Genomic DNA, 57463 nt, shown 5'->3' with positions numbered 1-57463 from the left:
AAATGAAGTTTAAATACACATTTGAAAGATAAAACCCTACTAAAGAAATATTAATTAACTTCTATAGTAGGGTGGCCGTTAGGCCATTTTGTTCTTATAACTGTTTATTTCTGTTCGTTTATGTTTATTTATGTTCACGCACCGTGAACCTGTCGAATTATGTAAATAAGATTCATTTTATGATAAGATAAATAATAAGTAAAAACTTTAATTAAAGTTTTTAGATAATTCAAATAAAAGTTTAATTAAGCTGAAGATTAAATTGGGGGTGCCTAAATTGGAAAATCCTATTATATTACAGACTTTTTACTGGGAGATGAATAGTGGTAAATATGCAGAAGAATATCCCGAAGAAGCTAATTTATGGAATCTTTTGGCCGAACAGGCAGCTGAGATTGCAGAAGTTGGTTTCAATTTTCTCTGGCTGCCGCCTGCTAATAAAGGGGCAGCAGGTGCAGAAGATGTTGGTTATGGAACTTATGATCTCTGGGATCTGGGGGAGTTCAAACAGAAGGGGACTAAAAGAACAAAGTATGGAACTAAAAAAGAGCTGAAAAAGGCAGTTGAAAAACTCCATCAAAATGGTCTCAAAGTTCTCTATGATGCAGTTTTAAATCACAGATTAGGTGCAGATGATAAAGAGCTGGTTAAGCTTAAAGATGACAGCAAAGCTGAGGTCTGGACTATTTTCAACTTTAAGGGTAGAGGAGACGAATATAGCAGTTTAAAGTTGGACTGGCGAGTTTTTGATGGTGTTGACTGGGACGAAAGAACACAGCGGGCTGGAGAATTTCTTTTTAAATGCAAGGAATGGGATGATTCTTATGAAGAGGATTATCTGATGGGGGCTGACATAGATTATGAGAATCAGGAGATTAAAAAAGATGTAATTAACTGGGGCAAATGGATTGTAAATGAGATTGGATTTGATGGCTTCCGTTTTGATGCAAGTAAACATGTTGATAATGGAATGATTCATGATTTTATTGAAGAGGTCAATCAGAGTACAGATAAGGATCTTTTTTTCATAGGTGAAGCCTGGGTTAATAGCGCTGAAACTCTGGCAGATTATTTGAATACAGTTGGTCAGGAAAAACTACATGTTTTTGATTTTCCCCTCAGGGAAAGTTTTGTAAAAATGATGCAGGGTAAGCTTGATATGCGCTGGCTGGGAGAAAAAGGCCTGGTCAATCAGGATAACTTTAGAGACAGGGCAATTACCTTTGTTGAAAATCATGATACAGAGCGTGATGGGACAAATGAATATGGAACTGAGGCAATTGTTCACCGCAAAATGCAGGCTTACTGTTATATTTTAATGCGCAGAGATGGGGTGCCAACAGTTTTCTGGAAAGATTATCACAGTCACGGTTTAAAAGAAAGGCTGGATACTTTGATTGCAGCTCGCAAAAAATTTGCCTATGGAGATGCCTATGAGAGTGAATCAAATGATAAAAACACTTATTCCTACATTCGGACTGGAGATGATGAACATCCAGGTAGTGGCCTGGTAATGATGATTACTCAGCATGAAAGTGAAAAGATTATTGAAAAAAGTGTTAATACAGGCAGAGCGGAAACCCGTTATTATGATTATACTGGCCATATTGAAGAAGAAATTATGACTGATGCAGAAGCTAATGGAATTTTTAAAGTTAAAGCTACAGCTGAAGAGGGCTATTCTGTCTGGGTTCCGGTGAAAGATTAATTATGCTGACAGCAGTAGTTCTAGCAGCTGGCGAAGCAAAGCGGATGGGAGAATTAAAGCAGCTTCTTGAATGGGAAAAAGAAAACACTATTTTGGGGAAAACCATTGATAATTTACTGGCTGCTGAAATTGTGGATGAAGAGCTTAAAGTTGTTATTGGGGCGCAAAAAAAGAGAATAAGAAGCTACTTAGAGAAAAAATATTATTCTGAACTGAAGAGTGGAATTCTTAAAATTATAGAAAATGATGATTATAAGCGGGGAATGATGTCTTCAGTTAAAACGGCACTTTATGAACTGCCGCAGGATAATCAGTATCTGCTTTTTACACTTGCAGATAAGCCTTTTATTGGTCCTGAAATCTATAAAGAATTTTATCAAAAATGCCTGGAGTTAAAATCAGATATATTTTTACCGGAATATCAGGGACAGAAGGGTCATCCAGTGTTAATAAAAAACTGTTTTAGGGAGGAAGCTCTAAAACTTAAAGGAGAAGGGGGACTGCGCAATCTTTTTGCAGTATTCCCTGATAAAATCTTTCATTATTCATCTGATCAGCCAGAAATTACAGTTGATTTAGATTTAAAAAAAGATTATCAAAAATATAAAGAAAATAATTATAAACTGAGAGTTTTAAAAGATTAATCTCAGTAGGCTTAATATTTCAAAGAGGGGAGAAATAATGCGCTTAAACTATAAATTATGGCTGGAAGAAGAGGAAAGACTTTTTGGTGATGGGCCCTGCCAGATTTTAGAACTTGTTGATCAGCTGGGTTCATTACGCCAGGCAGCTGCTGAAATTAATATGTCTTACAGTCAGGCCTGGAAGCTGATAAAAAAGCTTGAAAAAAGGCTGGGATTTAAATTACTGAACAAAAAAGTGGGCGGCAGTAGTGGTGGAGGCTCTGAACTTACGGAGAAAGGTAGGATTTTAACTAAAAAATTTTCTGATTTTAGAAAAGAAGCTCAAAAATGTCTTTCTGAACTGGAAAATAAATATTTTGATCAGGAATTCAAAGAAATATTAAATAAATAGATTGTCTAGATATTTCTGTTTACAGCTTAAAATCAGTTTTTGAAATAATGTCTGAATTAATTGAATTTTTATGTTATAATGTAATCGTTATATGAGGTTACACATAACGAAAAAGGGAGTGGTTTGATGTTAAAAAAAGAAAATTTTGAAGTAAACTGGCAAATGATTTTAGCAATTTTTAGTTTAAGTCTGCTTTTACTTTTTAGTCCACTATTCAGGGCAGAAGCGGAGCGCGATTTTACTGATATGATGGGTAGAGAAATAACTGTCCCCGACAATGTTGAGCGAGTTGTAACTACATATAAATCAGCGACCCAGTTTGTGCTGGCTCTGGATGCAGGAGATAAATTGGTAGGTGTTTCAGTTAAGACAGATAAACAGCCTTTATTTATTAATATACAACCCGAACTAGCTGACCTGCCACAGGTTGGCTCAAAAAGAAATGGAATTAATTTAGAGACTACGATGAGTGTAAATCCAGATTTAGTTATTTTATACCCTCATCGTGATGCTCTTGAAACAGCAGAAAAATTAAAAGAACAGGGTGTAACAGCAATAATTATAAATCCTGAAAGTCTGGATCAGATTCGAAAGACCACAGAACTTCTGGGAAAAGTTCTAAACAAAGAAGAGAAAGCAAAAGAAGTGATGGCTGCCTATGATAAAATTGATAGTTTAACTAAAAAAACAGCTGAGCTTTCAGAATCAAAAAAGAAAAAAATGTACTTTGCTAACTCCGAATTTACTGATTCTGTTGGAGCGGAAATGATGCAGACAGCTCTGATTGAAAATGCAGGTGGAATAAATCCAGCAGCAGAATTAAAATCAGGATTTCTTACAGTATCGGCTGAAAATATTTTGGAATGGAATCCGGAGCTGGTAATTGTTTCTCAGTATTTTAATGGAGATTTAGAAAAACTGGCCCAAGAAAATAAATATCAAAATGTAAGTGCTTTCAAAAACAACGAGCTTTATCGAGTTCCATCAAAATTAGAACCATGGGATTTCCCCTCCCCGTCAGCTTTTATTGCGCAGCTCTGGCTGGCAAAAAAAGCTTATCCAGCTAAGTATCAGGACATAGATTATCAAAAACAGGTTAACAATTTTTATCAAACATTATACGGAAAAACATTTACTGAATTGGGAGGAGCGTTTTAAGCGATGAGGAAGATAACCGCTGCTGAAAAAATATTTATAACCGGTCTGCTCTTGATAGTTTTAATTTTAATTTCAATGATGATCGGCAATTATGAGCTCAGCATATCTGACCTGGTAGCTATTAGTAATAATTTATTGGGTAGAGATTATGAGATCTTATTTAATAATCCTGATTGGTCAGTGCTTTATTATATTCGCCTGCCCAGAATTTTAACGGTTGTACTTGTAGGAGCTGCTCTTTCGATCAGTGGAGCTGCCTACCAGAATATTTTTCGCAACCCGCTGGTCTCACCTGATATTTTAGGAGTTTCAGCTGGGGCGGGGTTGGGAGTGGCGCTGGGATTACTTTACAGCAGTGGTTCAATTCTTTATGTTTATTTAATTGCTTTTATTACCGGTACAGCAGCAGTTGCCTTAACTTATTGGTTAAGCAAGCTCACGGGAGGAAAAAATGCAATGTTTATGGTTCTGGCCGGAATAGTTGTTTCTTCACTGGCCAATGCCCTGGTTTCACTTTTAAAATATCTGGCAGATCCGATGCAGAATCTACCGGGAATAGTTTTTTATCTAATGGGCGGATTTTCCCGGAGCGGCTGGCAGGAATTTTATCTGCTCTTACCGGTAGTAATTATCTCCTTAACAGTAATTCTATTTTTACGCTGGCAGCTGAATATCTTTTCTTTAGGGGAAAAAGAAGCAGCGGCTCTTGGTGTTGATACAGAAAAGATAAGAATGATTGTAATTGTATTTTCAACAATCATGGTTGCAGCAGCTACTGCTGCCGCCGGACAGGTTAGCTGGATTGGGCTTGTTATTCCTCATATTGCAAGGTTTATAGTTGGAAATAAATATAAGTATTATCTGCCTGCTTCTGCACTGCTGGGCGGCTTAAGCCTTCTTTTAATGGATAACCTTGCCCGAACGATAAGTGGGGCAGAAATTCCAATTAGTATTATAACTGCTTTAATTGGAGCTCCATTTTTTGCCTATTTACTAATTACCAAAAAAGAGAGCGGGTGGAATTAATGTTAGTAAGCAATAATCTTAATTTTTCTTATTCTGACCAAAAAGTCTTAAAAAATATAAATTTCAAGGCAGAAAGAGGAGACTTTATCTCTATTCTGGGGGCAAATGGATCTGGTAAAACCACATTTTTTCAGTGTATGCAGGGATTATTAACTCCTGATGCAGGAAAAATACTACTCGATGGAGAAAATATAAAAAAGATGACTAAAAAAGAAATTGCTCAAAAAATTGCTGTTGTTCCTCAGGAAAGTCAGAATGTTTTTGATTACCAGGTTCTGGACATGGTTTTGATGGGAATCAATCCCTGGCTTGCATTTTCTGAAGAACCGGGAGAAAAAGAGAGGCAGACGGCAGAAGATATTCTAGCTGAGCTTGAGATATCAGATTTAAAGAATAAAAGCTTTAATAAAATTTCAGGTGGAGAAAGACAGCTTGTATTGATAGCCCGGGCTTTGATGCAGAAAAGCAGTTATTTGTTTTTAGATGAGCCAAACTCACACCTTGATTTTAAAAACACTCACCTTATTTTAAAGATTATGCGGGAACTGACCGCAAAAGGGAAAACAGTACTAACAGCTCTACATGATCCAAATCTTGCTGCTCAGTATTCAGATCGGGTAATTATTTTAAAATCGGGTAGGATTATTGCCGCAGGTTTGGTAGAAAATGTTATGACAGCTGAAAATTTGAGCAGAGCTTATGAAATAGAGATTAATAAAGAAAACTCAATCTTTTCTCTGGCTTTTCAAAAAAGTAGATTGCTGAGACAGGAAGCTTGAACTTCACTAAAAACAACTTTAAATTATTGAAGTTAGAATTTTAAATGAAGGGATGTGGAGTAGATGGAAAACTTTTTTAAAAAAGTCTTCAACGAATTACAGGGCAGTAAAAAGATTTTGACCGCGGTGCTGACAGATATTGAAAGTGAAGAAATATCCGAAAATTTACTTGGTGAGATGTTTTTATTTGATGAAGAGGGAATAATAGAGTTTTCATCTGATGAGCTTGAAAATGAACTGGAGAGATTTTTTCTAAATGCAGATTTGAAAAATCAAATTTTAGCTGTTGGGGAAGAAAAAAATACTGATTCTCAGCTAAAAGAGATTAATTTAGACTCAGATAATAAACTGGAATTTTTTTTGGAGCCGGTAGTTGACCAGCCTCATTTAATAGTATTTGGAGCAGGCCATATTGCAGAGCCGCTGGTTAAGATCTGCAGTCTTTTAGATTTTAGTATTACAGTTGTGGATGACCGAGAAGAGTTTTTGAATTTTGATAGATTTCCAACCGCTGATCAGCTTTTGCTCCTACCTTACAGTGATTATTTTGCCAGTGCAAAAATTGGAGATAATGATTATTTAGTAATTGTCACCAGGGGACATCAGCATGATTATCAGGTATTAAAAAATGTCATTAATTCTGAAGCTCCTTACATCGGGATGATTGGAAGTTCCCGAAAGATCAAAACAGTTTATGATCAACTGCAGGACGATGGAATTAGTGAAGAAAAACTGGCAGAAGTACATGCCCCAATAGGGCTTGATATAGGTAGTGAGACACCTGCAGAAATTGCGGTGGCAATTGCAGCCCAGATAGTTGCTGTCAGGAGGGATAGGTAGTGCGAAAAGAGATTTTAGAAAAAATTATCAGCTTAAAAAAAGAGAATATTAAACTGGCCCGAGCTTTTATTGTTCAGGCAAAAAGTTCTTCTCCCCGCAATACAGGGACTGAAATGTTAATTACTGAAAACGGAGATACTTTTGGCAGTATTGGCGGAGGAAAAGATGAAAAGACTGTAATCGAAAAATCTCTAGACTTAATCAAGAGCGGAAAATCTAAAAAAATAAAACTGACTTTAACCCGTAAAGAGGCGGCTGAAATAGGATGGGTTTGTGGTGGACAGATAGATATTTTTATTCAAATTATTAGCTGATTCCAGCAGCTAAGAGTGATTATTCAAAGTTGACAGATTTACTAAAGATTGATATAATTTTTATATAAATTTCCAGCTAAAATTTTAAAAAACGGATATTAAAGAAAATATTGATTTAGATGGAGGAAAAAAATGTATCCAAAAATTTTGATTACATCATTTAAAATTCCAACAGAAAAAATGGGGGAGCAGTATAAGCTCGAGGGAGTAGAATTTTCTCTTGTAACTCAGGATTATTCTGAAGCCTTAAGTATGGCAGGTGCTTTACCTATGATTATGCCCTATATTGAATCAAGGAGCGAAGACGAGCAGTATATTAGAGAATTCCTTGATGAAGTTGATGGGGTAGTTCTGCCAGGGGGAAGTGACATTGACCCTGCACTTTATAATTCCTATCCGCAGAAGTATCTGGGAAATATTTCACCTGAGAGAGATCGCTGGGAGCTTAAAATTTTACAGATGGCAATGGAAATGAAAAAACCAATTCTTGGTATCTGTCGGGGCTTTCAACTATTAAATATTCTCTATGGAGGTACTTTAAAGGTTGATGTCTGCGGTAATAATGATGAAAGTAAAATACCTCATATGGCTTTAATGGTTCCTAAATATTATAAAACTCATAAGCTGGAAATCAAGGAAAATACAAGGTTGGCCAGGGTTTTTGCTGGCGATGAGGTAGCTGTAAATTCCTATCATCATCAGGCTGTGGATGAGGTTGGTGAAGGTTTAAAGGTTTCAGCTGTTGCTCCTGATGGATTTGTAGAAGGAATTGAAGATCCCAATTATCCATATTTAGTTGGAGTTCAATGGCATCCGGAGATGATGGCTGCTAAAGATCCCATTCAATTAAAACTATTTAAAGATTTTGTTGATTTTGTGAATCAGACTAGAAAAGAAAATAATAAGTAAATAATTAAGAGAGTATTTTAAGGAGGAAGTATAATGAAAAATAAGTTTTTGGTTTTATTAATGGTTGTTTTATTTATGGTTTCAGTTTTTTCTGCCGTTCAGGCTCAAGAAACTGAAAGATTTGTGATGGGGATTGAGGATGAGGTAAGTAATCTTGACCCCGGTGAAACAACTATTTCTGTTAACGAAAGAGTTGCTTCTTTATTATTTGATGGACTGGTAGAATATGGCGAGGCAAATAAAATTGTGCCGGGTATTGCAGAGGATTGGACAATATCAGAAGATGGTCTGGAATACACTTTTAATTTGAGAGAAGGCGTAATGTTCCACAACGGTCAGGAACTGACTGCTGAAGATGTGGAATACAGCTATCAGCGTATTTTAAATCCAGATTATGGCTCAGGTTTAAGAGCTAAAATTGAATCTGTTGAAAGTATTGAAGTACTGGATGATTATACAATTAAATTTACATTAAGTGAACCATATGCACCATTTATTTTGGCTATGACCTTTGGTATAGTTCCAAAAGATTATGCTGAAGAGGTTGGCGACGAAGAGCTTGGACGCAGTCCAATAGGTGCCGGTCCTTTCAAAATGGAAGAATGGGATGCCGGTAACCAGATAGTTTTATCAGCTTTTGAAGATCACTGGAATAAGGTTCCAAACATTAAAGAATTAGTTATCCGATCAATTCCTGAATCTGCAACTCAGGCAATGGAACTCCGCAGTGGTGGAATTGACTTCGGTGTTAATCTTGATGTAGGACAGCTGGAATCATTTACTGATAATCCTGACTATCAGGTTAAATCGGCCGCAGGTGCTGGAATTAATTTCTTAGGCTTTAATTTTGAGATGGAGCCCACCCATGAGCGTAAGTTTAGGGAAGCTGTAATTCAGGCTGTTCCTTTTGATCAGATAATACCTCAGGTTTTCGGCATTTTAGGTGAAAGAGCATACTCAATGTTACCACCTACACTCTGGCCGGAAGAGAGAGAATTTTTAAAGGAAAATGCCGTTGGTTTTGATCCGGAAGCAGCAGCACAGAAGTTTGAGGAATTGAAGGCTGATGGTGTGATTGCTGAAGATTATGTAGCCCAGGTCTATGTTTCAAACAGTAGACCAAACCAGGTTAAAACTGCAGAAGCAATGGTAACTGCTTTAAATCAGGCAGGACTTGATGCAGAAGTACAGGCAATGGAATTTGGTACAATGTGGGATATGCTGGGCCGTGGAGAAATTGGCATGTTCTTCTTAAGATTTGTTTCTGATCCAGACCCTGATTACTGGTTATACAGATTCTTTAAATCTCCTGAGGAAGGTGGAGCTTTAAACAGAGCTTTTTATTCAGATGAGGAGGTAGATCAGTGGTTAGAAGAAGCAAGAGCAATTTCTGATCAGGCTGAAAGAGAAGAGCTGTACAACAAAGTTCTGAGAAAAGTATTAGTTGAGGATCTTGTTTTCCACCCACTTGCTCACTCTACTCAGATCTATGTAATGCAGGACAATGTTAGAGAACTGGAACCTGGAAACTCACTTTTGATTCCTCTGGTTACTCCAACATCCAATGTTTATAAGGAGTAGTTGAGGAGATTAAGAAAATCAAATCAGAATAAATAGCTTTATAAATAAAAAGATAAATCATTTAAATTACTATGCAGATAGTTAAGTCTATCTGCATAGTCTTTTTAGAAAGAGGTGAACAATTTGTTTGCTTATATAATTAAAAGACTGCTCTGGCTGATACCGGTTGTGATTGGTGTTTCTTTAATTTTATTTGGAATTATGCAGCTGGTTCCTGGAAATCCAGCCGCAATGATGCTGGGTACAAATGCAACTCCAGCGGCAGTGGAAGCTTTAAATGAAAAATTTGGTTTTAATGAGCCATTTCATGTTAGATACTTTTTAATGCTGAGAAATTTCCTGACAGGAGAACTCGATTCTATCTATTATGGAGATGAAGTAATAAATATTATCAGCCGCCGGCTAACAGCTACAATTGAACTAGGCCTACTTTCAATGATCATTGCCGTTCTGGTAGCAATCCCCACAGGAGTTATTGCTGCAGTTAAAAAGAATTCGCTATTTGATTTGGTCAGTATGTTTATTGCTACTATTGGTATTTCGGTGCCGGCTTTTTTTACAGGAATTATTTTTATCTATATATTTTCAGTCTATTTACCTTTTCTGCCTTCTTCGGGTTATGGTGGACGCATCTGGACTCTCAGCGGTTTGAGACATTTAATTTTACCAGCTTTCGCTTTGAGCACAGTTATGATTGCTTCAACCAGTAGAATAACGAGATCTTCAATGCTTGATATAATGAAAGAAGATTATCTGGTAACAGCGCGTTCTAAAGGAGTGGCGGAAAAAATTATTATTTTAAAACATGCTTTTCGGAATGCTTTGATTCCAATTATAACTAATATAGGAAATCAGCTGGCTATGATGTTTGGGGGAGCAATTTTAATTGAATCAGTTTTTGCCTGGCCCGGTGTTGGCAGGCTGGCTGTTAGTGCAGTTGAGGCCAGAGATCAACCTCTGGTTTTTGGTTCAATCTTAATTTTATCGATCCTCTTTGTTTTAGTTAATCTGCTGGTAGATATCATTTATGTTTTTATTAATCCCCAGATTAGCTATAAATAGAAGTAGAATGAGGTGTTGAAATTTGAAAAAGAAAATAATTTTATTTATACTATTATTAATTCAAATATATATAAGTTATCAAAACTGGATTATTGAGGGTAAAATTTGGAGTAAACTGGAATATAAATTTGCTACTGTTTTTTCGGTGTTTATAATAATTTTACTTTTACTTCTGTTGTTAAAAAAGAGCTTTTTCCTCAAATTCAAGGAAAACGCCCTTTATGCAAAAATGTTCAAAGAATTTAATAAGGGTTATGGTGGTAAGATTGCAGTCATAATTCTGGCTTTAATCTTTTACTCAGCTTTTATGGCGCCTTTTATTGCTCCTTACTCTCCGACTGAAATTGATTACAGTAATATGACCTATTCAGCTCCTTCTTTAGAGCACTGGTTTGGCACAGATGATTTTGGAAGAGATATGTTTTCCAGAGTTCTTTACGGTGCTCGGATAGCTTTGGGAGTGGGGTTTGCAGCGGTTTTAGTTAATGCCAGTCTTGGTGTTAGCCTGGGCTTGTTGGCCGGTTATTATGGGGGTAAAGCTGATATGGTTATTATGCGGCTGATAGAGATTTGGAATTCCATCCCTTTTATTTTGCTTGCTCTGGCCATAATTTCTGCGCTGGGAACAGGAATTTTTAATATTATTATAGCCGTTGGAATAACAGGTTTAATAAATTTTTCCAGGCTGACCCGCTCAATTGTTTTACAGATTAAAGAAAAGGAATATGTATCAGCAGCTAAAGCTCTGGGGGCAAGTGATTTAAGGATTCTATATAATCATATTTTGCCTAACTCTATTTCTTCACTGATAGTTTTAGCTACATTGAGAATTGGTATTTCAATTTTAGTTGTTGCAGGTTTAAGCTTTTTAGGTCTGGGAATTCAACCACCTACAGCAGCCTGGGGAACAATGTTAAACAGGGGCCAGGAATATTTGATTCAGGCACCCTGGATGTCAATTTTTCCCGGTCTGGCAATAATTATTACGGTTTTAAGTTTTAACCTGCTTGGAGATGCTTTAAGAGATGCTCTTGATCCACGCCAGCTTGATTAATGTACCCCCACCGTTTACGGAACCAATTTTTTCCATTTGATAATTTAATTTTAGAGGAGTCGATTAGATTCATGTCACAGCAAGAAGAGCGTATAAGTTATAAAAAGAAAATGGAAGCAAAATTAAATGATTCCAGTTTGAAAGCCGGTGTAAAAGATGCAGTGCCAATAATTTTAGGTTATCTTCCGATTGGAATTGCTTATGGAATGCTTGCTGTTAATAAGGGGCTAAGCCCACTACAGACTACAGCGATGTCAATTTTTGTTTTTGCGGGCTCAGCTCAGCTGGTTGCAATTGAAATGATCACTGCTGGAGCAGCGGTGGCAGCAATAATTGCCATGACTTTTCTGGTTAACTTACGCCACCTTTTATTATCCGCTTCTTTAAGTCTTCATCTGAGAAATTTACCGCTATATTATTATCCTTTTTTAGGATTTTTAGTAACTGATGAGTCTTTTGCAGTGGCAATGAGTAAGCTGGAGAGTAAAAAGAAAAAGCAGAGATATTTTTTTGGTCTTGGTTTCACTGCTTATTTAGGTTGGGTTTTTAGTTCGGCTGCAGGAGCTTTTTTGACGGAATTTATCAATTTTGGCAGTGGTGGGGCTCTGGATTTCGTCCTGCCGGCAATGTTTATAGTTCTGCTTGTAATGCAGATCAGTTCCAGAAGTGAAATAATTGTTGCAGTTTTTTCCGGTCTTCTGTCACTGTTTTTTGCTTTGACAGTTGAGGGAAGCTGGAATATCATTTTAGCTACTGTACTGGCAGCGTTTTTAGGGGTGTATATCAGTGGAAATGATTAATTTTATAATTATGATAGCTGGAATGGTAGTTGTGACTTTTATTCCGAGAGTACTGCCGCTCTCACTACTTGGTAATAGGGAGCTGCCTGAGAAAGTAGTTCTCTGGTTGAGCTTTATTCCAGCTGCTGTACTTGCTGCTTTACTGGCGCCTTCGATACTTTTAAAAGAGGGCAGTCTTTATTTGAGCCTGGAAAATACAGCTCTAATTGCTTTTTTTCCAACTTTATTTTTGGCCTATAAGACAAAAAACATTTTTTATACTGTCAGTGGGGGTTTAATTTTCTATTTAGGATTATCATTGATATTTTAAAATTATTTTTAAAGAATTTAAATTGGGGGATTTGAAATGGATATAAAAGTTGATTTATTTAGTGACACAGGTACCAGACCATCTCAGGATATGCGGAGATTTATGGCTGAAGCAGAGGTAGGGGATGAGCAGTTAGGTGAAGATCCGAGTGTTAATCGTCTCTGCCGGATGACCGCTGAAATGCTGGGTAAGGATGATGCTGTATATTTACCTTCTGGTCTAATGGCAAATCAAATTTCTTTTGCTGTTCATACCAGTCAGGGAGATGAAATAATTATGGATCAGACTGCTCATCCGATTCATTATGAAAGTGCTGCACTGGCTGTGATTTCAGGTGCTTCCATTAAACCACTTGCTGGAACAGGCGGGATTTTTACTGCCGAACAGGTTAAGGAAGCAATTAGAGAAAAGGATTATCACAGTCCGCAAACAAAGGTGATTTCTATTGAGCAGACAACCAATCTGGGTGGGGGACGCATCTGGCCTTTAGCAAGAATCAAAGAAATTGCAGAAATCGCTCTCGAAAATGACTTAAAGATGCATATGGATGGAGCACGAATGTTAAACGCTGCAGTCGAAGCAGAAGTTGATCCAGCTGAATATGGTCAGTATTTTGATTCGATCTGGATTGATCTCAGTAAAGGTTTGGGTGCTCCAGTAGGCTCGGTGCTTGCTGGTTCAGCAGAATTTATTGAAGAGGCTCGTTTCTGGAAGCAGAGACTGGGTGGAGCAATGAGGCAGGCAGGTATTATTGCTGCTGGTGGAATTTTTGCCTTAGAACATAATGTAACCCGTTTAAAAGAAGACCATAAGCATGCTAAAATGCTGGCAGAGACTATTGCTGATCAGAAAGGGCTGGAAATTGATCCTACTACAGTTGAAACAAATATTGTCCTCTTTTCTGTGGCTGATGGTAAAGCAGATCTTTATGCTGATGAGCTGCTTAAAAAGGGAATCAGAGTCAGCAGACTTGAGGGTAAATTGCGTGCTGTAACTCATCTGGATTTAAGTTTAGAAGATATTCGTTATGCTGTAAAACATTTTGAAAAAACTGCTAGAGAAATTTTTGCTTAAATTAAATTTAAAAAAAGGCAGGATTTTATCATTCTGTCAAGAATATTTTAATATGACTTAATTAAAAAAAAAGATAAACTTAACTTTATTAAATTTAAAAGAGGAGAGTGAGTCCAATGGAACAGGTGTATGAAAAAAAGCGTGAACAGCTTCTTAGTGATCTCAGTGATATGAGTGAAGTTGCAGAGGAAATGCTGCAGAATGTTATTAAAGCAATGGAAGACCTTAATGTTGAAAAAGCTCACGAAATAATTGAAAGAGATGATGTCCTGGATAACTATTTAATTACAATTGAGGAAGAAGTTTCGCGCTTATTAACTCTTGATCAACCACTGGCAGCTGATACCTGGTTTAGTATTGCAATGATTAAAATTGCCAATGACTTAGAGAGAATTGGAGATCAGGCAACTAATATAGCTGATATTTTACTGGAATTAAAGCATGATGGAATTATGAAACCACTGGTTATGATTCCGGAACTTGCTGATATTGTAACTGATATGCTGGATGTAGTTTTAGAGTCATTTTCAACCAGGAATTCTGATCTGGCAGAAGCAGCCTGTAGAATGGACGAAAAAGCAGATAATCTTTATGATGATATTTACCATAAAGCAATAAAAATGATCAGCAAAAAAGATGATAAGACTGAAATTAAGCAGATAGTTCAACACATCAATTTAGCTAAGGCACTGGAGCGTGTGGGAGATCATGCCACTAATATTGGTGAGGAGACTATCTTTATTGTTACCGGTAAAAGAGTTAAGTATTAAATATATTATTGATTTTTAAAGTATGGAGTATCAAAAACTAAATATTAATTACTAAATAAAAAACGGCCTGTATTTTCTACAGGCCGTTTTTCTGTAACTAGATATTATAATTTTTATTTTAGTAAAATAATACTCCACCTGGACCAATTGGTAAATTAAAGACAAACCAAATAATCAGTAAAATAGTCCACCCTATCATAAAAGCAATTGAATAAGGAACCATTGTAGATATTAAAGTTCCAATTCCAATATCTTCATCATATTTTTTAGCAAAAGCTATGATGATCGCAAAATAGGGCATCAGTGGTGTAATTATATTAGTTGTTGAATCACCGATTCGATAGGCCATCTGAGCAAATTCTGGAGAATAACCAAGCTGCATTAACATTGGCACAAAAACTGGAGCCATAATTGCCCACTTTGCCGACGCACTACCGATAAAGAGATTGATAAAGCCTGCTACTACAATAAATAGTATTATCAGCGGCAGCCCGGTAAAGTTGATTGCCTGCAGAAAATCTGCACCACCAATAGCGAGGATAGTTCCCAGTTTAGACCAGTTGAAATAAGCTACAAACTGACCGGCTGCAAAGGCAAGAGTTATATATCCTCCCATACCTGCCATTGTCTCATCTAAGAATTTAGCAATGTCATCACTATTTTTGATTGAGCCAGTTTTTCTACCATAAGCAAGACCAGGCACGAAAAAGAAAATCGCAATTAAGGGTACCATTCCCCCAACAAAAGGAGTTGAGCCCATTATTAAATTACCTTCATCACTGCGTAAAATTCCATTCTGCGGTACTGTCATAAGTAAGATGATTACAAGTGTCACTCCTAGCCAGACTAAGGCTGATTTGATTCCTGCATTTTCTTTTGCAGTAATTTCCTCTAATTCTTCTTCATGATCTCCTGTATATTCACCAAACCGGGGAGCAACAATATTTTCAGTTACCCAGGTACCAATGACTGTGACTATAAAAGTTGAAGCAACCATGAAATAATAATTGACTGTTGGCGGAATTGTATAACCGGAATCGATTAGCTGGGCAGCTTCCTGGGACAGCCCGGCCAGTAATGGGTCCAGAGTAGAGATTAGTAGATTTGCACTAAAACCTCCAGATACCCCGGCAAAAGCAGCTGCCAGTCCAACGAGTGGATGTCTTCCTTTAGCTGCAAAAATTACTGCTCCTAAAGGAACTAAAACTACATAGCCAGCATCTGAAGCAATATTAGACATAATTCCAGCAAAGATTACAACCGCAGTAATATACTTATCAGGTGCACTTAAAACTGTTTTTTTAAGTACTGCAGCAATCAAACCTGATTTTTCTGCAATCCCAACACCTAACATAGCTACCAGTACCACTCCCAGGGGAGCAAAACCAGTAAAGTTGCTTACCGCTTCAGTAAAGATTCGTCGTATCCCATTTTTCGAGAGCAAGTTGACAGCTCTAATAGTTTCTCCTGTACCAGGATGGGTTACAGCTACTTCAAATAAACTGACAAACCAGGACAGCACAAGTACAAATGCTGATAAAATGAAAAATAGAATAACGGGGTGTGGTAGTTTATTTCCTGTTCTTTCTATTCGATTTAAAAATCGATCTGTTAAACTTAAATCTTTATTATTACTTAGCATATTTTCCTCCTCTAAATTTTTATATAATTTAATACTTTAAGCAAATAAAGTAGGCGGATTATTAAGCCGCATTTTATAGTATATTAAATTTAGAGAAGTTTTTCAAATTATTTAAAAATCGATTTCGTAGTTTAAATTAAATCGAAGATATTAAGTCTTAACCAGCAGAATTTATAACTGCTCTTTTTACAACTTCAGCAGCAAGGATACCTACCTGATTAATATCAGCTTTAATTTTATTTGAGGCCAGCGTGAAAATACTGTCACCATCTAAAAGAGTATGGACAGGATAAATTGTTCTGCTTAAGCCGCTGTGAGCCATCATGGAAACACGATTGGCTTCTGATTTATCTAATAGAGCATTAGTGGCTATTACAACTAGAGTTGTGTTTTCTCTTAAAAAGCCGAGGTTTATTTCTGGCTGATTAATAATTGTCTTTTCTGTATTAATAAAATCACCAGCTTCATTTTTAGCGCCGGCAATAATCTCACCACTGTTCGGATTTTTGATATCACCAAAAGCGTTAACAACTGCTAGAGCAGAAACAGTTAAATCTCCACTTTTATGAGCGGCATGGCCGAGCACTGTTTTGGTTGCCTTATCCATTCCCATGAGCTTACCACAGGTAGCTCCTGCTGCAGCCCCAATACTATGAGCTGTTTGTGCAGAATTGCTGGCACTGGTGCAGGCCTGATAGGCCATTTTCTGATCTGGATAATTATTACTTTTGTACTCTAAATCATAGATAACTGCTGCAGGTACTATAGGTACAACTCCTCCTCCGGTTTGAAAACCGACATTTTTTTCTTTTAGATACTTCATTACTCCACCAGCCGCATCAAGACCGTAGGCACTGCCTCCACTTAAAAAGACGGCATTTGCCTGATCAACCGCAGCTCTGCTGTCTGTTAAAGCTATTTCTCTACTGCCTGGTGCTCCTCCGCGAACTTCTGCCCCAATTGTAAAGTTGCCATCGGCTAAAATCACCGTACAGCCTGTTCCCGAATCCTGATCGTCAGCGTGTCCTATTTTTATACCTTTAACAGCTGTTAAATCATTGTTCATTGATTATCCCCTTTCTAAAATTATTTATTAGATATCTACTAAACATGAATTGGTATATTTATACTTAGTTAATTAATTTTAAATTACTTTCTAATTAAGATTATAACATTTTTAAGGAAAAATTATTAGTCAGTCAGGGAAATAGTTATTTTCTCTCAGTAAAACGGAATACAATTACTTAATATAGAAAATATTTCTTTTCAGAGGCAGGAAAATAGTGTTTTATCGCAAATAATATAATTAAGAGAAGAAACAATTTTCAAAAAAATACGGAGGTGGAATTTGTGAAGTTTAAAAAATTATCGATTACTTTATTAACTCTGATTTTAGTTATGACTCTATCATTTACTATTCTGGCAGAAGAGGTTAATTTAAGGATTTATCATGTAAATGATGTCCATTCCAGAGTAGAAGAAGATGATTATGCTGGAAGTATGGGTTATGCTAAAATGGCAACTCTGATTAAAGAGGCTAGAAGAGAAATGGAAAATGTAATGTTTTTAGATGCTGGAGATACTTTCCACGGTCAGACAATTGCCAATATAAATGAAGGTGAAGCAATCAGCCATATTTTAGATTTAATGGATCTTGATGCTTTAACCTTAGGAAACCATGATTTTAATTACGGACAAGAAAGACTGGAAGAATTAGATTATATGAGTAACTTTCCATTTTTAGCTGCTAACTTAAGTAGAGAAGATGGAGAAGAGATTCCATATGCTGAAGATTATTTAATCAAAGAATATAATGGTGTTAAAGTTGGTGTATTCGGTTTAGTAACTCCTGAGACTGCTTATAAGACTCACCCTAAGAATGTTGAGGGATTAGTCTTTGGAGATCCAGTTGCAGCTGCTAATGAAGTTGTTAATGAATTAAGAAGCCAGGTAGATGTGGTTGTAGCTCTGTCTCACTTAGGAATTAGTGAAGGTAGTGAATACACAAGTAAAATGGTAGCTGAAGAAGTACCTGGAATTGACTTAATTGTTGATGGTCACAGCCATAATGTATTAGAAGAAGGTATGATGGTTAACGATACTATGATTGTAATGGCTGGAGAATATTCTAAATTCTTAGGCTATGTAGATCTTACTGTTGATAATGGAAATGTTTCAGATATAAAAGCTAATTTAATTCCAAGAGAAGATACTGCAGAGGTTGAAGAAGACTTTATAGTTTCTAAAGTTGTAGAAAGAGTAAATAGAGCCAATGACACAATCACCTCTCAGGTAGTTGGAGAAACTGCTGTTGAATTAGATGGTGCCAGAGGTAATGTTCGTACTGGTGAAACCAATCTAGGTAACTTGATTACCGATGCAATGAGAGCTAAGTTTGATGCAGATGCTGCAATCACCAATGGTGGCGGAATTCGTGCTTCAATTGAAGCAGGAGAAGTTACCCAGGGTGATGTTATTACAGTACTACCATTTGGTAATACAACTATCTTAATGGAATTAAGTGGTGCTGATTTAAGAGCTGCTCTAGAACATGGTGTTTCTGAATACCCTGCAACTGAAGGTCTATTCCCACAGGTTTCTGGTATTAAATTTACCTTTGATGGTGATGCTGAACCTGGAAATAGAGTTCAAAAAGTATGGGTAGGCGGCGAAGAATTAGATGAAAATAAAATGTATACTGTAGCAACTAATGACTTCATGAAAGCTGGAGGAGATGGCTACTCAATGTTTGCTGACGCTCCAATAGTCAGTGAAGCTGGCGGCTTAGAAGAAGTATTAATGGAATACATGGAAGCTAATGCTCCTGTAGCCCCAGAAACAGAAGGAAGAATAGTAGCTGAGTAAAATATCAGTTACCGGGTACCACCCGATATATGTTGAATTAAGTCATATGAATTAGAAAAACTACCCCCTGCTGAGCAATTTAGCAGGGGGTTTTCATTCTTAAGATATGTGAAAATAATCATTTGGCCGTAGATTCGATTTAAAGTAACTTTTCTGCTATAATAATGAGTAGATTGCTCAGTTTAAAATGCTTTTGAAGTTTTAGTATTAATTTGGGACTGCAGTATTTTAGAAGATTTTAGGTAATAAATAATTTGAACTTAGGAATAATAAAGGAGTTACTGATAAATTAAATGGAAAAGAAAAGTCAGAATTTGAATGAAAAAAATAAGGAAAAAAAATTAGAGAATCCGCGTGATCAGTTTATGGTAATCTCAAAAGATGATATGCAAAAAAGAGGCTGGGACAAGCTAGATTTTATTATTATTAGTGGTGATGCTTATATTGATCATCCATCTTTTGGCACGGTCATTATTGCCAGAGTGCTTGAGGATGCTGGTTTTAAGGTTGGTATAATTGCTCAGCCTGACTGGAGATCTACAGCTGACTTTAAAAAACTGGGTGAACCCAAATATGGATTTTTAGTTACTGCCGGTAATATGGATTCAATGGTCAATCATTTTTCTGTTTCTAAACACCGCCGCAGTTATGATAATTATTCTCCTGGAGGAGAAAGTGGTCACCGTCCTGATCGGGCGACAATAGTTTACAGCAACCGTCTGCGGGAGGCTTTTGGTGATATTCCAATCATTATTGGTGGAATTGAGGCCAGTCTGCGCCGCTTTGCTTACTATGATTACTGGGATGAAAGTGTCCGACGCTCCATACTTTTTGACAGCCGTGCTGATCTTTTAGTTTATGGAATGGGCGAAAAACAAATCTTAAAGATTGCTGAAAATTTAGAAGCTGGACTGGAAATAAAATATATCAACTACCTTCCAGGGACAGCTTTTATTGCTGATGAGCTGGAATCATTATATGATTATGAGCTTTTACCGTCTTATGAAGAGGTAAAGAATAATAAAAAGCAGTATGCTTATGCCTATAAAATAGAATATTTAGAACAGGATCCAGTTCGCGGTCAGCAGCTGGTACAGCAGCACGGCAACCGTTATCTGGTTCAGAACCCACCGGTTGAACCTCTAAGCCAGGAAGAACTTGACCATGTTTATTCACTGCCCTATCAGCGGGATTATCATCCAATGTATGAGAGAGATGGTGGAGTACCGGCAATCAAAGAGGTTAAATTCAGCCTGGTCAGTTCGCGCGGCTGTTTTGGTGCCTGTTCATTTTGTGCCATTTCTTTTCATCAGGGCAAGATGATGACCGCCCGCAGCAAAAAATCATTAATCGAAGAAGCTAAAAGAATAACTGCAATGGATGATTTTAAAGGTTATATCCATGATGTCGGGGGACCAACAGCCAATTTCCGTCAGCCTTCCTGTACAGCTCAGCTTTCGCGGGGGATGTGTAAGGGGAAGGAATGTATGTTTCCAGCTCCCTGCAGTAAATTGGAAGTGGACCACGAAGAATATTTCGAGATTTTAAGGGAGTTAAGAAAACTACCGGGAGTAAAAAAGGTTTTTGTGCGCTCCGGTATCCGCTTTGATTATCTTTTAGAAGATGAAGAGAGCCGAAAATATTTAAAGGAACTGGCAGAACATCATGTGAGTGGTCAGCTTAAAGTTGCTCCAGAGCATGTTTCAGATAATGTTTTATCTTATATGGGAAAACCAGGAATTGAAGTTTTTGATAAATTTAGAGATGCTTTTTATCAGGTGAATGAAGAAATTGGCCTGGAGCAGTATTTAATTCCCTATTTTATTTCCAGCCATCCGGGAAGTCGGTTGGAAGATGCCGTTGAACTTGCAGAATATTTAAGAGATATTAATCATCACCCGGATCAGGTACAGGATTTCTATCCAACTCCGGGCACAATGGCCACAGCAATGTACTACAGTGGTTATGATCCAAGAACTATGGAAGAGGTTTATGTTGCTAAATCAAAAGAGGCAAAAAAAATGCAGCGAGCCTTACTCCAGTATCATAAGAAGCGAAATCATCAAATTGTGCGCAAGGCTTTAAAGATGGCAGGGCGCAGAGATTTAATTGGTTATGATAAAAAAGCATTAGTACCACCGACTCACTAAATATTTGAGATCTAAGGTTTAATTAGGAGGAATTAATAAATGTCTACAGTTGGCAAAAAAGATAAATATAAGTTATTAATTGATAATTTAAGAGAACTAGAACCATTTATAATTGCCTTTTCTGGAGGAGTTGACAGCACTTTTTTAGCAGCTGCTGCAAAAGAATCCGGGGTGGATTTTGAAGCTGTTACCGTTAATACCCCTTTTGTACCGGATAGAGAAATTAAAGAGGTAGCTGAACTGGTGGCAGGCCTGGAGCTGGACCATCAGCAGCTGGAAGTTGAGCTCGAAGAATTAGAAAAAGCAGTTGAAAATACTCCCGAGCGCTGTTATTACTGTAAAAAGGTGATTTTTAATCAGATTTTAGATTATGCAGCTGGCAGAACTGTAATTGAAGGTTCGAATCTGGATGATCAGGGAGACTATCGTCCTGGCCGCAAAGCTTTAAAAGAGCTGGGAGTTAAAAGTCCTCTGCTTGAGGCCTCTCTGAGCAAAAGTGAGATTCGGGAGCTTTCAAAAAAAATGGAACTTCCAACCTGGGATAAGCCGAGCATGTCCTGTCTGGCAACCAGAGTTTCCTATGACAATCAGATTACAGCTGAAAAACTGGAGAAAATAGAAATTGCCGAAGAATTAATGCATCGAATGGGTTTTGAACAGTTTAGAGTCCGCGATCACAGCAATCTGGCCCGGATAGAGCTGTCAGAGAGTGACCGAGAAAAGATATTAGACTTAAATTTAATGGACAAATTGTCTGATAAATTACAGAAATTAGGGTTTCAATATGTTACCTTAGATCTGTCAGCATATAAAAGTGGCAGTATGAATAAAGAAATTTTGGAGGCAGAAGATGAATAAAGAAGATATCAAAATTTTATTAGAAAAAGTAAAAGATGGTGAAATTGAGGTTGATCAGGCAGCAGCTTCTTTAAAAGATCTTCCTTTTAAGGATCTCGGTTTTGCTAAGGTAGATAATCATCGCAGCCTGCGCAACGGTTTTCCAGAGGTAATTTACTGTGAAGGAAAATCACTTGATGAGATCGAAGGAATTGTAAAGGAAATGCTCAAACATGATAATAATATTTTAGCAAGCAGGGCCAGTAAGGAGATTTATGAGCGGATTAAAGAAATTGCTCCTGAGGCAGTTTATCATCAGCGGCCGGAAATGATTTTTATAGAAAGGCAGCCACTTACTAAAACTCAAAGTAAGATTTTAGTAGTTAGTGGTGGTACCTCTGATATACCGGTCGCAGAAGAAGCCGTAGTAACTGCTGAAGCACTGGGCAATTCAGTTGAGCGGCTCTATGATGTAGGGGTAGCAGGGATTCACAGACTTTTAGGTAATTTAGATAAATTAAACGAAGCAGAAGTTATTATTGCAGTTGCTGGAATGGAAGGTGCTCTGGCCAGTGTTGTTGGAGGCCTGGTTGATAAACCTGTAATTGCTGTGCCGACAAGTGTTGGTTATGGTGCTAATTTTGGTGGAGTTTCAGCTTTGCTGACTATGATTAACAGCTGTGCCAGCGGTATTGGAGTAGTAAATATTGATAATGGTTTTGGAGCAGCTTACTTGGCCAGCACAATTATTTTACAGATAGAGAAAGCAAGGAAGGATGGATAAATTAATATGAAAACAGAAAATATACTGTATTTTGACATAAATTCCGGAATCAGTGGAGATATGACAATAGCTTCTTTACTTGATCTGGGAGTTGATAAAGATAAATTTTTGAATGAACTGAAGAAATTAAAGCTTGCGGGTTATGAAATTGAGATTTCTACAGTGCAGAAAAATGGGATTACAGCTGCAGATTTTAAAGTTATTTTAGAAGATGAAAGCCACCCAGATCTGGTAGAAGATTCTGGTCATTCTCATGACCACAGTCATAATCATAGTGACCACTCTCATGATCATGATGGCCACCCACATGAACATCATGAAGGAGGCTGTCAGGGCTGCGGCAATCATGACCACCACCATGATGATCACAGCCATTCAAATTCTGATCACCAACACGACCATTTAGATCATAATCACAACCATGGAGAAGGTCATTCTCACAGTCATGAGCACAGCAGCAACCATGTTCACCGCAACTTCAATGATATTAAGAAATTAATAAACCAGAGTCAGCTTAATCAAAATGTAAAGGATTTAAGCATAGAAATTTTTGCTAAAGTAGCAGAGGCGGAAGCTAAAGTGCATAACAAGAAAATAGATGAGGTGCATTTTCACGAAGTTGGAGCAGTTGATTCGATTGTCGATATTGTCGGAGCGGCAATTTTAGTTGATTTAATAAACCCTGACCATATCTACGCATCTCCAGTACCGCTTGGTACAGGCTTTGTCGATGCAGCCCACGGCAGAATTCCGGTTCCCGCACCAGCAACAATTGAAATTTTAAAAGATGTACCGGTATATTCAACTAATATCAGAGGGGAACTGGTTACCCCAACTGGAGCTGCAATTATTAAAACTCTGGCAGAAGAATTTATTGAGCTGCCGGAAGTTGAAATAGAAAAAATTGCTTATGGAGCTGGCAAAAAGGATTTTGAGATTACAAACCTGCTGCGGGTTTATCAGGCTAAAAAAAAACTAAAAAAAAGTTATTAATTTTAGAAACAAACATTGATGATATGAGCGGAGAAATTTACTCCTATCTTTTCCCAAAACTGCTAGCTGCAGGAGCCAGAGATGTTTATTTAACCAATATCATGATGAAAAAGAACCGTCCAGCACAAAAGCTGACAGTACTAAGTCCTGCAGAAAAACAGCAGGAGCTGGAAGAGATTATTTTTAAAGAAACTACAACTTTAGGTATTAGACACCGTGAAGTTAAGAGGAGCTGTCTGGAGCGGAAATACTTTGAGCTGGATTCTACAATGGGTAAGGTGACAATCAAAGCAGCCTATTATGAAGGTAAACTAATTAAGTATTCTCCAGAATATGAAGAGTGTAAGGAGATTGCTGTCAGAGAGAGGGTCAGGCTGCAGGATGTTTATGATCTCTTAAAAAAAGAAGCAGCTGAGCAGTTGTTTTAATTTATTATTAAGCTCCAAAAAATAATACAGATATTTTGTTTTTTTAAGTGTCAGTTAGCTGATTTGATTCAGCCGCTGGCGCTTTTTTTCTTTCTAAGCAGGAATCAGCTTTATTATCCAGAAATGTAATAGTAGCACGAAAAATTATTTTGTGTCACGAAAGGTGGTTTCAAATGTCAGACTTAAAAAGATTTGGAGTTTCCATAGAAGAAAATTTGCTTAAAAAATTTGATCAGTTAAATGAGGGAATTTATAATAATCGTTCTGAAGCAATTAGAGATCTGATTAGAAATAAAATAATTGAAGAAAAAAACACCAAAGAAGATCAAAATGTTGTAGGAACAATTACTCTAATTTATGATCATCATCAAAGTGGTCTAACTGATAAAATGAATCAGCTGCAGCACGATTATCACTGCCTCTTTAAGACAAATCTGCATTTACATTTAGATAGACACTTTTGTCTGGAAGTAATAGTTGTCGAAGGGCTGCACAGCAAATTAAGAAAAATAAGTTCTAAATTAATTGCTCTAAAAGGTATTAAACACGGTAAACTAACTGTAACTAAAATAGAAGGAGTGGGAAAATAATTGTCATATTCAAAACAGAAAAATAAAATTAGATTAAATTTAGTAATTGCACTGATAGTTATCAGTTTATTTAGCATTTCAGCTGGAGCCAAAACTTTAACTGATCTGGCAGATCGAAAACTTAGTCTTCCAGATAAGATAGAAAGAATTGTAGCTATCGGACCGGGAGCGTTAAGGATGGTAGTTTATCTTGAGGCAGAAAATATGGTTGTAGGAGTGGAAGAATTTGAAAAAAGGAATCAGCAGCGCCCCTATATAATTGCTCATCCAGAACTGACCAAATTGCCGGTAATTGGACCTCAGTTTGGAGGAGATGCAGAATTAATTGCCGCTCAAAATCCTGATTTAATTATTTCATCTTATCTGAGTCAGGCTGAAATGAATAATTTACAGGCTAAGACTTCAATACCGGTTATTTCAATTAATGATGGTTCTCCAGGTTCGATGACTGAAGCTGAATTGAAGATGGCTCTGAAATTTTTGGCAGAGATATTGAATAAAAATGATCGAGCAGAGGAGCTAATTAATATTTTTGATCAGCACAAAAATGAACTAAAAAGTAGAACCAGTAATTTAGACTTAGGAATGAATGTCTATATTGGTGGAATAGGTAACAAAGGTGCTCAGGGTATTACTTCCACTGAGGCAAATTATCCCCCCTTTGAATATCTGGGTCTTAATAATATTATTGAAGATGATAAAAAAAGTAACTTCACAATCAGTAAAGAGAGATTGCTGCTGGAAAATCCTGAGCTGATTTTTATAGATCAGGGTGGAATCGAATTGGTAGAGCAGGATTTAAAAAGAGAAGAATTCAAATATTTAAAAGCTTATCAGGAAAATGAAATTTATCAGCTTTTACCATACAATCACTATACAACTAACTTTGCAACAATGTTAGCTAATTCTTATTTTATTGCTGAAACATTGTACCCAGAAGCATTTAAAATGCTGGAAGCGAAAGAAAAAGCGAATCAAATTTATAAGCAATTCGTTGGACAGCCAGTATATTCTGAGATGGCAGAAATTTTTGGCGGCTTTAAAAAGATGAAATTAAATTAAAATAATAAATTTGATAGAGGTAGATTTATGGATAATAATTTAAGTGTAGAAGATCTTTTGAAAAAAGAAAAAAAGAATTCTAAAAAAATATTAATGTTAAGTTTAGTACTTCTGCTGCTGATTGTTTTAGCTGCTATTTACTCTCTATTTGTAGGTGCAGCCAGACTTGAATTCAGTGATTTATTAAGAGTTGTTTTTCAAGGGGAAAGAGGGATGATTTATAATATTATCTGGAATATCAGACTGCCGGCTATTTTAACTTCACTGGCAGCAGGGATGGGACTGGCTCTGGCTGGAGCCGTTATGCAGAGCACCCTTAAAAACTCACTTGCCTCACCGTTTACTTTAGGAATTTCACATGCTGCTGCCTTTGGAGCTGCTTTTGCTATTGTAGTTGTTGAACCTGAAAATTCAACTATCTTTTCATTTTTAGATGGAGTTTATCTACCTGCACTTTCAGCCTTTCTTTTCTCACAGCTGGCAGTGATAACAGTTCTAACAATCAGCGCCAGGCAGCAGGCCGGAAGAGAAACTATAGTTTTAGCTGGAATTGCGCTTTCTTCTTTATTTACAGCAGGTACTACAGCTTTGGAATTTTTTGCAGATGATTTAGAACTTGCTTCAGTTATTTACTGGACATTTGGGGATCCAGGCCGGACAAACTGGAATCAATTTATAGTCATAGTTTTTGTACTTCTTTTGACACTATTTTATTTTATTTATCAGGGTTGGAATTATGGTGTTTTAAATTCGGGTGATGAGCTGGCAGCAAGTCTGGGAGTTGATTCAAATAGACTGAGGTTGATTGCAATGACAGTCTCCTCAATTTTAACTTCAGTTATTATTTCCTTTGTTGGGGTAATTGGTTTTATAGGCCTGGTTACTCCCCATATTATTAGAAAAATTGCAGCTGGAAATCAGCGTCAGCTTTTTTTAAATTCTGCTCTAGCAGGAGGCCTGCTTTTAATTATCGCAGACAATCTGGCGAGAACATTATTTAGACCTATTGTCTTACCGGTAGGGGTTTTAACTGCATTTTTAGGAGCACCACTTTTTATTTATTTAATTATTAAAGGGAGGCAGTTTTGATGTTTTTAGAAATTAAGGCGCTAAATTTTTCTTATACTGAAGAAAATATTTTAAAGAGGATAAATTTAAATGTGCAAAAAGGTGAATTGATTACCTTAATTGGCCCTAATGGATCAGGGAAGAGTACACTTTTAAAATGTATTAATAACTATCTTCAAATCAATCAGGGTAAGATAAAAATTAAGAATAAAGAGATATCAGAGTACACTCAGAGAGAACTGGCTCAAATAATAGCCTATGTGCCTCAGGCAGCTGAAGATATATCAAAATTAAATGTTTTTGAAACAGTATTAATGGGCAGAAAACCTCACAGCAGCTGGAAAGCCAGCAGAGAAGATAAGAAAATAACTGCTAAAGTAATTGGAGAGATGGGTCTGGAATCGATTGCTTTTAAGAATCTGAATGAGCTGAGCGGTGGTCAGAGACAGAAAGTTTTTATTGCCAGAGCAGCGGCGCAGAAAGCGGAACTGATTTTACTGGATGAGCCGACAAATAATCTTGATTTAAAACATCAATTAGAAATTTTTAATCTAATCAGAAAAGAAGTTAAAAACGGCAAAACAGCAATAGTCACAATGCATGATCTATCACTGGTCAGCCGTTTTAGTGACCGAATAATTATGCTTAAAAATGGAAAGGTTTTTTCCGATGGTAACCAAAACTCTTTATCAGCAGCTAAAATCAACTCTGTTTATGGGGTTGAAGTTAGCTTAAAAGAGCATAATGGTAAAAAGATAATAATACCAGAAAAAGTAGTCTAACTTTTAGATTTTGCCTGGAAAGTTGTAATAATTTTAATTGAGATAACCAAAATAGAGAGACCAGCAGTAATAATAATTGTCATACCAGGCAGTTGATAATTCAGCTGAGCACCGATAATACCAATATAGGCCCAGATAACAACCAGGGCAAAGGCTATATTTTTGTATTTATCTAAAATTTTAACTGCAATAGCCAGCCCGGTTAAGATACCAATAATTGCTGCGATATTGAGAAAGTTAGCAGGCCAGTTATCATTATAATAGACTAAGAGTGCCATGAAATTTGCAATTGAGGCTACTGTAACCCAGGCGGTATAGATACTAAAAGGCAGTTTAAGGCCGATATACTCTGAAAGAGAATAATTTTGATATTGATGCAGCCTCTTAAATATTTGGAAAAGCGATAAAGGCAGTATTAAAATTACTAACATTGATAAAGGAATAGAAAGATTATGCCAGAGATAAAGCCAGCTTCCATTAGCAATCGAAGCAATAATAAAATATGGCCCTGTAGAAAACTCCTGATTAATTTTACCTTTACCAACAAACTGATAAACTATAAAAATTATTAGCAGAGTATAAATTACTCCCCAGATGGAAAAGGTAAAGCCAGCAGGTGTAAATGGATTTTGATATAGATCAGATACTTCTCCACTTGAAATTCCATTAATCGGCAGGTAATTTGCCAGGAAATTGACAAAGATTGTAAGCAGTAAAAAGATTAAATTGGTTATTTTTAGAGTCATTTTATTTTTTTGCATTAACTCACCCCTCAAGTAAATTATTTAGAACCTATTTTTTTATATAAAACAGCCGCCGAAAAAGCTGTTATTGGTATAGTAATAATACGTAATATTTCTATACTTCTTTTTAACTTCTGTAAGTCCTGCAAAAATAATATTATATTAGCACATTATCATGCTAAAGAACAAAAGAAATAATTTTGAAAAAATTTGCACAAAACCCTTGCATAATTATTTAAAAGTAGTATAATGAAATTGAACCGACAGAGAGTGAGTAGCGGAGTTAACTATTAGGTCGGTGGATTATATTATTGGAACAAGTAGATGTGCAGCGAGTATGTTCCCTACTAAAATTATTAAAGGGGGCATTACTAATGAAAACTATTTTTAAGCACAAGCGCGCTCACAAGGACTATTCTGATCAGGTGAAGGTTAATACCAAGACTGACACAGAAGAACATGTTAAGTTAAAAGATAGCGCCTTGATGGATTACTACATGATGGGTGGCTATTAAAATTAAAGACTAGTATTAAAACCCTGGGGCTAGATGCCTCAGGGTTTTTTTCATGTTTAAAAACAAAAATCATTTAAACAAAAAAATTGGGATAATAGTTTGACTTTTTAAAATACTGCTGTTATAATCATTTATGGAAGCGGTTCCATATTATTTTTTATATTTCTTGGAAGTGGTTCCATAAAACAAAATCTTAAGGGGGATTAATTTAATGAAGAGTTTAAGTTCGATTATGACAGTTGTTTTAGTTCTGGTTATGCTTGTAGGCCTCAGTGCAGCTGGTTTTGCTCAGGAAGTGGAATTAGAGTTTTTTCAGAATAAGAGAGAAGCTGTTGAAACTTTTGACAAACTAATTGAAAAATTTGAAGAAGAGAATCCCAATATTGATATTGAACAGAATCATGTTCCAGAAGCAGAAACAGTTTTAAAATCTAGATTGGCTAAAAATAATATTCCAGATATTATGGGTCTGGGAGGTAATTTTACTTATGGCCAAATTGCTGACGCTGGAATACTAAAGAATTTTGATCAGGCTTCATATTTAAGTAACACTCAAACGGCCTATCAGGAAATGCTTCAGGATTTACATGAAGGAAGCACTAACTACGGTGTTCCTTATACAGCAAATGCAAATACAGTTTTATACAATAAAGATAAGTTTGAGGAATTAGGACTGGATATTCCACAGACCTGGGATGAATTTATCGAAACAGCGGAAACTATTCAGGAAAATGATGGAACTCCTTTTTATCTAACATTTAAGGATGCCTGGACAATTATGGTACCCTGGAATTTCTTAGCAGCAAATCTGCATGGAGAAAACTTTATTGAAGAAAGAACAGAAAATGAAACTACTTTTAAATCCAGATATGAAGAAGTTTCAGAAAAATTATATAAATTATTAGATTATGGCCAGGATGATGTATTTGGTTTTGGTTATGATCAGGGAAATCAAGCTTTTGCCAATGGAGAATCATTTATGTATATTCAGGGTGTCTGGGCAATTAATCCTATTTTAGAATCAAATCCTGATTTAAACCTGGGAGCTTTTGCAATGCCAGTTGTTAATGATGCAGAAGAAAATATGCTAGTTTCTGGTGTAGATACTGTTCTGACAATGAATAAAAACACTGATCATCCTGAAGCGGCTGAAAAGTTCATTCAATTCTTACTTGAAGAAGAAAATGCACAATTCTATATTGATGAACAGATGACTTTCTCTGCAGTAGAAAATGTATTTCAGGAAGATCCAACAGTTGTTGATTTAAAGACATATTTTGAAAGTGGGAAGATTGCGCCTTTCCCTGATCATTACTATCCATCTGGAATGCAGGTTCCTAACTTAATTCAAGGTTTCCTACACGAAGGTGATGTGGAAGAATTCTTAAATACTCTTGATTCAGAATGGAATAAGGTACAGTCCAGATAAGAAGTTAAAGTCTTTAATATAGGAGTTCTTCTCAAAATGAGGAGGACTCCTTAATTATAGAAGGAGGAGAAAGTAATGAAAAAAACTTCATCCATATTTTACTGGATGACAATACCGGCATTTATACTATTTTTTGTTTTTCACACACTTCCGGCTCTACAGGGGATATTTTATAGTTTTACAGATTACATAGGATTTGGAGACTATGGTTTTGTTGGATTTAGAAATTTTATTAATCTATTGAATGATGGAAGAGCTTTTGATGCTTATATTTTCACATTTAAATTTGCTATTGTATCAACAATTATAGTAAATATACTGAGTTTATTAATTGCTTTAGGCTTAAATGCAAAAATTAAGTTTAAAGATACTTTTAGAGCAATTTATTTTGTTCCATATATGTTGAGTATATTAGTTGTTGGTTATATTTTTAATCATATTTTTACATTTATAGTTCCAGAAATTGGCCGCAACCTGGGGATAGATATTTTAAGCAAAAATATTTTAGGTAATATGGATTTAGCCTGGGTTGGAGTAGTTATTCTTGCTGTCTGGAATTCCAGTGGGTTTAATACTCTGTTATATCTATCTGGCTTACAAACAGTTCCAGATGAATTATATGAGGTAGCTAAAATAGATGGTGCAGGTAAATGGGATCAGTTTAAGCATATTACATTTCCGTTGATTGCTCCTTTTTTCACCATTAATATTGTTATTTCTATGCGCGGGTTTTTAATGGTTTTTGACCATATTATGGCTTTAACTCAGGGAGGACCTGGACGGGCAACAGAATCGATAACATTACTTATTTATAATGGTGGTTTTATGGGTGGAGAATTTGCCTATCAAACTGCAAATGCAGTTGTCTTTTTAATTGTAGTTTTATCTATTTCTTTATTCCAGATCAAAGTACTGCAGAAACGTGAGGTGGATTACTAATGAAAGAGAAAACAAATTGGTGGGCGACAGGTTTACTTCTTTTAGGATCATTTATTATAATAATTCCACTCTATATGGCTTTAATAGTTTCACTAAAAAACCCACAGCAGCTGGCAGAATCGATACTGGCCGTACCGGATACTTTTCAATTTCGTAATTATCTAGAAGCAATTAAACTGACTAATTATTTTCAGAGTTTAAAAAACAGTGCTTATGTTACTATTCCAACGGTGGCAATTGTATTGGTTGTTAATTCAATGGTTTCTTATGCTATAGCAAGAAATATGCATAAAAAATATTTTAAATTTCTATATTTCTATTTTATTAGTGCAATGTTTATACCATTTCCTTTAATTATGCTGCCTTTAGTTAAAGAAATGGCAATGATTAGCCTTGATAATCTTCATGGTCTTATATTATTATATATAGTATATGCCCTACCCTTAAATGTTTTTATTTATGTAGGTTATATAAAAACTCTACCAAAAAGTATAGAAGAAGCGGCTATAATAGATGGTGCAAATGTCTGGCAGATTTTTTGGAGGATTATATTTCCTGTACTTAAACCAATTAATGCCACAGTGGCAATTTTAACTGCTTTAAAGGCCTGGAATGACTTCTTATTACCATTATTGATGATTAGTGATCGTTCCAGTATGACATTACCCTTAGTTCAACATGTTTTTCAATCACAGTTTAGTACAGATTATAGTTTAGCTTTTGCTTCTTATATACTTGCATTACTCCCTATGCTATTGGTTTATATTATTGCACAAAAGAAAATAATCAGTGGAGTTATGAGGGGATCAGTGAAAGGATAATTAATAGTATGGCTAAAGATAAGGTTAATATTTATGATGTAGCAAAAAAAGCTGGAGTTGGGATTGGAACAGTTTCAAGAGTTCTTAATAACAGTCAAAAAGTTAAAGAAGAAACTAGAGATAAAGTCCTGGAAGTAATGAAAGAACTAAATTATCGTCCTAATAAGTTAGCACAGAATCTGGCAAGCCAAACTGCCAATGCGATTGCAGTTATTGTACCAACTTTTATTGATCATTATTTTGTCGAAGTATTAAAAGGAATTCAGGATGCTTTGGAGGAAGAAAAAATTGATTTAATATTATACAAGATTGATAAAGATGAAAAAATGATGGATAAGATTATGGATATAGTGCAGAGTAAAAAGGTAGATGGTATTGCAGCTGTGACAATGGATATTTCAAAGCACGATTATAAAGCATTATTAAAAGAGGATGTACCGGTAGTACTTGCAGATGAAAACACATCTGACTTTCATTCAATCTATTTGGATGATATTAAGGGTGCTGAAATGGCAATTAATTATCTGCTAAATTTGGGACATAAAAAGATTGCTTTTATAGATGGTTTAAAAGAAAGTCAGCATGGAAGTGATCGTCTTAAAGGTGTAAAAAAAGCTCTTGGATCAAAAAACCTGCAGCTGGCTTCTGAACTTTTAAAATTTGGAGATTTTCATACTGAAGACGGCTATCAATCAATGCAGGAGATCCTTTCCCTTCCGGAAGAAAAATGGCCGACAGCAGTTTTTGCCGCTTCTGACAATCAGGCAATCGGTGTCCTGCAGGCTATGGAAGAAAAAAAGCTCAAGGCTCCAGATGATATTGCAGTAGTCGGTTATGATAATATAGAATTGGCTAAATATCTAAAGATCACAACAATCTGGCAGCCCATGTATCAGTTAGGACACCTGACTATTGAAGTGCTGCTTAAAGCAATTAATGGAGAAATAGAAGGTAAATTCAGTAAAGAGTTAGAATTAAAATTACTGAAACGAGAAACTGCTTAAAATAATAACTTTTTTCTGATATGATATTATTTATAAATATAAAATAAATTGAAGAAAAGGTGTTTTTATGGATCACAAGAAGAAAAAATATTTATTAATTGCTTTAATTTATGTTGCTTTTATTTCCCTTGGCTTACCAGATGGGCTGCTCGGGGTTGCCTGGCCCGAGATGAGGGACAGTTTTTCTCTTCCCCTTGATGCGCTGGGGATAATCTTAATTGGTTCAACTACAGGTTATCTGCTTTCCAGTTTTTTTAATGGATTTTTTATGCGTAAAATTGGTGTGGCAGTTCTGCTTGCTTTAAGCTGTCTGGCTACAGCCTTAGCCTTAATAGGTTATACTCTTGTTCCTGTCTGGTGGCTTTTACCGCTGCTTGCTGTTCTGGCAGGCCTTGGGGCAGGAGCAATTGATGCCGGATTAAATACATATGTAGAAAAAAATTTTAATGAAGGTTTAATGCAGTGGCTGCATGCCAGCTTTGGAGTTGGAGTTACAATCGGACCAATAATTATGTCTTCGGCTATCAAATATTTTGACAGCTGGAGGGTTGGTTATTTGATTGTCGGTTCAGCCCAGATATTGCTGGCCCTGACCTTTGCCCTGACTCTGTCACTCTGGCAGGATCCAAAAAAGGCGAGTAAAGCAGCAGAGCAAAGTAATAAAAAACGTGGTAAAAATAAGCAGCAGGAGATAAAGATGTTTGAGACTCTCAAATATTTTCCGGCTCTTTTAAGTGTGTTATTATTTTTTATTTATACTGGAATTGAACTAACTCTCGGGCACTGGACTTTCACCCTTTTTACTGAATCAAGGGGAATAAGGACTTCAATAGCAGGTATTTGGGTAAGTGTCTACTGGGGTTCTTTTACAGTTGGTAGAATTCTGGCTGGGTTTTTAGCCTATAAGTTTTTGAGCAGGAAAATTGCCAAAAATGCAGCTTTTTTAGGCCTTTTTGGAAGTGCTTTAATAGCTATAAATTTAAGCAAGTGGTTGTCTCTGCTCGGTTTAGCTTTAACCGGAATTGCTATTGCTCCAATTTTTCCGGCTTTAATATCCAGCACTTCTTACAGAGTTGGGAAAGGACACACTGTCAATACAATTGGGATGCAGATCTCAGCTGCCGGCCTTGGAGGAGCTTTACTGCCTGGATTAGCAGGTGTGCTGGCAAATAATATTTCGCTGGAGATAATTCCAGTTTTTATAATCATATTATTTATTACATTTTTACTAATTAATAATCTGATTACTAAGCTTAGTAGTCAGGCTGCTAAAAATGCAGCATAATTAATATATATTAATGACAATGGAGGTATAACAATGAATAAAAAATGGTGGAAAGAAGCGGTAGTTTATCAGATTTATCCCCGCAGTTTTAAAGACAGCAACGGTGATGGAATTGGAGATTTAAGAGGAATTATAGAAAAAATAGATTATTTAGATGAACTTGGAGTAGATGCAGTCTGGTTAAATCCGGTTTATCAGTCCCCCAATGATGACAATGGTTATGATATTAGTGATTATAAAGCTATTATGGATGAGTTTGGGACAATGGAAGATTTAGAGGAATTGATGGTTTTACTGCACGAGCGAGACATTAAATTGATTATGGATCTGGTGATCAATCACAGTTCTGATGAACATCAGTGGTTTGAAGAATCCCGCAAAAGCAAAGATAATCCCTATCGTGATTATTATATCTGGAAAGACGGCAAAAATGATGGACCTCCCAATAACTGGAAGGCATTTTTTGGCGGCTCTGCCTGGAAGTATGATGAAAATACTGATCAATATTATCTGCATCTTTTCTCACCCAAACAACCAGATTTAAACTGGGAGAATCCTGAAGTTCGAAATGATCTTTATGAGATGATTAACTGGTGGCTTGAAAAAGGTATAGATGGCTTTAGACTTGATGTAATTAATTTAATTTCTAAAGATCAGCGTTTTCCTGACGGTGAGCAGGATGGACTTGCAGGACACGAATATTTTGCCAATGGTCCTCGAGTGCATGAATTTATCCAGGAGATGGCCGAGGAAACATATAATAATTATGATGCAATGACAGTGGGTGAAACTCCTTTTGTGGATAAAGATGAAGCACTAAAATTTGTCAAAGAAGAAAGAAAAGAATTCTCAATGGTAATTCCCTTTGAGCATCTTGAATTTGACCGCAAAGAGGGCTGGGAGAAGATAACTGAATGGGATCTAAAAGAGCTCAAGGATTTAATGAGTGAGTGGCAGTATAAGCTGCAGGAAAATAACGGCTGGACCAGTCTCTATTTCTGCAACCATGATCAGCCCAGAATCGTCTCTCGTTATGGAGATGATGGCAAGTATCGAAAAGAGTCAGCTAAGCTTCTGGGAACAATGCTGCACACCCTAAGAGGAACTCCGTTTATCTATCAGGGTGAAGAAATTGGGATGACAAATATTAGTTTTGAATCCTTAGATGATTTTGATGATATTGAAACTCGTGGTTATATTAAGGATGTTCAGGAAAAGGGAGAGTTGAGTGAAGAAGAAATTTTAGAAATTGCTAATTACCGAACCAGAGATAATGCCCGCACACCGATGCACTGGGATGGCAGTAAATATGCTGGTTTTTCTGAGGCTGAGCCGTGGTTGAAAATGAACAAAAACTATCCTGAGATCAATGTAAAAGAAGATTTGGCATCTGAGGATTCAGTTTTTGAATATTATAAGCAGATGATTGCTCTGCGCAAAGAATATTCAGTTTTTGCCTACGGTAAATATGATATTTTACTTGAAGAAGATCAGGATATTTATGCCTATCAGAGGTTGGGAGAAGATAATAATCTGCTTGTGCTTTTAAACTTCAGTGAAAATGAAGTGGACTATGATTTGAGTTCTGAAGTAGAAATTGAAAAAGCAGAATTGATCTTAAATAATTATCAAAATGAAGCTGATTTTAAAGTTCAGGCCAGTTTAAGACCTTATGAAGCGAGAGTTTATCTCTATTAATAAACAAAATAAGGAAACCAAAGTTAATTTTGCTTGACTTTAAAATCAAATAGATATATCATTAATGTAAGAATAGTCGCACAACTCCGAGTGTATTTAAGCTAAGATGAATAGTTATGCTTAATACACCGATAGGGTTTAGAGGGAAACCTTTGGGCCTCCCGGAATGGAAAGGAGTGATCGATTTGGATTGCATTAATTTTAATCCGCCCTAAAACTTCCGGTAATGCTGCCGGGAGTTATTTTTTTGAGCATATTTTTAGTTTTTCGAGCTTATGATTAGATTTAACCAGAAAAAAATATATGTAAATCAAAATAGGGGGATTACTATGTCAATTAAGAAAATTTTATTATCATTATTAATATTAATGCTGATTTTTAGCTCAGCTGCGGCTGCTCAGGAAGTTTTAACAATGGCCACTACAACAAGTACCGAGAATTCAGGTCTGCTGGATGAGTTAATTCCACCATTTGAAGAAAAATTTGATGTGCGGGTTGATGTCGTAGCAGTTGGAACCGGTGCAGCTATAGAGCTCGGCCGTAATGGGGATGCAGATATTATTTTTGTCCATGCACGAGAAGCAGAAGATGAATTTGTAGCCAGCGGCTATGGAGTTAACAGAAGAGATGTAATGTATAATGACTTTGTCATTTTAGGGCCACCATCAGATCCAGCAGATATTAAAGAGACAGAAACTGCAGTTGAGGCTTTTCAGAAAATTAAAGAGGAAGAAGCAGAATTTGTTTCTCGTGGTGATGATTCAGGCACTAATAAGAAAGAACTATCTATCTGGGATAGTGCTGAGATAGCTCCAGAAGGCAGCTGGTATTTAGAAAGCGGTCAGGGAATGGGACCCAGTATTAATATGGCCAATGAGCGTCAGGCATACATTTTAGCTGACAGAGGAACATATTTAGCTTACAGTGGGGATGTTGAACTGGAAATTGTAAATAGTGGAGATCCTGAGCTCTTTAATCCTTATGGAATCATTCCAATTAATCCCGCCTATCATACACATGTAAACTACCAGCTGGCAATGGCCTTTACCGGCTATGTAACTTCTCAGCAGGGGCAGCAGATAATTGATAATTATATGCAGTATGATGAACAGTTATTTTACCCTTCCGCAATTAAAGCAGAAGATTTAGAAGAGTAAAAATAAATTTAAAAAACTCAGCTGGCTACAGTTCTAATCTGCAGCTGGCTAATCTAATTTTGATATTCAGGAGGAAAAATGTGGACTATTATACTGATGCAATAATCAGAGCTCTACAGCTAATAATCAACCTTGATCCAGAAGTTATCCAGGTAGTTACAACTTCACTTAAAATTTCTATCTCATCAACTTTAATAGCTTCAATTATTTCTATTCCACTGGCAATTTTAATTGCCCGGAATAAATTTAAAAGCAAGAAATTTATTAATATTATTTTAAACACATTGCTCAGCTTGCCCACAGTTGTGATCGGTATTTTTGTTTACTCACTTATATCACGCAGAGGAGTTTTAGGAGAGCTGGATCTGCTTTTTACACCAATTGGAATTATAATGGGGCAGGTAATACTGATCATACCTTTAATAACTGCTCTGATTAGAAATGTTATATTTTCAATGGATGAAAAACTTTACAAAACAGCAACTTCAATGGGGGCCAGCCGCAGCCAGAAGTTTAAGCTTTTAATTTTAGAAGCTAGATATGGAATTATTGGTGCTGTGATTGCTGGATTTGGTAGAGTTTTAGGAGAGATTGGAGTTTCCATGATGCTGGGTGGAAATATAAAAGGAGTTACCAGAACTATAACAACTGCTATGTCTCTGGAAACAAATAAAGGCCGCTTTGCTTTTGCCCTGGCATTAGGAATTATTCTCTTATCGCTTTCATTTTTAATTAATTTTGTTACTTATTTTCTGCAGGAGGGAAAAAATTATGCCAGAAGATAAAATTATTGAAGTTAAAAAGATTAAAAAGGTCTGCAGGGATAAGACTATTTTAGATATCGATCAGTTTTCAGTTTTAAAAAATAAGTTTAATTTTATTATTGGCGGTAATGGCAGTGGTAAAACTTCTCTTTTAAATATTTTAAGTCTGGTTGACCAGGATTATCAGGGAGAACTTTTCTATAAAGGCCGGTTAGTAAAAAAAGATCAGCAGAATTTAGAACTCAGGCGCAAACTTTCTGTAATCTGGCAGGATCCTTATCTTTACCGCGGTAATGTTTTTTATAATATTGCATTACCTTTAAAACTAAGAGATATTGATCAGGAAATAATCAACAAAAAAGTAAAAGAGATAGCATCCAGACTTGAAATAACTGACCTGCTGGAACAGTCAGCTCATACTCTTTCTGGAGGAGAAAGACAAAAAACTTCAATTGCTAGAGCTTTGATTTCAGATCCCGAGATTTTATTTGTAGATGAAGCAACTACAAATTTAGATGAAGAAAGCATTCAATTTTTTAATTCTCATTTTGCTGATCTGGTGACCGATGAGATGACTGTGGTGATGGTCAGTCATGACAGGAGGCAGATTAAACAGCTTGCAGACCAGATAACTTTACTTAAAGCTGGAGAAGTAGAAATAACTAAAGCTATAAATAATTTCAATTTTGAATTATTTGGTGCAGGAATCGAATCCCCAATAGCAGAATTAGTATAATATAGAGGTGAAGAAAATGAAAAAAATCCTATTAAAAAATGCCAAAGTTGTTGATGATAAAGGTATCAGAAAGTCAGATTTAGTTATTGAGGGAGAAAAAATTGCTGCTGAAGAAAAGCGTGGTTTTTTTGAAGCAGATGAACAAAAAGGAGAATTTAAAGTAATTGATCTTGCTGGTAAATATCTATTTCCGGGGATTATAGATGCCCATACCCACTATTCACTCCACTCTCGAGGGACTGTAACTGCAGATGATTTTTATCAGGGTAGTATTGCTGCAGCAGCCGGAGGAGTAACAACTGTTATTGACTATATTGATTTTCCAGAAGATGGAAACTTCAAAAAATCAGTTGCTGAAAGAAAAAAGGAAGCTCAGGATTCAATTATAGATTATAATTTTCATCAGGTAGTTCAGAAATTCAACTCTAAAATTTCAGAGAATTTAGCCGATTTAAAGGAACTGGGTCTGGCAAGTATTAAGCTTTTTACTACCTATAAAGATGTTGGTTATATGATAGAAAGGGATAAATGGTCTGAATTATTTAAACGCTTAAAAGAGATTGAAATTTTACCCCAGGTACATGCTGAAGATGATGATTTAATCCAGGATTTAAAAGCCGCCTACAGCAAAAGAAATTTAATAGAGCCCAGATACCATCCTTCCATTAGACCTGCAGCTGCGGAAGCACTAGCAGTTAAAGATATGGGGGAAGAGGCTCTGAAAGCTGATATTCCACTCTATATTGTTCATCTGTCTTCTGCAGAAGGACTGGAAGCTGTTAGAGAATTAAGAGCAGTGAAAGCTCAAATTTATGCAGAAACAACTCCTCATTATTTAATGCTTGATAATTCATATTTAACCCGTGAGGATGCCCAGCTATTTTTAATGACACCACCACTGAGAAATAAATATGATAACCAAATTCTATGGGAGGGCATCAGTCAGAGTGAGTTTCAGGTTGTAGCAACTGATCACTGTGCTTTTAATAAAGAAAAAAAAATGCAGTCAGATTCCAGCCTGGAAATTTTGCCGGGAATACCGGGAACCGAAACTTTATTGTCCTTGATTTACAGTTCAGGAGTTAGAAATAATCGAATTACAATTAGAGAAATGGTAGAGCTGCTTTCGATTAATCCAGCTAAAATATTCGGACTCTACCCGGAAAAAGGTTCGCTTGAGCCGGGAACTGATGCGGATCTAACAGTTTTTGATCCAAATGTAGAGAAAAAATTAACTGCAGAAAACTTACATTCTGCAGCTGAGTACAGTCCTTATCAGGATTTTACAGTTAAGGGATATCCGGTTATGACATTTAGACGCGGCGAGCTGATTTTTGATAATAAACTGCGGGCAGAAAAGGGAAGCGGTAGATTTATTTTTGCCCACAGCTCAAGTCTTCTGTAGTACCATTTTTATCGAGGCGCTGCTGATTCATTTTTACTGATAATTTGCAGAGGCCTTCGTTAATTAACTGTTCTTCCAACAAAATATCTTCCGGGACTTTTAAGGGCACTTCAGTAAAATCCCAGATAGCTTTAATTCCGGCCGCTGCCAGGCGGTCGGTTATTTTTTGTGCTGCAGCTCCAGGAACAGTTAAGGCTGCTACATCAACTTTATTATTCTGCAGGAAATTTTCTAAGTTATTAACACTCTGGATTTCTATATCATTGATTACCAGCCCAATTAACTTTGGATTTTTATCAAAGATAGAAATCAATTTATAACCTCTTTCAGTGTAACCTTTGTTATAAGCTAAGGCCTGGCCGAGATGTCCGGCTCCAATAATAATTACTTTCTTTTTATAATTAAAGCCCATAATAATACTTATCTGCTGAAAAAGATAGTAGACATCATATCCATAACTTTTACGACCAAAAGTTCCAAAATAACTTAGATCTTTACGAATTAAAGAGCTGCTAAACCCTGTTAACTCGGCCAACTCCTCCGAAGAAACATATTCTTTGGTTGAACTCTGCAAATTTTTTAGATGCTGATAATATACAGGTAGACGGCTGATTATTATATCTGGTATTTTATTTAATTCTTTTCCCATAATTTAACCCCCAGTACTATTGTTAAAAAAATAACATTCTTTAATTTTATTTTATCTTAATTGAGAACTTTTTTCAACAATCATTAGCATATTTTTCCTAAAATTGATTGTAAAAAGCAGTTGGTTTTCGAGGCAGGATATATTTGCTTTTTGAAGAATTAATAAATAAGAAGTTTATGTTAGAATTTTCTTAACTAATGATTTTAAAATAATAATTTTGCAGCAGAAGGAGTGAAAAAAATGGATAAATATAAAATTCCTATTTTAAACTTAGATTTTAATTTTAAGGCAGAAGAACTCGATTTTGAAACAACAGAAGAACTTTCTGCAATTGATGAAGAAATAATTGGTCAAAATAGAGCAGCTGATTCGCTCGATTTTGGAATGAGAGTTAATAAGAGCGGCTATAATATTTTTATGGCTGGGGAATCTGGAACCGGAAAATCAACATATGCTGAGAATATGGCCGAAGAAAAATCAGCCAAAATGGAGCAGCCAAAGGATATTTTATATGTCTTTAATTTTTCTGAGCCAGAAAAACCAAGAGTGATGAGGGTACCTGCTGGAATGGGCAATGATTTAAAAACTGATATGGAAAAAATAGTCGAAGAACTGCAGGAAGAAATCCCCCGTGCATTTGAAGGAGAGGAGTATGAGGCTGAAAGGAAAGAAATTTTAAATGAGTATCAGCCTAAATCTAATAAAGTAATGCAGGAGTTTGAAGATTCCGCTCGAGAAAGAGGGTTTATGCTGCAGAATACCTCGCAGGGTCTGGTGCCTGTACCAATTGATGAGGATGGAGAACCAATTTCGCGCGAAGATTTTCAAGAGATGGATGATGAGAAAAAAGACGAAATTAGAAATAAGAGTCAAAAAATCCAGAATGAAATTTCTCAGATAATGAGGGAGATTCGTTCGATTAAGGAAGAGGCACAGGATGAACTGGCAGCTTTAGAAAAAAAGATAGGTATTTCTGTTGTTCAGCCAATAATCTGTCACCTGCAGGATAAATATGAAGACTGTGAGGAAATAGTTAATTATTTAGAAGAAGTTCAGGAGGATATAGTAGATAATATCGACCGCTTCCGCAGTAATGATGAGGATCAGCAAAATCCGTTTCTGGCAATGCAGCAGGATGATGACGGCAGCTTCTTTATCCGCTATCAGATCAATATTTTTGTTAATAACAGTAAAACTGAAGGAGCCCCAGTGATTTATGAGAAAAACCCTACTTATTATAACCTATTTGGTAAGATTGAGGGTAAAAGCCAGTTTGGAACTATTACCACTAATTTTACAATGATCAGAAGTGGTTCACTGCACCGGGCAAATGGAGGGTTTTTAATTGTCCATGCCAAAGATCTGCTGACAAATCCCTTCTGCTGGGATACTCTCAAGCGGGCTTTAATTAATCAGGAGATCACAGTTGAAAACATTGGGGAACAGTACCGAAGTGTACCAATAATTACTCTAAAGCCGGAAGCAGTTGAGCTTGATCTAAAAATTATTATGATCGGTTCTCCCTATATTTATTATTTACTATATAATTATGATGACGAATTTTCTGAGCTCTTTAAAATTAAAGCAGATTTTGATATCGAAATGGAGAGAAACAAAAAGAATATAGCAAAATTTGCTGACTTTATTTCTTCAGTGATCAATAGGGATGAGCTTAAAGAATTCAGTGCAGAGGCAGTTGCAGCAATGATTGATTTCAGCTCTCGTCTGACAGGTGATCGCGAAAAACTTTCAACTAAATTTAATGAAATTATAGAGATTTTGGTAGAAGCAGATGTCTGGTCAGATAGTTTTGGTGAAGAAATTGTCAGTGCCAGCTCTGTCAAAAAAGCAATTGATGAAAAGGAGAGGCGCTCCAATCTGCTGGAAGAAAAAATTCAGGAGCAGATTGATCGAGATCACCTTCTGCTGGATGTTAGCGGCAGTGAAATTGGTCAAATTAATGGGCTTTCGGTTTATCAGGCCGGTAATTACAGTTTTGGTCGTCCAGCCCGAATCACAGCCCGCAGTTATCTTGGTAAAGAAGGAGTTATTAATATTGAGCGGGAGGCCAAGATGAGTGGTCGGATTCACAGCAAAGGTGTTATGATTTTAACCGGTTATTTAGGAGGTAAATACGCCCAGGATTCCCCACTCAGCCTTACAGCTTCGATTGCCTTTGAGCAGAGTTATGGTGGAGTTGACGGTGATAGTGCAACCTGTGCTGAAGTAGTCGCTCTGCTTTCTTCCCTGGCTGGAATTCCGGTTCGGCAGGACATAGCAATTACTGGTTCAATGAATCAAAAAGGAGTTGTTCAGCCAATAGGTGGAGTCAACGAAAAGATTGAAGGATTCTTTAAAGTCTGTCAGACTAAAGGACTTACTGGTGAGCAGGGAGTGATAATTCCCCAGCGAAATCTGGATAACTTAATGCTGAATCAGGAAGTGGTTGAAGCAGTAGATCAGGGTAAATTCAACCTTTACAGTATAGATGATATTGATCAGGCGCTGGAGATTATGCTTGCTAAAGAGGCGGATCAAATCCACAGTGCTGTAAAAGAAAAATTAGAAGAATATGCTGAGCTGGAAGCAGAAAGTTATGGAGAGCTAGAAGAAGATGAAGAAGAAAATAATGCAGAAAATAATAGCGATGAAGATTAAATAAATTAGTCCAGCAATTTATCTGAATAAAAAATGTTGTTGATTTTCTTTAAATAATATTTAAAATCAGATAGATTGTAGTTAGAGGTGAAAATAATGAGAAAAATAATTAAAAATGCAAATATAATTTTAGAAGATAGAATAATTAATAATGGCTCATTAATTTTTTCGGAAGCAGAGGCTGAAATTGAAAAAGTGGCTGCCTATAATCTAAGTGAGGAAGCTGAAATGGAGGTTATAGATGCCCGGGGTGGTTATCTTGCTCCGGGAATGATCGATACCCATATCCATGGTGGTGGAGGTTTTGATACCATGGACGCTTCGGCTGAGGCCTTAAATAAAATCAGTAAAGTTCTGGCCTCTCATGGGGTAACTTCTTTTCTGCCGACAACTATGACAATGGCCAGAGATAAAATTCAGGCTGCTCTGCAAAATATTCGTCAGGCTAAAAAAGAGGGCACAGATGGTGCTCAGGTTCTGGGAACTCATGTTGAAGGACCATTTATTAGTCCTGATTATATTGGCGCCCAGAACAGTGAAAATTTAATTAAGCCAGAGCTTGAACTTTTAAGAGATTTTTATGATGTAGTAGAAATTGTAACTATGGCTCCTGAAGTTGAGGGAGCACTGGCGCTAATTGAAGAACTTAACGAGCATAAAATCACTGCTTCTGCCGGTCATTCTGCCGCAACTTACGAAGAATTTCAGCAGGCTTATCAGGCAGGAATGGATCACTTTACCCACTTATATAATGCGATGACCGGTCTGCACCACCGCAAACCGGGTCTGGTTGGAGCTGCCTTTGATTCGGAAGCTACAGTAGAATTAATTGTTGATTTGATCCATCACCATCAGGCTGTCGATCGGTTTACCATTCAGGCCAAGGGTGTCGACAGAGTAATTTTAGTTTCCGATGGAATGGAGGCAACCGGCTTAGAAGAGGGCGAATATGAGTTGGGCGGCCAAAAAGTAATTGTCAAAGATGGGGCTGCCAGACTTGAATCCGGTGTTTTAGCAGGCAGTGTTTTAACTCTTGATCAGGCAGTAAGAAACTTACTTGAAGTTACAGATCTAACAGTTCCAGAAATCTTCAGAATGGTAACTTTAAATCCGGCTGAAAAATTAAATTTAGCCCATAAGTTGGGCAGACTTAAGTCCGGTTATCAGGCTGATCTGGTGCTTTTTGATCAGAATTTTAAAGTTCAGAAGACCTTTGTTAAGGGAAAAGAAATAAGGCAATAAATTTAAGAATTATATAGATTGAGAGAGCTAATTGCCTTTAATCTGTTTTTAAAACTGAAATTTACTCTTTTGCATTTTTGACCTTCCCTGACTTTGGGCATATAATATAAGTAGATAATAAAAGTGAAAAAATAATATCAATTTAAATTCGGAGGTGGTTTTATGTTTGATTTAGTACCATTTAGAAACCGCAGTCGGAGAGATGTTGCTGAAAGAGAAGAAGATCCTTTCAACAGCCTGGTTTCCGGTTTCTTTGATGATGTTATGGATTTTGCCGGACGCAGTTTTAGAGCTGATATTAAAGAAAGTGATGACGAATACACTATTGAAGCTGAAATGCCAGGCATGAACAAAGAAGATATCAATCTGGAAATTAATGATGATTATCTAACAATTTCTGCTGAGCACAAAGAAGAAAAAGAAGAAAAGAAAGAAAATTATATTCGTCGTGAGAGAAGAGCTGGCAGATATAGCCGCAGTTTCTATCTCGAAAATGTAAATCAGGATGATATTAAGGCAGAATATGAAGAAGGTATTTTAAAGGTTCATCTGCCTAAAGAAGAAAAAACTCCTGTTAAAAAGCGTACAATTGATATTGAATAAATTTTTAAGAAGATCTAAATTACCCGACCTGATGGTCGGGTTTGTTTTTTATCTGAAGTTAATTAATTGAAGAATTTATAATTGTGAAGTATAATATAGTTATAGTTTAGTAATAACTATTATAATTTAAATACTAAAATAAACAATTGAGGAAAAAGTTAATTAAAATTTTAGGAGGAAGAATTTTGAATTATCCACAGCTTGATATTTATTTAAAGCAGATAGAGGAAAATGCAAAAAAACTTCAGAGAGATTTAGCAGCTGATGAGATTAAGTTAACAGCGGTGGTTAAAGGCTTTGCTGGAGACTTGAATATATTTAAAGCCTACCAAAGGGCTGGAATTAAGAGTATAGCTGACTCACGGATTGAAAATATTATAAAGTTTAGAAAGGCAGGATTTCAGGATGAGATTTTAATGCTCAGAATTCCAATGCTTTCTGAAATTGAAGAAATTGTTCCTTATATTGATGCTTCTCTCGTAACAGAGCTAAAAACGGCAGAATTATTTTCAAAAAAAGCAGCGGCAGCTGGCAAAGAGATAGATTTAATTATAATGGTAGATATAGGTGATCGGAGAGAGGGGATTCTGGCTGAAAATTTAAGCGAACTGGCCAGGACTATCGAATCTCTGGCAGCAGTTAATTTAAAGGGGATCGGTACCAACCTGGGCTGTTTTGCAGGCATTATTCCTGATAAGAATAACACTGAGAAATTAATTAAGATCAAAAAAGGCCTTGAAGAAGAACTGGGCAGAGGACTTGATATTTTATCAGCCGGTAATACAGCAACTCTCAGACTGCTGGCAGATGAAAAGTTGGCCTCTGAAATAACAAATCTCAGAGTTGGAGAGGCTATTTTGCTGGGTACAGATATTATTAATGAGAGCCTGATTACAGGTCTTAATCATTATAATTTTAGGCTGCAGGCAGAAATTGTTGAGCTGCAGGAAAAGCCCTCCAATCCTGAGGGAGAAATGGCTTTTGGTGGAGCAGGTAGAGGCCAGATTATTGAAGATAAAGGCTTAAGGAAAAGAGCAATTTTGGCAGTTGGAAAACAGGATATTGACTATCACGGCCTTTATCCGGAACTGGAAGGCTTAGAAGTGCTTGGAGCCAGCAGTGATCATCTAATAACAGATATTACTGATACCGATGAAAAGCTGGAAGTTGGCGATATTTTAACTTTCAAAACCAATTACAGTGCTATGCTGAGGGCGATGACTTCTCATTATGTAACAAAAAATTATATAGAATAGAGCTGGAGGGGTATTTTTGGATTTTTATTTAATAATTCTTTTCTTGTTTACAGGAATAATGCTTGGGTTCTGGCTGGAAAAAGAAAATATCTTTGTGAAATTTGCTGATTTAATTACGAAAGTGGGACTGGTGATTTTACTGCTGGCAATGGGAGCCAGCCTGGGCAGCAATGACCAGATCGTATTACAGCTGGGTGAAATTGGGCTTCAGGCTTTTGTTTTTGCAGCTGTTAGCATTATTTTTAGTCTGCTGGCAGTAATTATTTTTGTTAGATTTTTTAATTTAAACAATTTACTTTTAAGTGCTGATCCTGAGACCGAGTCTGAGTTCGAAGATCAGAGTGCAGACAATACAATGACAGTTTTAATTTTTGGCTCAGTTGTTACGGGCATTTTAGCTGGCTATTTTTTACTCAGTGGAGTTGGTCAGGCTTGGCTTGATCCGCTGACAAATTATTCGCTGGCTGTACTACTTTTTGGAGTTGGCATTGATATTGGAGCCAGCCGGGAAGTTCTTGCTGATTTAAAATTGATGGGCTGGAAGCTGCTTGTGATTCCAGTTTTAATTGCTCTTGGTTCACTGGTTGGAGCAGTAATCAGCGGTTATCTTTTTGGCTTTGCGGCCGGGGAGTCAGCAGCAGTTGGAGCCGGTTTTGGCTGGTACAGCCTGTCTGGAGTTTTAATTTCTAAATTACACAGTGCAGAGTTGGGATCACTTGCTTTTTTGAGCAATGTTTTTCGAGAACTTTTAACAGTTATGATTCTGCCCTTAGTAGTTAGATATTTTGGCAGTCTGGCAGCAGTTGCCCCTGGAGGAGCAACTACGATGGATGTGACCTTACCACTGGTTAAAGAATCAGGTGGAGAGGCGGTTGTGATTCCAGCGTTTGTTAGTGGGGCTGTGCTTTCAACCCTGGTACCGATCTTGGTTCCTTTATTTTTAAATATTTAAGCTGGAGTTTATATTTTTAATAAATTTCTTTAGCATTTGACAGTAAAGAGATATATTTTAATCAATTGAGATTAGAAAGGGATGAGTTTTATGAATAAAAAAGAAGAAAGCCTTAAAGAAATGAATCAGGCTCTGAGAGCATTAATTGAGCCCGAAGGAGACTGGCTGGCAAATCTGGCAAATAGTTCAGCTCTGTTATTTGATCAGATGGATGATCTAAACTGGGCAGGTTTTTATATCTGGAAAAAAGATCAGCTTGTCTTAGGACCTTTTCAGGGTAAAACTGCCTGTGTCAGAATTGATGAAGATAAAGGTGTTTGTGGTACAGCCTATTCGCAGCGAAAGATTATGCTGGTTGATGATGTCCATGAATTTCCCGGTCATATTGCCTGTGATCCCAATTCTCGTTCTGAAATTGTACTGCCGGTAATTGTGGGGGGAGAAGTTATAGCTGTTTTAGACTTAGACAGCCCTAAAAAAGCTCGCTTTGATGAGCTTGACCGCAAATATTTAAAAGAATTTGTTGAAATTTTAGTAGATGAAACTAATTTTCTACCACTGATGGAGAAATTTTAATTAGAGAAAAGTTTTATTTTAAATTCTAGGAGGTATATTCTTGTTTAAAGATAAAGAAGTTTTTCTTTTCGATCTGGATGGAACTCTTTTAAATATTGAAGTTGATGAGTTTTTAAAATATTATTTTGGTGCTCTTTCGGAAAAATTTAGTGATTTATGTGACAGTAAAGAAGAGTTTATAGGACTTTTGACTGCTTCTACAGAAAAAATGATTAGAAATGATGGTTCCAGGTCCAACCAGGAAGCATTTATGGATGATTTTATGGAAAAGCTGAATGTAGAAGAAGAGGATGAAGCTCAAAAAATCAAGGGGCGTTTTGATAATTTTTATCAAACAGATTTTAGGGAGCTTGCTAAGTATTTTAAGTTGGATAAAGAGACTCCAGCTGAAATAATTAAATATTTAAAATCAAAGGGCAAGAAACTGGTACTGGCCACAAATCCTCTTTTTCCGGTTGAAGCAGTGGAAGCGAGGCTGGAATGGGTTAATATTGATCCCACTGATTTTGCCCTGATAACAAATTATGAAAATATGAGTTATGCCAAGCCCAATCCGGAATATTATCAAGAAATATTAGAAAAAATCGAAGAGAGTCCTGATAACTGCCTGATGATTGGTAATGATTTAAAGGAAGATGCCATTGCCTCAAGACTGGGAATTGAAACTATGATTGTAGAAGATAAGCTGATTGAGCGGGAAGACAGCAGTTTTGACATTGCCTGGCAGGGAACTTTAAAGGAGTTAAAAGAATTAATTAAAAAAGAAATATAATATTGATAAATAAAACTCCAGTCGGGACTTAAGCCCAACTGGAGTTTTTGAATACCAAGTTACTATTTTTCAACTGTGACATTTTCTGCAGCAGTAAGCTGATATTCCTGATCATAAACTTTTATTTTTAATTCTTCTCCCGTTTCGAGAGAGAAACCTGCTTTTTTCTGATCAACTTCAACTTTAATTCTGCGGCCTCTAAACATGATCATAAACTCAAAACCATCCCAGGCTTCCGGTAAAAATGGTCTAAACTGAACCTGACCATCTTTAACTTCAAATCCAGCAAAACCTTTAACAATTGACATCCAGGTTCCGGCCATACTGGTAATGTGGAGGCCGTCATCTGTATCAGTATTGTAATTATCAAGGTCCAGGCGGGCTGTTCTTAGATATAACTGATAAGCCTTTTCTTCCCGTTCTAAATCTGCTGCCAGAATTGAATAGATACAGGGAGAAAGTGAAGATTCGTGGACTGTCCGCGGTTCGTAAAAGTCATAGTGGCGGGCAATACTTTCCTGATCAAAATCTTCTTTAAAGTAATAGACACCCTGCATTACATCTGCCTGTTTGATATAGGGTGAGCGCAGAATCTTATCCCAGGACCAGTTTTTATGCAGTGGAATATCTTTGTCGTCAAGATCAGAGACTAATTTCTGTTCTTTATCAAGATAACCGTCCTGCTGAGCATAAATATCAAAATCTTCCAGATAAGGATAATACATTTTTTCTGTCATATCCTGCCATAGCTCCAGCTCAGAATCTTCAATTCCCAGTTCGGAAATCCAATCCTGATATTTATCCGGATCATTTTCTTTTATTTTTTCTAAGTTTTCCAGAGTATATTTTAGAGTCCAGACAGCAATTCGGTTGGTATACCAGTTATTACTAACATTGTTTTCATATTCATTTGGGCCGGTTACCCCTAAAATCATATATTTTTCTTTGCGGGGGTTAAAGTGAGCCCGGTCAGCCCAGAAGCGAGAAATTTGTGCCAGAACAGGGATTCCATATTCTTTTATATAATTAGCATCACCTGTATAATCGACATAATCCTTAATTGCATGAGCAATAGCTCCATTGCGGTGGATTTCCTCAAAGGTGATTTCCCATTCATTGTGGCATTCCTCACCATTAATTGTAACCATCGGATACAGAGCACCCTCCAGACCTAATTTATCTGCGTTTTCTACAGCTTTTTCTAAGTGACGGTATCTGTAGAGCAGTAAATTGCGGCCAACCTCTTCACTGTGGGTTGAGAGATAGAAGGGAAGACAGTAAGCTTCAGTATCCCAGTAGGTTAAACCACCGTATTTTTCACCGGTAAATCCTTTTGGCCCAATATTGAGTCGAGGATCATGTCCGGTATAGGTCTGGTTTAGATGAAAGATGTTAAAGCGGATTCCCTGTTGGGCCTCTGGGTCTCCCTCAATTTTAATATCACTTTCCTGCCAGATTCTGTCCCAGGCTTCTTTATGCTCAGAAAATAGCTCATCAAACCCACGGATAGCAGCCTCAGACACCTTATTTTTAGCTTTTTTACTGACCTGGTCATCTTTATAATCGCGGCTGGTGCAGACAGCAATATATTTATTTAACTCGATTTTCTCTCCTGCTTCTGCTTTAAGTGTGATTTTATTACCAACATAATTTTCTTTTCCAGGACCAGTCAGTAACTCAACCTCACGTTTATTTTTATTTAAATCCCATTCCATCGCTGCAGCTACAACAAAGTCAGATTTTCTGGTTTTCATAGTTAGACTTGCTTTGCCTTTACTATTTTCTTTTTCTAAACCTTCCCAGAAAAACTCATCATAGTTGGCATCCTCATTTTTGACATCACCATCAAGATTGGGGATCATCACAATCTTAGATTTTTTATCCAGAGGACGAAGAGAGTATTTAACAGCTGCAATTTCTTTATTTTTCTGGTCTAAAAAGCGCTGCTCAACAATTTCAACCCTATTATCTTCAAGCTCTACAGTAAAAGAGCGCTCAAGATAGGCTTCTTTCATATTTAAAACTCTTTTAAAATCGCTAAATTCTACCTTGTTTAAGTCAATTTCCTGTCCATCTATTCTTAAATCTATTGCAATAAAATTAGTTGCATTTGCTATTTTAGCAAAATACTCCGGGTAGCCATTTTTCCACCAGCCAACAATTGTTTTATCAGGATAGTAAACTCCAGCAATATATGTACCCTGCAGGCTGTCACCACTGTAGCTTTCGGCAAAATTGCCGCGCAGTCCCATATGGCCATTACCCAGACTCATTACACTTTCAGTAACTCTGTTATATTCTTTATCAAAACCATTTTCAATAACTTTCCATTCATCAACTTCAAAATATTTTCTCATAACTTCCACCTGCCTTTCAGCTAAATTATATCAGAAAAGAGAGTTTATTGAAAGTGCTTCCAATTTCTTAAAATTTGATTTCTGCTTTTAATTTATAGCTGAATATTATATGATATAAATAACTAATAATAATTACTGAAAATATTGGGGTAAAATAATTGAAAGAGGTGATTAGGTGGACCCAGTTATTTTAGCTTTTTTATTGACACTTTTTGCAGGCCTGGCAACAGGGATCGGTAGTATTTTAGCCTTTTTTAGCAAGAGGAGAAATGCTTCGTTTTTATCTATTTCTTTGGGCTTTTCAGCAGGGGTGATGATTTATGTTTCCTTTGTTGAAATATTTTTTAAAGCAGAGGAATCTTTAGTTGCCTATTATGGACCAGAAAAAGGTCAGTGGGTGACAGTCCTTTCATTTTTCGTAGGAATTTTGATAATTGCTTTAATTGATAAGTTAGTACCTGAATATGAAAATCCACATGAGCCTCGTTCGGATACAGATCTTTCACATTTAAAAGCTAATGATTTTGAAGATCATGAGAATTTAGAAAGAATGGGTGCTTTTTCAGCCCTGGCAATAGCTATACACAACTTTCCTGAGGGGCTGGCAACTTTTGCAGCTGCTTTAAGTGATCCGGCTTTAGGTATTTCTATTGCAATAGCAATTGCTATTCACAATATTCCAGAGGGTATATCTGTTTCTGTGCCGATATATTATGCAACCGGGAGTAAAAAGAAGGCTTTATTTTATTCATTTGTTTCCGGTCTGGCAGAGCCTTTTGGAGCCTTAATCGGATATTTTGTACTCCGCTCATTTTTTAATGATATGGTATTTGGATTTCTTTTTGGTACAGTAGCAGGAATTATGGTCTATATTTCTATCGATGAGCTTTTACCTACTTCCAGGAAATATGGTAAAGAACATCAGGAGATTTATGGTTTTATAGCTGGCATGGGAGTAATGGCTGTCAGCTTATTGTTATTTTAAAAGTAAGATTAATTTTATTAAAATAAATAGAATATGATTATTGGAGTTGATATTATGTTTTTGGATTTTTTAGTTACTCTATCACCAATAACTCAGGCGCTGCTTGCAACACTATTCACCTGGTTTGTGACTGCTCTGGGGGCTGGTATTGTTTTCTTTTTTACTGATGTGGACCGAAGACTTCTTGATGCTATGCTTGGTTTTGCTGCAGGTGTAATGATTGCAGCCAGCTTCTGGTCTCTACTGGCTCCTGCAATAGAAATTTCCGAAAATCTGGGAGTCGCAGGCTGGATTCCGGCGGTGATTGGATTTTTAATGGGAGGAATATTTCTGCGTCTGGTTGACATGGTTCTGCCGCATCTTCATCCTGCACTTGCCAAAAGTGAACCTGAAGGCATTAAAACAAAATGGCAGAGAAGTGTTCTACTTGTGCTGGCAGTTACATTACATAATTTTCCGGAAGGCTTAGCTGTAGGAGTTGCTTTTGGTGCAGCAGCAGTTAATATTTCTTCTGCATCTATTGCCGGAGCAGTTGCACTGGCAGTTGGTATTGGTCTGCAGAACTTTCCTGAAGGGGCTGCAGTTTCAATTCCTTTAAAAAGAGAGGGGCTTTCTGCAAAAAGGAGTTTTCTTTACGGTCAGTCTTCAGGTATTGTAGAACCTATTGCTGGAGTTATGGGTGCGGCTGGAGTTTATTATATGCGACCAATTCTGCCATATGCATTAGCTTTTGCAGCGGGAGCAATGATCTTTGTTGTTGGGGAAGAATTGATTCCAGAAGCTAACTCAGAAGGAAATAGTCATTTAGCAACAACGGGATTGATGCTTGGTTTTGCAGTCATGATGTTTTTAGATGTTTCACTCGGGTAGTAAATCAGTTTTTTGTTGATAATCAGCATTTTAATTAAGCCGCTCAAGAATTATTTTCTTGACTTATTTAAAAAATTCAGTTATACTTAAAAAAATTAGAGATTAGAAGAGCCCAGATTAGTAGAGAAGAGTTAGAGATGAGATTAGCAGAGCCAATATTGCACTTAATGGGCCAGATTTATATCTATTTTATATAAATTTGGCTTTTTTGTTTTAGTTAAGAAGTGATTTTAAGTTTGCACTTTAAATCACGACTAAAACGAAATTTAGGTATTTTAATACCCAAAAATCTCTTACTAATAACTACGGTCAGGCTTTAACCAAGCTCTGGCCGTTTTTTGCATTTGTGGGCGAAAATTAGAGAAGTAAGAGGAGGAAATTTATGCAGACTAAAGCTGAATTTTTGGACCTAACAGCAGAATATAATCTAATTCCAATTTATGAGGAGTTTATAGCAGATACGGAAACCCCAATTTCGCTTTATAAAAAATTAGCTCTAAACCAGGATTACAGCTATCTTTTGGAAAGCACAGAAAATGACCGCTTTTCATTTATCGGACTAAAACCAGCAGCAGTTTTAAAAAATGAAGAGGATTATTTGGAAATAATAGAAGCTGGCGAGAGCAGAAAAATTAAAGACCAGGAGATTATTCCTTATCTTCAGGATTATCTCAATCAACTTGAGGTCTATGAAGATGAGAAGCTGCCGCCATTTTCCGGAGGCTTTGTTGGCTATTTTAATTATGAGATGATCGAAAAATGGGAAGATATTTATCACCTGGAAGCAGATAAAGAATTAAAAAAAGACAATACCCCTTTGAGTATGCTGGTAATGACTAAAATTATTATTGCCTATGATCATCTACACAATAAGGTTAAAATTATCAATAATTTAAAAATAGATGCGGATTTAAGCAGGCAGCAGAAAGAAGAAATTTTTCAGGAAGCAAAAAGAGAAATTAATCAGGTAAGAAAAAAAATCGAAAACACTGATTCAAAATTAAAACCAGCAGTAGCCAACTCTAAACCCAAAGATTCTAAAAAACTAAAGTCGAATACTGAAAAGGGAGAGTTTAAAAAGATGGTGGAAAAGGCAAAAGAACATATCAGAGCCGGAGATATATTTCAGATTGTTCTCTCTCAGAAATTCTCGATAGAAAATGATCTGCCGCCATTTAAAATTTACCGGGCTTTAAGATCGATAAACCCCTCACCCTATTCTTTTTACTTGAATTTCCCGGAAATAAGAATTATCGGCTCCTCACCTGAGGTGCTGGTAAGGGTAAGAGATCAAAGGGTTCTGACTCGACCGCTGGCAGGGACCAGACCCAGGGGCAGAGACAGCAGAGAAGATCAGGAATTAAAAATTGATTTACTAAGTGATGAAAAGGAAAAGGCAGAACACACAATGCTGCTGGATTTAGGTCGTAATGATTTAAGCAGAATTGCAGCAAAGGGAAGTGTGGAAGTGACAGAATTAATGGAGGTTGAGTTTTATTCCAAGGTGATGCATATTGTCTCTCAGGTGGAAGCAGATTTAAGAGAGGGGCTGGACAGTCTTGATGTTTTAAAAGCAGTTTTTCCTGCTGGAACAGTTTCCGGTGCTCCGAAGATTAAAGCAGTTGAGTTAATTGACAGGCTGGAAAAAGAAGCACGGGGAGTTTATGCAGGTACTGTAGCCTACTTAAGTTTTAATGGTAATTTAGACAGCTGTATTACTATCAGAACCTTTTCGCTGGTTGACGGCAGACTTAACTTACAGGTTGGAGCGGGAATAGTTGCCGATTCAGATCCGATCAAAGAATATCAGGAGACACTGAACAAGGGCCGTGCCTTATTTGATGCCCTGGAAGTGGTAAGAGAGGATGGTATCCGTGATTTTAGTAATTGATAATTATGATTCTTTTACCTATAATCTGGTCCATTTGCTGGAACAGTTTGATGAAGTTAAAGTGCTGAGGAATGATAAGCTGACTGTGGCTGAGATAGCGATTATGGCACCTGATAAAATTATAATTTCTCCCGGACCGGGCAGGCCTGATGATGCAGGGGTTTCTAAAGAAGTTATAGAATATTTTAAGGACAAAATTGATATTCTGGGAGTTTGCCTTGGTCATCAGTGTATTGGAGAGGTTTTTGGCTCTCAGGTTGTAGCAGCCGACCGAATTGTGCACGGAAAAGTTTCGGCAATTAAAAAGTTAAAAGATGATGGACTTTTTAACGGAGTTGAAGATGGTTTTCTGGCAACCCGCTATCATTCTCTGATAGTAGATAAAAAAAGTTTGAGTTCTAAACTTGAAGTGCTGGCAGAAACTGAAGAAGGAGAAATTATGGCTTTAAAGCATAAGAATTATCCGGTTTATGGTGTCCAGTTTCATCCTGAATCAATTCTAACTGATGCCGGGCGGGATTTAATTAAAAATTTTCTTGAACTAAATTGACAGTTTATTAGAGAAAGTAATTTAATAGAGTAATTTTGAAAAAGTTGAGCTGAGCTGAGATAAATATAATTAGAGGAGGAGAGAAGATGTTTAATAAACATTTAGATAAAGTAGTGAGCAGAGAGAATCTAACATTGAGTGAGATGGAAGAGGCAATGACGATGGTGATGGAAGGAAAGACTACTGACAGTCAGCTGGCTGGCTTTTTAGTAGGTTTAAGGATGAAAGGTGAAACTATAGATGAGATTACAGGAGCAGCAAGTGTGATGCGGAATAAAGCTGCTGCAGTGAAAACAGAAAGTAAAGATTTAATCGACAGCTGTGGAACCGGAGGAGATGAAAAGGGAACCTTCAATATTTCTACAACTACTGCAATTGTAATGGCAGCAGGAGGTTTAAAGGTAGCCAAACATGGTAACCGCTCAGTATCTTCAAAAAGTGGTAGTGCGGATCTGCTTGAAGCACTGGGAGTAAAAATTGATTTATCACCAGCAGAGGCAGGTAATTGTCTGGATCAGGTTGGTATTTCATTTTTATTTGCCCCTCATTTTCACCAGGCAATGAAATATGCAATCGGACCGCGAAAAGAGCTGGGTTTAAGAACAATCTTTAATATTCTGGGACCCCTGACCAATCCGGCTCAGGCTGACTATCAGGTGCTGGGAGTTTATAAGGAAGAATTAGTTATGCCGCTGGCCCATGTTCTCAAAAATCTTGGTTTAAAATCAGCAATGGTTGTTCATGGTGCTGGAGGTGTAGATGAGCTGTCACTGGCTGGAGAAAATAAAACAGCTTATTTAAAAGATGGTGTTGTTAAGGAATTTAATTTCACTCCGACAGAGGCAGGACTGGAAAAAGCAGCTATCCAGAAGATCTTAGGGGGAAGTCCGGAAGAAAATAAAGAGATTACTTTAAATATACTAAAGGGTAAAAAGGGACCCAAAAGAGACGTGATTCTTTTAAACTCTGCTGCAGCATTTCTAGTTGAAGGTAAAGTTGAAAATTTAGAGGAAGGTGTAAAACTGGCAGCAGAACTGATAGACAGCGGTCAGGCCATACAGAAATTGGAAGAACTTATTAACTGCAGCAATTCATTTGTTAATAGTTCCGGGGCGGTGCAGTAATGATTTTAGATAAAATTATTTTAGAGAAGAAAAAAGAAGTTTCGGAACTAAAAAAACCGCGGCATTCTTTAAAAAAGAAGCTGGCCCGGAAAGGAATCTCTCTGCTGGCAGAAATCAAAAAAGCTTCTCCCAGCAAGGGACTGATTCAGCCTGATTTCAATCCAGAAGCCCAACTTAAATCTTATCAGCAGGCAGGAGCAGCAGGAATTTCAATTTTAACAGACCAGAAATTTTTTCAGGGGAGTAATGAAATTCTAAAGGAAATGCGGCAGCTGACAGACCTACCAATATTACGGAAGGAATTTATTATCGATCCACTGCAGCTTTACGAAAGTTTTTTTATTGGGGCTGATGTGGTACTCTTAATAGCTGCTGTTCTAAGTGATGAGAGGCTGCGAGAGCTTTTAGCATTATCCAGAGAGCTTAAAATGGAGGCGATTGTTGAGGTTCATAATCGCGATGAGCTGGAAAGAGTGATTAATACTGAGGCAGAAATTATTGGAATCAATAATCGGGATTTAAATGATTTTAGTGTTGATCTAAAGACAACAGCAGAGCTGGCAGCTGAATTAGAAAAAATTAATCTGAGGGATGACTATTACCTGATCGCAGAAAGTGGAATTAAAACAAAAGCTGATATAGATTATCTAAAAGAAGTTGGTGTTGACGGAGTTTTAATTGGTGAGACCCTGATGAGGGCAGAAGATCCGACTGCTAAAGTTAAAGAACTGGGATTGATTGACAAAAACATTAATTAGTAATCATTTGAGGATTCTCGGCTAAAGCCAGAAAGTAACAGTCTAAAAAAGTAATAATTGTAATAAATAACTAAAATATTGAACTTTGAAAACTCCATACTGA

55 protein-coding genes and 1 riboswitch are annotated in these 57463 nt (G+C 36.6%); of the genes, 50 read left to right on the top strand and 5 right to left on the bottom strand.

The window, feature by feature from the left end:
• Positions 1-277: 277 nt before the first annotated feature.
• The 16 genes from C8C76_RS08725 to phoU all read left to right on the top strand — a co-directional run bounded on the left by C8C76_RS08725 (position 278) and on the right by phoU (position 14420).
• Positions 278-1708, top strand: a complete 1431-nt coding sequence (locus C8C76_RS08725; RefSeq protein WP_108140769.1) for an alpha-amylase — start codon at positions 278-280, stop codon at positions 1706-1708.
• Positions 1709-1710: 2 nt separating this feature from the next.
• Positions 1711-2352 carry a nucleotidyltransferase family protein gene (locus C8C76_RS08720; protein WP_108140767.1) on the top strand — a complete coding sequence of 214 codons (642 nt, stop codon included), beginning with the start codon at positions 1711-1713 and terminating at the stop codon, positions 2350-2352.
• 37 nt (positions 2353-2389) lie between these two features.
• Positions 2390-2743 carry a winged helix-turn-helix domain-containing protein gene (locus tag C8C76_RS08715; protein WP_108140765.1) on the top strand — a complete coding sequence of 118 codons (354 nt, stop codon included), beginning with the start codon at positions 2390-2392 and terminating at the stop codon, positions 2741-2743.
• Between the two features lie 126 nt (positions 2744-2869).
• Complete coding sequence (locus C8C76_RS08710) at positions 2870-3901, top strand: ABC transporter substrate-binding protein (RefSeq protein WP_108140763.1); 1032 nt, start codon at positions 2870-2872, stop codon at positions 3899-3901.
• 3 nt (positions 3902-3904) lie between these two features.
• Entirely contained in the window at positions 3905-4927 is a 1023-nt protein-coding gene (locus tag C8C76_RS08705; RefSeq protein WP_108140761.1) for a FecCD family ABC transporter permease, read from the top strand.
• Positions 4927-5706, top strand: coding sequence for an ABC transporter ATP-binding protein (locus tag C8C76_RS08700; protein WP_108140759.1), 780 nt, complete (start codon positions 4927-4929; stop codon positions 5704-5706). The genes C8C76_RS08705 and C8C76_RS08700 overlap by 1 nt, the downstream gene beginning before the upstream one ends.
• Before the next feature lie 63 nt (positions 5707-5769).
• Complete coding sequence (locus C8C76_RS08695) at positions 5770-6546, top strand: XdhC family protein (protein WP_108140757.1); 777 nt, start codon at positions 5770-5772, stop codon at positions 6544-6546.
• Positions 6546-6860, top strand: coding sequence for an XdhC family protein (locus tag C8C76_RS08690; RefSeq protein WP_108140755.1), 315 nt, complete (start codon positions 6546-6548; stop codon positions 6858-6860). The genes C8C76_RS08695 and C8C76_RS08690 overlap by 1 nt, the downstream gene beginning before the upstream one ends.
• Positions 6861-6992: 132 nt before the next feature.
• Positions 6993-7769: a gamma-glutamyl-gamma-aminobutyrate hydrolase family protein gene (locus C8C76_RS08685; RefSeq protein WP_108140753.1), complete on the top strand. Its 777-nt coding sequence runs from the start codon at positions 6993-6995 to the stop codon at positions 7767-7769.
• A gap of 33 nt (positions 7770-7802) precedes the next feature.
• A complete protein-coding gene (locus tag C8C76_RS08680) occupies positions 7803-9350 on the top strand; it encodes an ABC transporter substrate-binding protein (RefSeq protein WP_108140751.1) in 1548 nt (515 codons plus the stop codon).
• A gap of 123 nt (positions 9351-9473) precedes the next feature.
• The gene (locus C8C76_RS08675; protein WP_108140749.1) at positions 9474-10412 is read left to right on the top strand and encodes an ABC transporter permease; all 939 of its coding nucleotides are present in this window, start codon (positions 9474-9476) and stop codon (positions 10410-10412) included.
• Between the two features lie 22 nt (positions 10413-10434).
• Positions 10435-11466 (top strand): ABC transporter permease, encoded by a 1032-nt coding sequence (locus tag C8C76_RS08670; RefSeq protein ID WP_108140747.1) that lies wholly within the window; start codon positions 10435-10437, stop codon positions 11464-11466.
• 71 nt (positions 11467-11537) lie between these two features.
• Complete coding sequence (locus C8C76_RS08665; RefSeq protein WP_108140745.1) at positions 11538-12266, top strand: AzlC family ABC transporter permease; 729 nt, start codon at positions 11538-11540, stop codon at positions 12264-12266.
• Positions 12259-12576: an AzlD domain-containing protein gene (locus C8C76_RS08660; protein ID WP_258222462.1), complete on the top strand. Its 318-nt coding sequence runs from the start codon at positions 12259-12261 to the stop codon at positions 12574-12576. Before C8C76_RS08665 ends, C8C76_RS08660 begins: the two co-directional genes overlap by 8 nt.
• A 36-nt stretch (positions 12577-12612) precedes the next feature.
• The gene (locus C8C76_RS08655; protein ID WP_108140741.1) at positions 12613-13650 is read left to right on the top strand and encodes a threonine aldolase family protein; all 1038 of its coding nucleotides are present in this window, start codon (positions 12613-12615) and stop codon (positions 13648-13650) included.
• Positions 13651-13766: 116 nt separating this feature from the next.
• Positions 13767-14420 (top strand): phosphate signaling complex protein PhoU, encoded by a 654-nt coding sequence (phoU, locus tag C8C76_RS08650; RefSeq protein WP_108140739.1) that lies wholly within the window; start codon positions 13767-13769, stop codon positions 14418-14420.
• A gap of 118 nt (positions 14421-14538) precedes the next feature.
• Here phoU and C8C76_RS08645 read toward each other — a convergent pair whose 3' ends face one another.
• Together C8C76_RS08645 and C8C76_RS08640 are read right to left on the bottom strand one after the other, a co-directional pair.
• A complete protein-coding gene (locus C8C76_RS08645; protein ID WP_108140737.1) occupies positions 14539-16062 on the bottom strand; it encodes an AbgT family transporter in 1524 nt (507 codons plus the stop codon).
• 157 nt (positions 16063-16219) lie between these two features.
• The gene (locus C8C76_RS08640) at positions 16220-17128 is read right to left on the bottom strand and encodes a P1 family peptidase (RefSeq protein WP_108140735.1); all 909 of its coding nucleotides are present in this window, start codon (positions 17126-17128) and stop codon (positions 16220-16222) included.
• Between the two features lie 284 nt (positions 17129-17412).
• On the opposite strand from C8C76_RS08640, the gene C8C76_RS08635 reads away from it, so the two are divergent.
• From C8C76_RS08635 to C8C76_RS08590, 10 genes are all read left to right on the top strand, one after another.
• Positions 17413-18927 (top strand): bifunctional metallophosphatase/5'-nucleotidase, encoded by a 1515-nt coding sequence (locus tag C8C76_RS08635; protein ID WP_108140733.1) that lies wholly within the window; start codon positions 17413-17415, stop codon positions 18925-18927.
• Positions 18928-19292: 365 nt separating this feature from the next.
• Positions 19293-21077 (top strand): YgiQ family radical SAM protein, encoded by a 1785-nt coding sequence (locus C8C76_RS08630; RefSeq protein WP_375135297.1) that lies wholly within the window; start codon positions 19293-19295, stop codon positions 21075-21077.
• A gap of 39 nt (positions 21078-21116) precedes the next feature.
• The gene (larE, locus tag C8C76_RS08625; RefSeq protein WP_108140729.1) at positions 21117-21935 is read left to right on the top strand and encodes an ATP-dependent sacrificial sulfur transferase LarE; all 819 of its coding nucleotides are present in this window, start codon (positions 21117-21119) and stop codon (positions 21933-21935) included.
• Complete coding sequence (gene larB, locus C8C76_RS08620) at positions 21928-22698, top strand: nickel pincer cofactor biosynthesis protein LarB (RefSeq protein WP_108140727.1); 771 nt, start codon at positions 21928-21930, stop codon at positions 22696-22698. Before larE ends, larB begins: the two co-directional genes overlap by 8 nt.
• Positions 22699-22704: 6 nt before the next feature.
• Positions 22705-23691: a LarC family nickel insertion protein gene (locus tag C8C76_RS08615; protein WP_108140725.1), complete on the top strand. Its 987-nt coding sequence runs from the start codon at positions 22705-22707 to the stop codon at positions 23689-23691.
• A gap of 23 nt (positions 23692-23714) precedes the next feature.
• Entirely contained in the window at positions 23715-24119 is a 405-nt protein-coding gene (larC, locus tag C8C76_RS15270; RefSeq protein WP_108140723.1) for a nickel insertion protein, read from the top strand.
• Positions 24120-24292: 173 nt separating this feature from the next.
• Positions 24293-24709, top strand: coding sequence for a nickel-responsive transcriptional regulator NikR (gene nikR, locus C8C76_RS08605; protein ID WP_108140721.1), 417 nt, complete (start codon positions 24293-24295; stop codon positions 24707-24709).
• Positions 24710-25771 (top strand): iron ABC transporter substrate-binding protein, encoded by a 1062-nt coding sequence (locus C8C76_RS08600; protein ID WP_258222460.1) that lies wholly within the window; start codon positions 24710-24712, stop codon positions 25769-25771. It abuts the gene before it with no gap.
• A gap of 27 nt (positions 25772-25798) precedes the next feature.
• Entirely contained in the window at positions 25799-26860 is a 1062-nt protein-coding gene (locus tag C8C76_RS08595; protein WP_108140719.1) for a FecCD family ABC transporter permease, read from the top strand.
• Positions 26860-27621, top strand: coding sequence for an ABC transporter ATP-binding protein (locus tag C8C76_RS08590; RefSeq protein WP_108140717.1), 762 nt, complete (start codon positions 26860-26862; stop codon positions 27619-27621). The genes C8C76_RS08595 and C8C76_RS08590 overlap by 1 nt, the downstream gene beginning before the upstream one ends.
• Here C8C76_RS08590 and C8C76_RS08585 read toward each other — a convergent pair.
• The gene (locus C8C76_RS08585; protein ID WP_108140715.1) at positions 27618-28382 is read right to left on the bottom strand and encodes a tryptophan-rich sensory protein; all 765 of its coding nucleotides are present in this window, start codon (positions 28380-28382) and stop codon (positions 27618-27620) included. The genes C8C76_RS08590 and C8C76_RS08585 overlap by 4 nt on opposite strands.
• A gap of 356 nt (positions 28383-28738) precedes the next feature.
• Between C8C76_RS08585 and C8C76_RS15140 the strand changes: the two genes are divergently transcribed.
• The 11 genes from C8C76_RS15140 to hydA all read left to right on the top strand — a co-directional run bounded on the left by C8C76_RS15140 (position 28739) and on the right by hydA (position 40117).
• A complete protein-coding gene (locus C8C76_RS15140; protein WP_181248182.1) occupies positions 28739-28879 on the top strand; it encodes a hypothetical protein in 141 nt (46 codons plus the stop codon).
• 211 nt (positions 28880-29090) lie between these two features.
• Positions 29091-30308 (top strand): ABC transporter substrate-binding protein, encoded by a 1218-nt coding sequence (locus tag C8C76_RS08580; RefSeq protein ID WP_258222459.1) that lies wholly within the window; start codon positions 29091-29093, stop codon positions 30306-30308.
• Between the two features lie 75 nt (positions 30309-30383).
• Positions 30384-31247: a carbohydrate ABC transporter permease gene (locus tag C8C76_RS08575; RefSeq protein WP_108140713.1), complete on the top strand. Its 864-nt coding sequence runs from the start codon at positions 30384-30386 to the stop codon at positions 31245-31247.
• Positions 31247-32068, top strand: coding sequence for a carbohydrate ABC transporter permease (locus C8C76_RS08570; protein WP_108140711.1), 822 nt, complete (start codon positions 31247-31249; stop codon positions 32066-32068). Before C8C76_RS08575 ends, C8C76_RS08570 begins: the two co-directional genes overlap by 1 nt.
• Before the next feature lie 8 nt (positions 32069-32076).
• The gene (locus C8C76_RS08565; RefSeq protein WP_108140709.1) at positions 32077-33072 is read left to right on the top strand and encodes a LacI family DNA-binding transcriptional regulator; all 996 of its coding nucleotides are present in this window, start codon (positions 32077-32079) and stop codon (positions 33070-33072) included.
• 67 nt (positions 33073-33139) lie between these two features.
• The gene (locus tag C8C76_RS08560) at positions 33140-34357 is read left to right on the top strand and encodes an MFS transporter (RefSeq protein ID WP_108140707.1); all 1218 of its coding nucleotides are present in this window, start codon (positions 33140-33142) and stop codon (positions 34355-34357) included.
• Positions 34358-34390: 33 nt separating this feature from the next.
• The gene (locus C8C76_RS08555; RefSeq protein ID WP_108140705.1) at positions 34391-36055 is read left to right on the top strand and encodes a glycoside hydrolase family 13 protein; all 1665 of its coding nucleotides are present in this window, start codon (positions 34391-34393) and stop codon (positions 36053-36055) included.
• 72 nt (positions 36056-36127) lie between these two features.
• A riboswitch (molybdenum cofactor riboswitch) is annotated at positions 36128-36248 on the top strand.
• A 136-nt stretch (positions 36249-36384) separates the two neighbouring features.
• Positions 36385-37212, top strand: a complete 828-nt coding sequence (locus C8C76_RS08550; protein ID WP_108140703.1) for a substrate-binding domain-containing protein — start codon at positions 36385-36387, stop codon at positions 37210-37212.
• 80 nt (positions 37213-37292) lie between these two features.
• Complete coding sequence (locus C8C76_RS08545) at positions 37293-37997, top strand: ABC transporter permease (RefSeq protein ID WP_108140701.1); 705 nt, start codon at positions 37293-37295, stop codon at positions 37995-37997.
• Complete coding sequence (locus C8C76_RS08540; RefSeq protein ID WP_108140699.1) at positions 37984-38712, top strand: ABC transporter ATP-binding protein; 729 nt, start codon at positions 37984-37986, stop codon at positions 38710-38712. The genes C8C76_RS08545 and C8C76_RS08540 overlap by 14 nt, the downstream gene beginning before the upstream one ends.
• A 16-nt stretch (positions 38713-38728) precedes the next feature.
• Positions 38729-40117: a dihydropyrimidinase gene (gene hydA / locus C8C76_RS08535; protein ID WP_108140697.1), complete on the top strand. Its 1389-nt coding sequence runs from the start codon at positions 38729-38731 to the stop codon at positions 40115-40117.
• Here hydA and C8C76_RS08530 read toward each other — a convergent pair.
• Positions 40086-40766, bottom strand: coding sequence for a redox-sensing transcriptional repressor Rex (locus C8C76_RS08530; RefSeq protein WP_108140694.1), 681 nt, complete (start codon positions 40764-40766; stop codon positions 40086-40088). The genes hydA and C8C76_RS08530 overlap by 32 nt on opposite strands.
• A 240-nt stretch (positions 40767-41006) precedes the next feature.
• Between C8C76_RS08530 and C8C76_RS08525 the strand changes: the two genes are divergently transcribed.
• The 7 genes from C8C76_RS08525 (at position 41007) to C8C76_RS08495 (ending at position 48825) form a co-directional block, all read left to right on the top strand.
• The gene (locus C8C76_RS08525; protein WP_108140692.1) at positions 41007-43424 is read left to right on the top strand and encodes a Lon protease family protein; all 2418 of its coding nucleotides are present in this window, start codon (positions 41007-41009) and stop codon (positions 43422-43424) included.
• 96 nt (positions 43425-43520) lie between these two features.
• Positions 43521-44666 carry an N-acetylglucosamine-6-phosphate deacetylase gene (gene nagA / locus C8C76_RS08520; protein WP_108140690.1) on the top strand — a complete coding sequence of 382 codons (1146 nt, stop codon included), beginning with the start codon at positions 43521-43523 and terminating at the stop codon, positions 44664-44666.
• A gap of 162 nt (positions 44667-44828) precedes the next feature.
• Positions 44829-45269, top strand: a complete 441-nt coding sequence (locus tag C8C76_RS08515; RefSeq protein WP_108140688.1) for an Hsp20/alpha crystallin family protein — start codon at positions 44829-44831, stop codon at positions 45267-45269.
• A gap of 185 nt (positions 45270-45454) precedes the next feature.
• Positions 45455-46525: an alanine/ornithine racemase family PLP-dependent enzyme gene (locus C8C76_RS08510; protein WP_108140686.1), complete on the top strand. Its 1071-nt coding sequence runs from the start codon at positions 45455-45457 to the stop codon at positions 46523-46525.
• A 16-nt stretch (positions 46526-46541) separates the two neighbouring features.
• Positions 46542-47477 (top strand): lysine exporter LysO family protein, encoded by a 936-nt coding sequence (locus tag C8C76_RS15135; RefSeq protein WP_181248181.1) that lies wholly within the window; start codon positions 46542-46544, stop codon positions 47475-47477.
• 90 nt (positions 47478-47567) lie between these two features.
• The gene (locus C8C76_RS08500) at positions 47568-48053 is read left to right on the top strand and encodes a GAF domain-containing protein (protein WP_108140684.1); all 486 of its coding nucleotides are present in this window, start codon (positions 47568-47570) and stop codon (positions 48051-48053) included.
• A 40-nt stretch (positions 48054-48093) separates the two neighbouring features.
• On the top strand, positions 48094-48825 hold the full coding sequence (locus tag C8C76_RS08495; protein ID WP_108140682.1) for an HAD family hydrolase: 732 nt from the start codon (positions 48094-48096) through the stop codon (positions 48823-48825).
• Between the two features lie 62 nt (positions 48826-48887).
• Here C8C76_RS08495 and C8C76_RS08490 read toward each other — a convergent pair whose 3' ends face one another.
• Entirely contained in the window at positions 48888-51182 is a 2295-nt protein-coding gene (locus C8C76_RS08490) for a family 65 glycosyl hydrolase domain-containing protein (RefSeq protein ID WP_108140680.1), read from the bottom strand.
• Positions 51183-51357: 175 nt separating this feature from the next.
• Here C8C76_RS08490 and zupT point away from each other — a divergent pair, with 175 nt between their 5' ends.
• The 6 genes from zupT (at position 51358) to trpC (ending at position 57360) form a co-directional block, all read left to right on the top strand.
• Positions 51358-52167 carry a zinc transporter ZupT gene (gene zupT / locus C8C76_RS08485; RefSeq protein WP_108140678.1) on the top strand — a complete coding sequence of 270 codons (810 nt, stop codon included), beginning with the start codon at positions 51358-51360 and terminating at the stop codon, positions 52165-52167.
• A 54-nt stretch (positions 52168-52221) separates the two neighbouring features.
• Positions 52222-53037, top strand: a complete 816-nt coding sequence (locus C8C76_RS08480; protein WP_108140676.1) for a ZIP family metal transporter — start codon at positions 52222-52224, stop codon at positions 53035-53037.
• 382 nt (positions 53038-53419) lie between these two features.
• A complete protein-coding gene (gene trpE / locus C8C76_RS08475; RefSeq protein WP_108140674.1) occupies positions 53420-54928 on the top strand; it encodes an anthranilate synthase component I in 1509 nt (502 codons plus the stop codon).
• Positions 54912-55478, top strand: coding sequence for an anthranilate synthase component II (locus C8C76_RS08470; RefSeq protein WP_108140672.1), 567 nt, complete (start codon positions 54912-54914; stop codon positions 55476-55478). Before trpE ends, C8C76_RS08470 begins: the two co-directional genes overlap by 17 nt.
• An 86-nt stretch (positions 55479-55564) precedes the next feature.
• Positions 55565-56602 (top strand): anthranilate phosphoribosyltransferase, encoded by a 1038-nt coding sequence (gene trpD, locus C8C76_RS08465; protein ID WP_108140670.1) that lies wholly within the window; start codon positions 55565-55567, stop codon positions 56600-56602.
• Positions 56602-57360 carry an indole-3-glycerol phosphate synthase TrpC gene (gene trpC / locus C8C76_RS08460; RefSeq protein ID WP_108140668.1) on the top strand — a complete coding sequence of 253 codons (759 nt, stop codon included), beginning with the start codon at positions 56602-56604 and terminating at the stop codon, positions 57358-57360. The genes trpD and trpC overlap by 1 nt, the downstream gene beginning before the upstream one ends.
• The last annotated feature ends 103 nt before the right edge of the window (positions 57361-57463 follow it).

This window comes from Halanaerobium saccharolyticum, assembly GCF_003053565.1.
Taxonomy (GTDB): domain Bacteria; phylum Bacillota; class Halanaerobiia; order Halanaerobiales; family Halanaerobiaceae; genus Halanaerobium; species Halanaerobium saccharolyticum_B.
Note: the sequence above shows the minus strand (reverse complement) of the source record. Positions and strands in the feature narration are given on the sequence as shown.

Bases quoted from the DNA above. Each gene is read 5' to 3' on its own strand.
- C8C76_RS08720 (WP_108140767.1), top strand. From the start codon at position 1,711: ATGCTGACAGCAGTAGTTCTAGCAGCTGGCGAAGCAAAGCGGATGGGA.
- C8C76_RS08715 (WP_108140765.1), top strand. From the start codon at position 2,390: ATGCGCTTAAACTATAAATTATGGCTGGAAGAAGAGGAAAGACTTTTT.
- C8C76_RS08710 (WP_108140763.1), top strand. From the start codon at position 2,870: ATGTTAAAAAAAGAAAATTTTGAAGTAAACTGGCAAATGATTTTAGCA.
- C8C76_RS08705 (WP_108140761.1), top strand. From the start codon at position 3,905: ATGAGGAAGATAACCGCTGCTGAAAAAATATTTATAACCGGTCTGCTC.
- C8C76_RS08700 (WP_108140759.1), top strand. From the start codon at position 4,927: ATGTTAGTAAGCAATAATCTTAATTTTTCTTATTCTGACCAAAAAGTC.
- C8C76_RS08695 (WP_108140757.1), top strand. From the start codon at position 5,770: ATGGAAAACTTTTTTAAAAAAGTCTTCAACGAATTACAGGGCAGTAAA.
- C8C76_RS08685 (WP_108140753.1), top strand. From the start codon at position 6,993: ATGTATCCAAAAATTTTGATTACATCATTTAAAATTCCAACAGAAAAA.
- C8C76_RS08680 (WP_108140751.1), top strand. From the start codon at position 7,803: ATGAAAAATAAGTTTTTGGTTTTATTAATGGTTGTTTTATTTATGGTT.
- C8C76_RS08665 (WP_108140745.1), top strand. From the start codon at position 11,538: ATGTCACAGCAAGAAGAGCGTATAAGTTATAAAAAGAAAATGGAAGCA.
- C8C76_RS08660 (WP_258222462.1), top strand. From the start codon at position 12,259: ATGATTAATTTTATAATTATGATAGCTGGAATGGTAGTTGTGACTTTT.
- C8C76_RS08655 (WP_108140741.1), top strand. From the start codon at position 12,613: ATGGATATAAAAGTTGATTTATTTAGTGACACAGGTACCAGACCATCT.
- phoU (WP_108140739.1), top strand. From the start codon at position 13,767: ATGGAACAGGTGTATGAAAAAAAGCGTGAACAGCTTCTTAGTGATCTC.
- C8C76_RS08645 (WP_108140737.1), bottom strand. From the start codon at position 16,062: ATGCTAAGTAATAATAAAGATTTAAGTTTAACAGATCGATTTTTAAAT.
- C8C76_RS08640 (WP_108140735.1), bottom strand. From the start codon at position 17,128: ATGAACAATGATTTAACAGCTGTTAAAGGTATAAAAATAGGACACGCT.
- C8C76_RS08630 (WP_375135297.1), top strand. From the start codon at position 19,293: ATGGTAATCTCAAAAGATGATATGCAAAAAAGAGGCTGGGACAAGCTA.
- larE (WP_108140729.1), top strand. From the start codon at position 21,117: ATGTCTACAGTTGGCAAAAAAGATAAATATAAGTTATTAATTGATAAT.
- larB (WP_108140727.1), top strand. From the start codon at position 21,928: ATGAATAAAGAAGATATCAAAATTTTATTAGAAAAAGTAAAAGATGGT.
- C8C76_RS08615 (WP_108140725.1), top strand. From the start codon at position 22,705: ATGAAAACAGAAAATATACTGTATTTTGACATAAATTCCGGAATCAGT.
- larC (WP_108140723.1), top strand. From the start codon at position 23,715: ATGAGCGGAGAAATTTACTCCTATCTTTTCCCAAAACTGCTAGCTGCA.
- nikR (WP_108140721.1), top strand. From the start codon at position 24,293: ATGTCAGACTTAAAAAGATTTGGAGTTTCCATAGAAGAAAATTTGCTT.
- C8C76_RS08595 (WP_108140719.1), top strand. From the start codon at position 25,799: ATGGATAATAATTTAAGTGTAGAAGATCTTTTGAAAAAAGAAAAAAAG.
- C8C76_RS08590 (WP_108140717.1), top strand. From the start codon at position 26,860: ATGTTTTTAGAAATTAAGGCGCTAAATTTTTCTTATACTGAAGAAAAT.
- C8C76_RS08585 (WP_108140715.1), bottom strand. From the start codon at position 28,382: ATGCAAAAAAATAAAATGACTCTAAAAATAACCAATTTAATCTTTTTA.
- C8C76_RS15140 (WP_181248182.1), top strand. From the start codon at position 28,739: ATGAAAACTATTTTTAAGCACAAGCGCGCTCACAAGGACTATTCTGAT.
- C8C76_RS08580 (WP_258222459.1), top strand. From the start codon at position 29,091: ATGAAGAGTTTAAGTTCGATTATGACAGTTGTTTTAGTTCTGGTTATG.
- C8C76_RS08575 (WP_108140713.1), top strand. From the start codon at position 30,384: ATGAAAAAAACTTCATCCATATTTTACTGGATGACAATACCGGCATTT.
- C8C76_RS08570 (WP_108140711.1), top strand. From the start codon at position 31,247: ATGAAAGAGAAAACAAATTGGTGGGCGACAGGTTTACTTCTTTTAGGA.
- C8C76_RS08565 (WP_108140709.1), top strand. From the start codon at position 32,077: ATGGCTAAAGATAAGGTTAATATTTATGATGTAGCAAAAAAAGCTGGA.
- C8C76_RS08560 (WP_108140707.1), top strand. From the start codon at position 33,140: ATGGATCACAAGAAGAAAAAATATTTATTAATTGCTTTAATTTATGTT.
- C8C76_RS08555 (WP_108140705.1), top strand. From the start codon at position 34,391: ATGAATAAAAAATGGTGGAAAGAAGCGGTAGTTTATCAGATTTATCCC.
- C8C76_RS08550 (WP_108140703.1), top strand. From the start codon at position 36,385: ATGTCAATTAAGAAAATTTTATTATCATTATTAATATTAATGCTGATT.
- C8C76_RS08540 (WP_108140699.1), top strand. From the start codon at position 37,984: ATGCCAGAAGATAAAATTATTGAAGTTAAAAAGATTAAAAAGGTCTGC.
- hydA (WP_108140697.1), top strand. From the start codon at position 38,729: ATGAAAAAAATCCTATTAAAAAATGCCAAAGTTGTTGATGATAAAGGT.
- C8C76_RS08530 (WP_108140694.1), bottom strand. From the start codon at position 40,766: ATGGGAAAAGAATTAAATAAAATACCAGATATAATAATCAGCCGTCTA.
- C8C76_RS08525 (WP_108140692.1), top strand. From the start codon at position 41,007: ATGGATAAATATAAAATTCCTATTTTAAACTTAGATTTTAATTTTAAG.
- nagA (WP_108140690.1), top strand. From the start codon at position 43,521: ATGAGAAAAATAATTAAAAATGCAAATATAATTTTAGAAGATAGAATA.
- C8C76_RS08515 (WP_108140688.1), top strand. From the start codon at position 44,829: ATGTTTGATTTAGTACCATTTAGAAACCGCAGTCGGAGAGATGTTGCT.
- C8C76_RS08500 (WP_108140684.1), top strand. From the start codon at position 47,568: ATGAATAAAAAAGAAGAAAGCCTTAAAGAAATGAATCAGGCTCTGAGA.
- C8C76_RS08490 (WP_108140680.1), bottom strand. From the start codon at position 51,182: ATGAGAAAATATTTTGAAGTTGATGAATGGAAAGTTATTGAAAATGGT.
- C8C76_RS08480 (WP_108140676.1), top strand. From the start codon at position 52,222: ATGTTTTTGGATTTTTTAGTTACTCTATCACCAATAACTCAGGCGCTG.
- trpE (WP_108140674.1), top strand. From the start codon at position 53,420: ATGCAGACTAAAGCTGAATTTTTGGACCTAACAGCAGAATATAATCTA.
- trpD (WP_108140670.1), top strand. From the start codon at position 55,565: ATGTTTAATAAACATTTAGATAAAGTAGTGAGCAGAGAGAATCTAACA.
- trpC (WP_108140668.1), top strand. From the start codon at position 56,602: ATGATTTTAGATAAAATTATTTTAGAGAAGAAAAAAGAAGTTTCGGAA.